The following is a 57,671-nucleotide window of genomic DNA, read 5'->3' on the forward strand; positions in this document are numbered from 1 at the left end:
ATTGGGGAGTATGATGATTATAAGATATATACCTATAAATTAGAAGAAGCATACTTTATTGATTTTTTTGCAAATCGAATAGAAATAAAAGATGCATTTCAAAAGGGTAAAACATCATTAAAAGATATGACTAAACATTTAGAACTAGTAAATGAAGAAAATGGTAATAAGATATACGAATTTGAAAACTATCAAATTATTTTTAGGAAGGACATATGTGTAATAGCTCCATTATCTATAAAGGGAGAAGTTATAATTCAAGCTGTTGAAGACTACGTAGCAGAATAAGATTATTTGTTCACCAATTTTGTTATTTAATTGGAATTTCATGCACAGAATATACCATTTTGTGCATTTTTCTATAAAATAAACTGATTATAGGTTACAATGTGGATATAAAAATCAATACCCTTTAAGTGGAGATAGATTTAGTAGTTTAGCTAGATATGTCAGAGGTCAAGGATTGTTTAATTTGAAACTTACAAGAAATCCGTTTTCTCTGCTTTATGTTTTATAATGATTAAAATTATGTATAAAGGAGTTATAAGCATGGATTTAGTAATAATCATGTTAATCCCATATATTATTGTATTATTATCACAAATTTTCTATAAAAAAAAGCATTTAAAAAATGGTAAGAAAACAGATAGTACAGAGCATTTAGTTGTAGTAGTATTTGGAAATAGTGTGTTGGCTTATATATGTTCAAATTCTGCATTTACAGATACTATGCGTACTACAATAATAGGGCTTTTCACAGTTTTGTATATAATATTTTGGGTTATTTGTTTAGGTATAGATAATAAAAAATAAGATGAAGAAAACAAAATTTAACATTAGGAAAAACTTAATTTTAGTAGTTTAGCCATTGAAAGGAGGAAAAAAGATAATGAAAAAAGTAATGTGGTTAGGTCTTTCTATAGAAATAACAGTATTGATAATAATGTTATTATTTGTTGTATTCAAGAAGCCAGTACCAGGAGTACTCGTTGGTATTTTTGTAGTTGGAATGTTAACAAGTATAATATCTTCATTTTTCGTACAACGAGAGAAGATTAAAGAAAATTAAACTATTTAAATATACGAAATTTTATATAGGAAACTAGTCATATTTTAAACTATGAAACTAGTTAAATATGATCCTAGGTAACTATATAACTTTTTAACTAGTTAACTAGTTGTTGGCACCGTGGGAGTTTGTGGGTTTTTTGAATGTTTTTATTTATTAAATATTAGTATTTAAGTCTAGTTCTTTTCTGACTTTTTTTATTCATATAATATATAACCCCATGTCTTATAATATTATTATTACATTATGATAATTTCATAAATTTAGTTAATCTAAGGAGTTTATATATTATAAGTGAAATCATATATTTATTTGTGAGGTATGTATTATGAAAAAAGTACTGGCTTGTTTAGTGTTTATATTCATAGGAATAGGATGTTTTTATTTTGCATTTCAAGATGGGGTAAGTGCTACTTTAGGAATAACTTTAACAATAGTTGGAGCCATAGCGTTAGGAATTGGAATTTATAGAAGTTGCCGTTGTGGCATTATTAAAGAGGTAATAGATATTTTATTTCATTTATAGAGCTATAAACAATAAAATAGTTAGTATAGTAAATATTATGTATGAAATGGAGTATAAAATTGTGAAAGAAAAAATTATTGTGTTTATGAAGTTATTAGTGATTTTTTTTATTATTGGTATAGGCTCTGACTATTTATTTAAGTCAGGGGGAGTAGATTTTCTTAAAAGCTTTTCAATTGCATTGGGGATGTCACTAGGGATAACATATGTAATATATTCTAGTAATAAAGAATAAGATAATGTTTTGGTAATATAAATTACTACATGTATGGTAAGACTTTTAGTGATTTTAAAGACTCATTTATATTAGATTAAGTGGAGGAGGAAAATCATAATATGAATTATTTATCAGGATTTACTGTAATTTTAACTTGTTTTTTTACCTTCTACTGTTTTTATGAACTTATGTTTTCAATACACTTATGAGATAGTGATAATATTAATAAGGATGATTTCAATGAAGTATTGTATTTTAAAAATATAATGTCAATTGTATATTTATTTTGCTTTATTTGTTTTTTATCTTTGACTATTTTTGGCTATCTTAAAAATTGTATTTTTACTCCATGGAAAGCTAGGGTATTAGGTGTTCAAACATACATAACATTACTGATAATACTTAGTCTGCCAGAGTTTTTTAAATATAAGAAGAACAAATATAAGATAAAGAAAACAAAATTGAATATTAGGAAAAAGCTAATTTTAGTACTTTCAATGCTTGTTTTTTCTTTGATTTCCACCCTTATAAGTTCGTATATAATTTTACCCTAATTATTCAATGGAATAATCAAAACTATGTGTAGTATAGATGCATTTGCTAAATATCTAAAGCAGTAATAAAGAAATAAACAGTAGGTGCTTTTCCAGAAGTTTTGGGAAATGTATATTCGCATTTTTAATTAATGGATGTAGAGTAAAAATTCAGGGATTAATAAGACATTCAGCAACCCATTATTTCCAAACGCAACTCTAAATTTTAACAATTTTACACTATAGAATCTAGGAGAGATAGCATGAAAGTAATCAGAGTTATATTTGAAGCATTACTTCCAGGAATAATATCTGTTGGTATTGCAATACAATTTCAATGGTCGTGGCCAATTATGTTAATATTATATATAGCACTTAGTGGTATTGCGCATTTTATTATTTTGAGAATTAAAAGTAAAGAAGCAGTAAAAGAGGCTAGCATTAAAAAATATATGATTTATTCAATAATACTTATATTATTGGGCATAATTGGTATTGTTGTAGGGTTTATTGGAGGAGATAAACAGATTACATTGATTATTGGTATTGCATTATTTTCAGTAGGTACTTCATTGATATTTGCAAAATACATTAATTATTTTGCAAATATTATTCTAATGAAAATGAATAGAAATTAATATTATTTTAGACTGAGGAATAAAATGGTTATAGGAATTAAAATATTTCTTATAATTTTTGGTGTAATATTTTTTATATGTCTACAAAAATTGTTAAATTGTTGTACAGAAATGGATATAAAAATATAAGTAAGAAAAAACATGAGGAGATATCCAAAAAAATATTTAATTATGGTAGATTATATTGCATAATAGTAAGTATCTTGGATATTTTTATTGGTAATAATACAATTGTTTTGATATTACTATATTTTGTTTTTCTAGCAATAGGGTTAGCATAAGCTGAAATTAAAAAGAAGAGTATTTTGATTAATGAAAAAGAACCTATTACAGAGTGATTATATACATTCTATAATAGGCTCTTTTTAATTCAGAGCAGTAGCCTACCTTCTTCTACAGACCTCATTATAAAGTGAAACTAAAGTTTTAATGTGAACTTCCTCGTCCTTTACTATTCTTTCAAGTATTTCCCTAACTTTTTCATCTTTAATTAATTTTATAGTTTCTTTATATTGTCTAATGGTAGCTTTTTCACCGTCTATATCTTCACGAAGCATGGAGGCTAGATTTGAGCCATATTCAATAAATTTAGGTGACCAATGTCCTTTATTAATTTCAAATCTAGGATTTCCACCAAGAGCTATGATAAGTTTCCCCAAGATTTCTAGGTGCTCCAGTTCTACCATAGCTATAGCCTTTAAGCAATGGGATACATCTTCAAATTTTTCAGACATAGCTAGGCTGTGATATATATATTGATTTACAGAAGTTAGTTCTGAAATAGCACCAGCATAGTTAAGTTGTATTAGGTGTACATAAGATTTATTTTTATCCGTGCAATCTATTTCTGGATAAGGTAAATCTGCTTTATATATATTCTTAGCTTCCATAGCATATCTCCTTAAAAATTTTTACCATATATAATATGGGGATAAATATATTTTAGTGAGAGTTATTTATTACTATTATTGAAAAAATAACATAACATATATCTAAAGGTGTAGCCTATGGTCTTTGAGATTGATGGGTTACTAATAAAAAAGATATACACATTACAATGTAGTTTTTATCTAAAAGGCTTAATCCTAGTTGTATAAAAGGTTCAAATGGAGTGGGATGCCGGAAATGTGGAAGACGAGAAGCTAAGAATAAGAGAAGGGGTATAAGAAAAAATTGCAAAGGGAAGTTAATGAGAGGATGCCTTGACTATTCTTATATGGAAGTCATATACTTAATTTATAAAAATTATACTTTTTAATTAAAAACATATTTAAGTTTATAAAAGTTGATAATTTAAAATCCATAATAAACTGAGGTGGGGTTTAGCAATTTAGATCTAATAATTGAATCTCATATAAATTTAAGTCATGTCATGGTAAAAATTCAACTTAAGCTGTAACTTAAATTTATGTGCTATTTTTAACTGACAACACTGGAATTAAGCCAATTTAAATTATAAAATACATAAAAAGGGGAGACTTTAGATGAAAATTAATAAAAAAATTATATATCCCATAACTCTTATAGGTATATATATGGTGTATTTCTTTTTCCTAGTAAAATACTTCTATAATAATGATTTACTTATAGGTGTTAAAAACATCACTATATCAAATGTTGGGATACAATTATTAGGTGATTTTCTAGCTAACTTACTTATTGTAATAATTATTATATCAATTATGCTTAGAAAAAAACAATCACTAAATATAACTGGAACAACGAGAAATGGCAAAATAGTTGCTTGTATTTTATTTGCAATTTATATAGGAATATTTTTTATTAAAGGTGATTTCTCACTAGCAGGTATATATAAACCATTATTTTTTCTAATTACTATAGGATTTGTAGAAGAGTTTATTTTTAGGGGATACTTATTTACAGAATTAGATAAAGAGCTACCTACCTATTTAGCTGTCATAATTAGTGGTATGATGTGGGGTGCTATGCATGCTACTCTTCCAATTATTCTAAATAATTATTCAGGTATTCAATCTTTCAGTGCTATTATATCAACTTTTGGAGGATACACTGCGGTTGGGGCAATATTTGTTTTATTATATAAAAAGAGTAATTCTTTGATAGTTCCTATTTTAGTACATGCTCTATTAGATTATTGGCCAGTGTTAGTAGGCAAGGTATAATTATTTATCCTAACAACCTATTAAGCTTAAAATGTATACGTTTATTAACGATTATATTACTTATTAAATTGTTATACTGAAGGGGTAGAAAATTTTATGAAAAGGATTAGTCTAAGATTACTGTCAATTTTCTTAATACTAGGTATATTATTAACTGGATGTAAGAAAGAGGAGCGTTCAATTGAATTCTCTGATAAAAGTTTAGAACAATCACCTGAGAATAGAAAAATCATGCAAGAGTATTTAAAAGAAAACTATAGTGCTATAGATTTAGAAGATGAAAGTGAATTTAAAGATTTAGACATTATGGATTCAGATATAGAGGGAAAGGAAATCTTTTTTACTGCAGAGCTTCATGGCACTAAGACTAATGAACAATTAAACATGAAATTCTTAAAATATTTTAAAGAAAAAACAGATTTTAAATACTATTTATGTGAACTTCCCTATAGCGATGCTTATTTTATAAATAAGTATTTAGATACTGGGGATATAAAAATATTAGAAGATATATATAAGCCACTAAAAGGAACATTTGGATGGAATAAAGATGGTTATAACCATTGGAAGAAATTATATGAGTATAATAATACTCTACCTAAAGAGAGTAGAATAGAGGTTATAGGTGTGGATATAGAACATCAACCAATTAATGCCTATAGGTTTATAGTAGATATTTTACCAGAAAAGGAAGCTCCTGAAGAAGTAAAAGCAGTAATAGATAGGATTAAAAGTACATTTAATGATTTAGATAAATTTGATGAAACTTTTGCTCAATATTCAAAGGAATTGCAAAAGGATATAGAAAATAAGGAAGATATGTATAGAGAGTATCTTGGAGAAAACTTTACTGGTTTTAACCTTGCAAATTTGAACATATTAAATAAAGTGAATATAGATAATCATATTGAAGATCAAGTGGATTGGAATAATACTAGAGATAAAATGATATATGAAAATTTTCAAACTCTTCAAAAGGAATTACCTAAGGGGAAATATTATGGACAGTGGGGACTTAACCATACATTTCAAAGTAAAGAAAAAGATAAGATGTGGTTTGCTGCATATTTAAATTCTGATGACTCAATATTTAAAGATAAGATTTTGACAGTGATATATAATTATGATAGTTGTGAGAGAATGGCTAAATCAGGAGATGGTGGCTATACCACCAATGAGCTCCATGTTGTTTATCCACAAATCAAGGAAACTAATAATTTATTGGAAGGCAATTTAAATATTTATAAATTAACGGGTGAGAATACACCTTTTTCAGAAACACCAATGTTTAATAGTATTGATGGTAAAGAGCTAGAAGCAAGCATGTTAGATTTTTTTCAATATATCGTTTGTATAAGAAACTCTAAAGCAACAGAACCACTTAATGATGAATATAATTAAGTGATGATGACTTTAATTATAATTTCTGAGGTTATCAAAATAAAATTTTAGCTGAATTGACAAAAAAATTTAAACATGTAATAATTAAAAAAACATGTTAAAACAGTTCCGAAAGGGAGTTAAGTATGGATTTAATAAAGTTATTAGAGGAAAATCCTATAATAGCAGCAGTTAAGAATGAGAGTGAACTAGATATAGTACTAGATTCAGATGTTCAGGTAATATTTGTCCTATTTGGCGATATACTTAATATTAAAGAAATAAGTGAAAAGATAAATTCTAAAAATAAGATAGGTATAGTTCATATTGATTTAGTAGATGGTATTACTAATAGAGAAGTTGGAATAAAGTACTTAAAGAAAGAAACTCAGTTTAAAGGCGTAATAAGTACAAAACCTCAGGTAATTAAATATGCCAAGGCTTATGACTTATTAGCAATACAGAGAGTATTTATCTTTGATACTCTTTCACTAAATAATGCAATAAAGCATCTAGGAGAGGCCTGTGATGCTATAGAGATATTACCAGGGGTTATACCAAAGGTTATAGAAAAACTTGCAGAAAAGTCTAATAAACCTATAGTCGCTGGAGGACTTATTGAAAGTAAGGAAGAAATAATTACAGCTTTAAAATCAGGAGCAACCTGTGTATCTACTACAAAAGAGGAAATTTGGGCTATGTAGGCTAAGAGTGATGAGAGAGGCTACATAAGACTAGAATGCTAGTTTTATGTGCCTTTTTATTATTTATAAGAATGATTTTATCCGATGACTACCAGCTCTAATACTCCCATCTTCTTCAAAGTGGGAGTAAAGAGCTGTTACGTCCCTGGATAACGATTTCTAAGCTTCAGAGGGAGTAAAGACTCCCTCTGAAGCAAAGAATTCTGTTTAAACATAGATATTTAAGTAATTTATGGATGGAGGATTAAAATGGCAGATTATATAATTGCATTAGATCAAGGAACTACAAGTTCTAGAGCTATAATTTTTGATAAGGAACAAAACATATTAGGGGTGAGTCAAAAGGAATTTACACAAATATATCCTAAAGAAGGATGGGTAGAACATGATCCTATGGAGATATGGAGTAGTCAGTACTCTATGCTTCAAGAGGTTATGGCAAAGTGTAATATATCACAAAAAGATGTAGCTGCTATTGGAATAACTAATCAGAGAGAAACTACTATTGTATGGGATAAAAACACAGGGATGCCAATATATAATGCAATTGTATGGCAATGTAGAAGAACAGCTCATATATGTGATGAGTTAGTAAATCAAGGTTTTAGTGAATATATAAAAGAAAATACAGGATTATTAATTGATGCATATTTTTCCGGAACAAAGATTAAATGGATTTTAGATAATGTAGATGGAGCTAGAGAAAAGGCTGAAAGAGGAGACCTTTTATTTGGAACTGTAGATACTTGGCTAGTATGGAAGCTTACTAATGGGAGAGTTCATGTTACAGATTATACTAATGCTTCAAGGACTATGCTATATAACATTAAGGAATTAAAGTGGGATGAAACAATATTAGATATATTACAGATTCCTAAATCTATGTTACCTGAAGTTAAAAATTCCTCAGAGGTATATGGTCACACTAACTTAGGTGGAAATGGAGGAATTAGAGTTCCTATAGCTGGAATAGCAGGAGATCAACAGGCAGCTTTATTTGGTCAGGCGTGTTTTGAAAAGGGAAGTGCTAAAAATACTTATGGTACAGGATGCTTCTTATTAATGAATACAGGTGATGAGATAATTAGAAGTAAAAATGGATTAATAACTACTATTGCCATAGGAATAGATGGAAAGGTTCAGTATGCTCTTGAAGGTTCTGTATTTGTTGGAGGAGCAGTTATCCAATGGCTTCGAGATGAATTAAGAATGATAACTGATGCTGTGGATACCGAGTACTTTGCTAATAAGGTAGAGGATAATGGGGGAGTATATGTAGTTCCTGCTTTTGTAGGACTTGGAGCACCATACTGGGACATGTATGCAAGGGGAGCTATCTTTGGATTAACCCGTGGAGCTAATAGAAATCATATTATAAGAGCTGCCTTAGAGTCTATAGCCTATCAATCAAAGGCTGTTATTGATGCCATGTCTGAGGATGCTGGCTATAGAATTGGAAAGCTAAAAGTAGATGGAGGAGCAAGTAGAAATGGATTTTTGATGCAATTCCAGTCAGATATTATATGTCAAGAAGTTACTAGACCAATAATATCTGAAACTACGGCCTTAGGGGCTGCATATTTAGCTGGTCTTGCAGTAGGTTTTTGGAAGAGTAAAGAAGAAATTGCAGAGAAGTGGTTTGCTAGTAAGACTTACACGCCAAACTGCGATAAAGAGACTTCAGAAAAACTTTATGCTGGATGGGAAAAGGCTGTAGCAAGGACTAGACAATGGGAAGAAGATTAGTTAAATTTATTTTATGGAGGTAGGCTATGGAAATTAAAATAAAGAAATTTAATGAATTAACCACAGAAGAGTTGTATAAGATTTTAAGGGTAAGGAATGAAGTATTCGTAGTAGAACAAACTTGTATTTATCAAGATTGTGATAATAAGGACTATAATTCATATCACTTGTATGTAGAAGAAGGAAATGAAGTAGTAGGATACTTGCGAATAGTTAATAAGGGAATCTCTTATGATGAGATATCTATTGGAAGGGTATTAGTTAAGGAGACTCATAGAAATAAAGGTCTAAGTAGAAAAATCATGTTAGAAGCTATTAAGTTTATAGAAGAGAAACTTAATTCTACTGAAATTAGATTATCTGGTCAAGTTTATATAAAAGGATTTTATGGAAGTCTTGGGTTTAAACAAGTATCAGAGGAGTACTTAGAAGATGATATTCCTCACGTAGAAATGTTATATAAAAAATAGATTTGACCTTTAAGTTTAATAACTAAAGAGCAGTTTCATGGACACTTTTTTAAAAAAGTGATATACTATAAGTGTAAATGAAATATTAGTGCTGATAAGAGATTTAGAGACAAGCACAAAATAAGGAGTTATATCCTTATTTTGGCTTGTCTTTTTTGTGATTAAAGGAGGAAATTTTAATGTATGATATAGCTATAATAGGTGCTGGAGTAATTGGAGCTTCGATATTTAGAGAGCTTATGAGATATGAGTTAAAGGTAGCAATAATAGATAAGGAAAATGATGTTTCCATGGGGACAACCAAGGCAAATTCAGCCATTGTCCATGCAGGCTATGATCCTAAGGTAGGAACTTTAATGGCAAAGTATAACCTTAAGGGTAATGAAATGTTTGAAGAAATTTGTAATGAGTTATCAGTACCTTTTAAAAGAAATGGCTCTTTAGTAATTGGATTTGATGAAGAAGATATGGAAACTATAAAAGAATTATATGACAATGGAAATAAAATTGGTGTTAAGGGACTACAAATTTTAAATAGAGAGGAAGTCCTGGAAAAAGAGGTTAATTTAAGTGATAAGGTTGTGGGTGCACTATATGCACCAACAGGAGGAATTGTTGGTCCCTTTGAATATACAATAGCTCTTGTGGAAAATGGAGCAGAAAATGGTGGAGAGGTTAAATTAAATAGACAAGTAATTGGTATAGAAAAGAAAGAACATTTTATTATAAATACAGCTGAAGGTGAAGTTATAGAAAGCAAATATGTTATTAATGCATCAGGAGTCTATGCTGATAAAATACACAATTTAGTTTGTAAAGAAACCTTTAAGATAAATCCTATCAAGGGAGAATATTTTGTTATGGACAAGAGCCAAGGTGATGTAGTTAGTCACACCATATTTCAATGTCCTTCAAAATTTGGAAAGGGTATATTAGTGACACCTACAGTTCATGGAAATTTGTTAGTAGGTCCAGATGCAGAAAGTGTAGAGGATAAAGATAATGTTGCAACTACAGCTGAAAACTTAGAGTTTATTAAAAATACTGCTGTGAGAACCACAGATAAAATTAATTATAGAGAGAGTATAAGAAATTTTGCAGGACTTAGAGCAAATCCAGATTGTGGAGATTTTATTGTAGGAGAAGCTAAGGACGTTAAAGGCTTTATAGATGTGGCAGGAATGAAATCACCAGGATTGTCTTCTGCACCAGCGGTAGCTTTAGATGTGGTAGAAATTCTAAAAAATTCCGGACTTAAGGCTGAGTTAAAAGACAATTTTAAAAATACTAGAAAGCAAATTAACTTCATGGAATTATCCAGTGAAAAAAAGGCAGAACTTATAAAAAAGGATAGTCGATATGGAAAGATAATCTGTAGATGTGAAAGTATAACAGAAGGTGAAATTATAGATAGTATAAAGAGATCCTTTGGAAAAGTAACCCTAGATGGAGTAAAGAGAAGGTGTAGACCAGGTATGGGAAGATGCCAAGGTGGCTTCTGTGGTCCTAGAGTTCAAGAAATAATTGCAAGAGAGTTAAATGTTCCAATGGAAGATATAGTTCAAGAAAGCGATGGCTCATATATTTTAATTGGAAGAACTAAGTAGGAGGAAACATTTATGTATGATTTAATAGTAATAGGTGGAGGTCCAGCGGGACTTGCAGCAGCTTATGAAGCTTATAATAATGGAGTAGAGAAAATATTAATAGTAGAGAGAGATAGAGAGCTTGGAGGAATACTAAATCAATGTATTCATAATGGCTTTGGACTTCATACTTTTAAAGAAGAGCTTACAGGGCCTGAATATGCTGAAAGATTTATCCATATGATAAGTGATACTAGGGTTGAAGTTAAACTTAATACCATGGTATTAGAAATAAAAGAAAATAAAGAGATTCATATGATAAATGAGGAAGATGGATATTTAATACTAAAGGGAAAAGCTATCATTCTTGCTATGGGATGTAGAGAAAGAACTAGAGGAGCTATAAATATGCCAGGGGATAGACCTTCAGGAGTGTTTACAGCAGGAGCTGCTCAAAGATATATCAATATGGAAGGATATATGCCAGGAAAGGAAGTTGTGATTCTAGGATCAGGTGATATAGGTCTTATTATGGCAAGAAGAATGACTTTAGAAGGTGCAAAGGTTAAGGCTGTAGTAGAGCTTATGCCTTATTCTAACGGACTTAATAGAAATATTGTTCAGTGCCTAAATGATTATGATATCCCACTTTATTTATCACATACCGTAACTAAAGTTGTAGGAAGAAAGAGATTAGAAAAAGTGGTAATTGCTAAAGTAGATGAAAACAAAAAGCCAATAAAAGGTTCTGAAATTGAGTTTCATTGCGATACTTTATTATTATCTGTAGGACTAATACCAGAAAATGAGTTATCTTCTAAGGCTGGTATTGATAAGGATAGAAGAACAAATGGACTTATAGTGAATGAAAGCATGGAAACTTCTGTAGAAGGAATATTTGCCTGTGGAAATGTAGTACATGTTCATGATTTAGTAGACTTTGTTAGTGCAGAATCTAAACATGCTGGATTTTGTGCTGCCAAATATATTAAAGGTAAAGATGACAAGGAGAATTATGTAAATATAATAAATGGTGAAAGAATTAATTATACTGTTCCCCAAAGATTAAATGTAGAGGCTGTAGAAGATAAATTAACCATATTTATGAGGGTAAATAATATATATCATAATAAGAGGATTGTGGTTAGATGTGGTGAGGATATAATCTCTAGCTTTAAAAGAAATCACTTAGCACCATCGGAAATGGAAAAGATTTTACTTAATAAAACTCAATTAGAAAAGATTACAGGAGATATAACAATTTCTCTAGAGGATGGTGAATAATATGATAAAAGAATTAATTTGTATAAGTTGTCCTATGGGATGTCATTTAAAGGTAAATACTGAAACAAAAGAGGTTACAGGAAACACTTGCAAAAGAGGTGAAATTTACGGGATAAATGAAGTAACTAATCCTGTAAGAGTTATAACTACCACAGTAAAAGTTAAAGATGGTGAGCTCCCTGTTATACCAGTAAAAACAAAAACACCTATTCCTAAAGAGTTAAATTTTAAAGCTATGGAAGTATTAAATTCTATAGAAATAGAGGCTCCAATTTCTATGGGAGATATCATAGTGAAGGACATTCTAGGCACTGGAGTAGATGTGGTGGCTACTAGAAACTTAAAGAAGAATATAGAGTAGGATAGTAAATATATTTTAAAAATAATAGAGATTTAGAATAATAATTTATAGGTTGGAATAATATATTTACAATGAAGCATTTTTAAGGTAGGAGTTTATGGCACAGAGAAGAATTATTGAAAGTTATGGAAGAGATCTAGGTTTTACTATAGATCAATTATGTAGACTTATAGGTTCCTATAAAATCTTAGTTGATACAGCAAGCAGCGTGAACTGTATTACCATTGCTAACAAAAGGGATATTAAAGATGCCCTTAAAAGAGCACAGGAAGTTGGTTGCTTAATAGATGAGCTTATAGATGTTTTAGATTGTAGTATATGTACCTGGGGCAACTATATGAAATTAAAAACTGAGTATATAAACTCTAGATTAGATTTATGCCTCATAGAAACCGAAGTAGAAGAAGAAATCAGATTACAATCAGGACTATAATAATATAAAACATGTTATAAAGTAATTGAAAAGATGTTAATATATATATTAACATCTTTTAATTTTATCTGATGACGACTAGTCCTGGATAACGATTTTACCTAAAGGACAATGATTTCTAAGTATCAAAAATACTGACACTAAGAATATTCTGTTAGTAAAGCTTCAAAGAAGCTAGGAATTCTGTTTATAACGAAAGTGAGGGAATTTTATGTGGTATGATTACTTTGACTCTATTATAGGAACTATATATGTGGTTATGGATGAAAAGGGCGTTGTGAAGATAGAGCTTTTTCAAGATGGATGGGAAGAATACCATAACCTTAATAAGGGAAGTTTAGAACATAATAAAGAGAGGTGCTTAGGGGCTATAACTCAATTAAAGGAATATTTTAATGGTGAAAGGGAAGATTTTAACTTACCATTGTCAGTAAGGACTACAGAATTTAGAAATAAAGTTTGGCAGGAGCTTATAAATATACCCTATGGAGAAACTAGAAGTTACAGCGATATTGCTATAGCAATTGGAAATCCTAAAGGTGTAAGAGCTATAGGTGGGGCCAATAGAGCAAATGAATTTCCTATAATAATTCCATGTCACAGAGTAATTGGAAAAAGTGGAAAATTAGTAGGATATGCAGGAAATCATATGGATATAAAAAGTAAGCTTTTAGAATTTGAAAAAAATAATAAGGATAATTTATTAAAAAAAACTCATTAATTTACCAGTCATAAATAATTGTATATTTACACAAAATAGGCTAAAGGATATTTTTAGCCTATTTTTTATTTTAAATAAGACCGTAAGTCGTTTTTGTGTTAGGTTCTTTGCTAGGAGGATATATATGAAAAAGTTTTTTTTATATGGAATTATAATTTTAACTATATTAGTTACTTTCATTAATAATATGAAAGTATTTGCAGATGATATAGAAGAGAATAATGAAATTAATTATAATACTACAATGAAACAAGATATTCTAACTTTAATGATGGCATATCCGGAGTTCATAACTGGAGTTGAAAAAAGTGAAGAAGGAAAGGTATTTATAATAACAGATTCAGGAAAGAAAATACTCTATGATGATAAACAATCTAAGGATTTTAACGGAAAAATGGATAATGCAGACCTTCAAGATATACTAGAAGATATTTATCCTCTTACTATGCCTGATAAGCTTTTAGATATAAATAGAGATCCAGGTAGATTTAGAAATTATAATCTTTTAAATGAAGTTTATGGAGGTAGTGAAAGAGAAGTATCATCTAACCTTATAAGTGTTCCTGCACCTTATAAAAACTATCAATTCAATAAAAATAATGGAGCTGCAGAAAGTTTAAAGAAGGCTATGGAGGAGTTAAAACAATTATCATTAGGAAATGGAGCTGTATCATCTCTTTTAAATCCTATTAATGGAACTTTTAATTATAGAGTTATATCAGGTACAGGAAAGCTGAGTCCTCATGCCTATGGAATAGCTATTGATATCAATAGTAATCCTAGTGACTATTGGAAGTGGGCATCTAGAGATGCTGGAGAAAAGAGGATGTTATCTTATCCTAAGGAATTAGTAGATACTTTTGAAAAAAATAACTTTGTATGGGGTGGAAAATGGGGTCATTTTGATATTCTTCATTTTGAATATAGACCAGAGGTGTTAATAAAGGCAAAATACTTTGGAGAAACCTTCAACAAAGATATGGATTGGTTTGGTGAAGTACCAAGAGATATAAAAATAGATAATTATATTAATATTATTGAAGGAACTTTAAATTAATAATTAACTAAAGAGCTAAAATGAGGAGGACCTTTATGAACATTATAAGATCCATAAAAAAGATACTTACATGGAAGTTGATATTTGGAATATTACTAGCTATTATTATTGCAAATATTTTTTTTTCTAGAGCTAATGCTGAAGATGTAGATGAAGAAGTAAAACTAGAAATTAAGAACTTCATTGAAGAAACTATTGCAAAGCGTAATAGAGCCATCGTAACTGGAGAAGAAGAAAGCATTAAGTCCGTTTATGATATGGGAACTAAGTATGGTACATGGGCCTATGAAAATGAAGAGAAAAAGATGATTTATCTTCACAATTGGGAACAGAAACAAGGGGTTAAAATTACAGAAATACTTCCTAAGGTAGTTGTAAATCGTATAAGTGAAAAGGATAATGGATTCAAAGTTAACTTTACATGTTCTACAGAATATAGGTATGTTTATGAAGATAGACTAGAAGAGGTTAATGCAGCTAGGATAGGGACTTATCATGTACTTACTTTAATAAATAAAGGGGACAATTTCTTAATAAATAAGGAGTGGTATACAGATCCCTTTGCAGATTCTTTAAATTTAGAAAAAATAAAAGTAGATGATGTAAAAGAATTTATTTTAGCTCAAGAACCTAAAGATTTCTCAAATTTAGATGAAAGAAGGAAAGCATCTGTAGAATATGCCAATAAATATTGTGGAGCAGCTACTGAAGAAGAATTTGGTTATAAATACAATAAAGATTATAGAAATTTTAATCCTGAAGGTGGAGATTGTGCTAACTTTGCTTCACAGATATTGCATGAGGGTGGTAAATTTAAGAAAAATTCATCATGGAATTATTCTAAAGGAGAAGCTACAGCATCTTGGGTAAATGCGGATAAATTTAAGAGTTATTGGGTATATAGTGGAAGAGCTTCAGTAATAGCTCATGGAACCTATGATAAGGTATATAAAGCTTCCTATCAACTTATGCCAGGAGATTTTGTTGCTTATGAGAAAAAAGGTGATATTAAACATATATCTACTGTAACCAATGCAGATTCTAGAGGTTATGCTTTAGTTACTTGTCATAATACTGATAGAAATGATGTGCCTTGGGATTTGGGTTGGAGTGATAAAAATATTAAATTTTGGCTTATAAGAGTTCATTATTAAAAATATTTAATTAACCTTATTAGGATACATAGCATACCTTAAAATATAAACATTTATATTAGAGGGCAATATGTATCCTATTAAATTTGAAAATTTATATTATGAAAAAATTTGGGGAGGAAGAAAGCTAGAAGATTATAGAATAAATCTTCCTAAAGGAAACATAGGAGAAAGCTGGGAAATTGCCTGTCATAAAAATGGAATGAGTATTATTAGTAATGGAAAATATAAAGGAAAAGCACTTATTGAGATAATTAAGGAATATAAAAACTTAATTTTAGGAGATAAGATATATATAGATAAATTTACAGATAGGGATTTTCCACTACTTATAAAGATTATAAATTCTAATGAGAATCTATCTGTGCAGGTACATCCCAATGATGAGTATGCTCATAGAGTAGAAAATGATAATGGTAAGGTTGAGGCTTGGTATATTATAGATTGCGAAGAGGGCGCAGAAATAATTGTTGGTACAACAGGATGTACAAAGGAAGAATTCAAAAGAAGTTGTAAGAATGATACTGTGGAAGATTGCATGAATAAAATATCAGTTAAGCCTGGAGAATTATTTATAATAGAACCTGGATTACTTCATTCCATAGGAAAAGGCATATTACTAGCAGAAATACAACAAAATAGTGATATTACCTATAGAGTTTATGATTATAACCGAGGAAGAAAACTTCATATTGACAAAGCGTTGGATGTAGTTAATTTTAATGGTACACCTAAGAGGCTATGTATAAACAATGATTTAGTAATACAAAATCATATGAATTCAGAAAAATTTAATATAGATATATACAATATAAAAGGAAGCTATAGTGAAACTAGTGATAAAAACAAGTTTTTTGTATTTACCTGTGTAGAAGGTAAAGGTAAAATTAGCTTTGTTGATGAAGGACTTAGAAAATTTATTGACATATCTATTTTGGAAAGTTTTCTAATACCAGCATATTTAGGTGAATATGTTTTAATAGGTGATATGAAGTTAATAAAAAGCCATATATTTTAAAATAAAAATAGCTCTAGACCTATATAGAGAAATCTATATGAGTCTAGGGCTAAAATTTTCAAGTTAATAGCAAACAGTTACATAACTAGTTATTAATAAATGGACAAGTCACTATAAATATAATAATATACAAGTAATAGCAAATTCATAAGGGGGTTTTTAACATTGGAACATATTATTACGGCAATAATAATACCTAGAGTTATTTCATTGTTAGAATTAATGGGAACTACAGTAATTCTAGTAGCTGGAATGAAGGCCTTTTATAGATATATTCTAAGCTTATTTAAACCAATTAATTGTTCTATAAAGGTAGATTTTGCACAAGCATTAGCACTTGCACTTGAGTTTAAATTGGCTGCAGAGATTTTAAAAACTGTAATAGTAAGAAATTTTGATGAGATGTACATATTAGCTGCAATAATATTACTTAGAGCTATACTAACCTTTGTTATTCACTGGGAAATAAAAAGTGATGGACACTAAGTATTTTATTAATTTGAGCCTACTCATTATACTTTAATCTACTCAATAGACTTATTGGTAGAAAAGTTTCTACATTATCATCAAAGTATCTTGAAGGACTAACAGGCCTAGGTTCTATAACTATGGGGGATGCCATTTGATCTTGTTGAGCGTAAATACCCCTAATAGCATCAAACACTCCAACCATATCAAGAATACCATAGCCCCAAAATTCGTTGGGATATGCCTCATTAGGCCTTTTTCGTGTTCCTCTAATTAAAAAGGTTTTTATACTTTCAGAAGACAATATAGGAATATTTCCATCGGTTATACCCCATTGATAAAATAGGGTTATAGCACCAGCTAATACTGCTGTGGCTGCACTGGAACCTGAGATGGTTGTGGTGGTATTGTTTAATCCTGTAGTTAACACATTTATTCCACCACAAGTTAAGTCAGGTTTGATTTTATTACTTGCTGTGAATCCAACTCCAGAATTTGAGCCTAGAGTATTGGTATTTTGATTATAAAATGCAGTAGTAATAGCTAGATTACTAGTAGAAGGTATGGTAAGGGTTGTAAAATTATTAGGATTTAGTAGTGCTGTACCAGGCTTAGATAAAGGCCTTTGATCAATCCAAACGTTATAAGAACCGTTTACTATATAATCACCGAACAGATTTATAGTCCATATACCAGCGGCAATATTAGAAAATGACAAGAAGATTAGCTGATTGCCAGATATAATTTCAGGGAAATAGTAAACTAATCTAGTAGTGGTATTTTCATATAAAAAATTAAGGGTTGTAGTTAGACCAATTTTAACAGGAACCCTAGAAATTACTTGACCACTAGGAGAAGTTATCCCTAAAGATATTTTATCTGGATAGGCACACCATAGGGCTATATTTAAATCATTTTGATTTGGGTCTACAGAAAATTCAACAGATGAAGTTTCACCAGTATTATTAATGTAACCAGAGGTGTGAGTTTCAGAGTTGCCCTGGTTACCAGTGCCTATGGCAAAGGAGACGGTAGAAGAAAAAGAGTAGTAGTCAATGAGCTCTTCAAGAGCACTAGTGCCATCATGAGCTCCTAGATTACTACTAAGTGGTAAAAATATTACCATGGGTTTTTGGTGTATATAACGCTGTTGTAAGAGATAAAGCATAGCTGTAGCCATATCAGTATTACGATAAATTGGAATGCCAGGTAGTGACGGATCTGTTATATCTGTTAACTCTCTTATAGGCCTTAGTTTAACTACTATAAAATCACAGTTAGGTGCTGCACCTTTAATTTCACCATAACCTCTAGCTCCAATTATACCTGCACACTGAGTTCCATGCCCATTAGTGTCTATCCTTGGAACTATAGAATAGGGATCACCACCCTCCCTATTTAAGTTAATAGCTGCATTTATTTGTTCTTGTGAATATATGCTACCATAATTAATTCCAGGTGGTGCGGTTCCATTATTGTCAGTTTGATCCCAAATAGATAATATTCTAGAGGTACCATCTTCTCTAGTAAATTCTACATTTAAATAATCTATACCTGTATCTATGGTACCCACAATTACCCCAGTACCAGTTAAATCTATAGGATTACCTTCAGTAAATTGGATTATATTAGAAGTTTGTAAAGGTGATAATTGTGTAAGTATATAGTCGTTGGGAGGTTCAATTATATTAATATTAGGTATAGTTATAAGTAAATTTTCATATCCGGGAGCTATAAATACAGCTGCCATATATGGGGTTAGTACTACAACGCTGATTTGAGGAATGGAAGCAGTAGCACTAATTATATCTCCACTATAGTAAACTATATATCTATTATACTGTAATGGAATATCTACTTGTGGAGTTGTTTCCCTTAAATCATTAAGGTTCATAAATACACATCCTCCTTACATATCATCTATTCTTTTATATAATTGATTAGGAACTATTATTGAAAAATTAAATGGAAAGTGGGTTTTTCTTGTGGCAATAAATTTATTACAACTTTTAATCAAAGAAGATGATCTAAGATTTTCAAAAGAACCTTGAAGATTTAATATTCCATAGCCCCATTGAGGATTAGGATATATATCACCTGATCTTTTGCTAGTACCTCTTGTAAAATAAGAAATAACATTACATCTCCCAAAAATGTTTATCTATCTATATTACTCTAAGTAATATAAAGTAGTTACAATTAAAATAAAAACTCCTTGGTATAGTTTAGTCTTCTAAATAAATCATAAGGCAGATATGTTTCAATATTATCATCGCAGTATCTTGAAAGACTAACAGGCCTTGGCTCTATAACTATAGGAGGGGCTAGTTGATCCTGTTGAGCGTAAATACCCCTAATAGCATCAAAGACTCCTCGCATATCAAGAATACCATAACCCCAAAATTGATTAGGATAGGACTCATTAGGTCTTTTTCTAGTTCCTCTAATTAAAAAAGTTTTTATACTTTCAGAAGATAATACAGGAATATTTCCATCAGTTATACCCCATTGATAAAATAGAGCTATAGCACCAGCTAATACTGCAGTGGCTGCACTGGAACCTGAAATAGTTGTGATGGTATTGTTTAAGCCTGTAGTCGATACATTTATTCCACCACAAGTTAAGTCAGGTTTTATTTTATTATTTGCTGTGAATCCAACTCCAGAATTTGAACCTATAGTATTAGTATTTTGATTATAAAATGCAGTAGTAATAGCTAGATTACTAGTAGAAGGTATGGTAAGGGTTGTAAAATTATCAGGATTTAGTAGTGCTGTACCAGGCTTGGATAAAGGCCTTTGATCAAGCCAAACGTTAAAAGATCCATTTACTATATAATCACCAAACAGATTTATAGTCCATATACCAGCGGCAATATTAGAAAATGACAAGAAGATTAGCTGATTTCCAGATATAATTTCAGGGAAATAGTAAATTAATCTAGTAGTGGTATTTTCATATAAAAAATTAAGAGTTGTAGTTAGACCAATTTTTACAGGAACTCTAGAAATTACTTGCCCACTAGGAGATGTTAGCCCCAAAGATATTTTATCTGGATAGGTGCACCATATAGATATATTTAAATCTTTCTGATTTGGGTCTACAGAAAATTCAACAGATGAAGTTTCACCAGTGTTATTAATGTAACCAGAGGCGTGAGTTTCTGAGTTACCCTGGTTACCAGTGCCTACAGCAAAGGAGACATTAGAGGAAAAGGAGTAGTAGTCAATGAGCTCTTCAAGAGTACTGGTACCATTGTGAGCGCCTTGATTACTACTTATAGGTAAAAATATTACCATGGGTTTTTGGTATATATAACGTTGCTGTAAGAGATAAAGAATAGCTGTAGATATATCAGGACTACGATAAATTGGAATGTTAGGTAGTGACGGGTCTATTACAGTTGTTAACTCTCTTGTCGGCAGTAGTTTAACTACTATAAAATCACAGTTAGGTGCTGCACCCTTAATTTCACCGTAACCTCTAGCTCCAATTATACCTGCACACTGAGTTCCATGCCCATTAGTGTCTATTCTTGGAACTATGGAGTAGGGATCGCCACCCTCCCTATTTAATTTTATAGCTGCATTTATCTGTTCTTGTGAATATACACTGCCATAATTAATTCCAGAAGGTGCGGTTCCGGTGTTATCAGTTTGATCCCAAATAGATAATATTCTAGAGGTTTCGTCTTCTCTAGTAAATTCTACATTTAAGTAATCGATACCCGTATCTATGGTACCTACTATTACCCCAGTACCAGTTAAATCTATTGGGTTGCCTTCAGTGAATTGAATTATGTTAGAAGTTTCTAAGGGTGATAGTTGTGTAAGTATATAGTAATTGAAAGGTTCAATTATATTAATATTAGGTATAGTTACAAGTAAATTTTCATATCCGGGCTCTACAAATATAACTGCCAAATATGGAGTTAGAATTACAACGTTGATTTGAGGAATAGAAGCAGTAGCACTAGTTATATCTCCACTATAGTAAACTGTAAATCTACTGTATTGCAATGGAATATCTATTTGTGGAGTTGTCTCCCTTAAATTCTTAATATCCATAAATTACACATCCTCCTTATATAGCTCATCTATTTTTCTATATAATTGTTTGGGAATTCTTATAGAAAAGTTAAATGGAAGGTGATTTTCTCCTGGGGTAATGAATTTATTAGAACTTCTAATCAGGGAAGATGATCTAAGATTTTCAAAGGAGCCCTGAAGATTTAACATTCCATATCCCCATTGAGGATTAGGATATATATCACCTGATCTTTTGCTAGTACCTCTGGTGAAATAAGAAATAACAGTAGGTCCATATATATTAGGGTCATTTCCAAGGGCAATTCCCCACTCTAGCAGAAGAAGAGTAGCACCACAGAGTACTGCGCCAGCCACTGAACCTCCTGTAAGTAAAATGGTTTCATTATTAAGTCCAGTAGTTAAGGCCATAACACCACCAGTAGTTAAATTAGGCTTAATTCTATTGTCGGCAGTAAAGCCTCTACCAGATTCTACAGCTATGGTGTTATTATTTTGATCGTAGAAGGATGTTGTTATAGATTTTCTTGCGTTAGCAGGGGCTTGCAATGTAGTATAAGGGCTAGGATTAATTACCCTAGTAGTTAACTGTATAAGAGGCCTTTGAGGTAGCCACATATTGTAGACACCATTAACTATATAGTCTCCCTTAAGCCGTAGTTGCCAAAGTCCATCTTTAGGATTTGTTATAGTTATATATACAGCTTCATTTCCACTAGCAAATTCAGCACTTGTAAAGGCTATATTAATTACACTGCTTTCAAGGATTAGGTTAACTTGTTCAAACTCTGTACCTACTAGTTCAGGTTGCACTGGTTCGGCGATTTCTCCACTAGGAGAAATTATAGCTATAGATATTCTATCGGGCCTTTGAATCCAGAGCATAAGAACTAAGTTATCTTCATTTAAGCCTACAATAAACTCTATAATCTCTAGAGAATTGCTTTTTAAAAACCTACCAGAGACGTGAGTTAAACTAGCACCTTGATTTCCAGTATTAGTTACGAACACGAGACCCTTTCTAGTTGAAAAAAAATCGATATCCTGTTCTATGGAAGTTAAACCTTCGTGACCACCCCAATTTGTTCCAGTAGATAATAAAATACTCATAGGTTTTAATAAGTTTACATCATTATAATTTATAGTAAATCTTGTGGCAAGATAAATATCGATACCTTCAAAAATTGGAGTACTTCTTCTATTATTAACTCCTACCAACTTAAGATTGCTAGTTTTAGCTTCTTTAAGCTTTATAATTAGAAATTCACAGTCAGGAGCACCCCCTATTACGCCATTCAATCCTCTTGCCCCAACTAAACCAGCCATATTTGTGCCATGACCTAAATTATCTCTTGAAGGAACTATGTCATATGGATTTCCACCTTGAATAGATGTCTGAATAGCTCTATTAATATCTTCACGACTATAAATAGTACCAAAAAAGGCTATAGGGTCATTATTAGCTACATTACTTTCAATGGTTTGGTCCCATATTGCCACAATTCTTGTAGTACCATTAGGATATTGAAATTGAGGGTTTAAATAATCTATTCCAGTATCTATAATTGTAGCTATTGTACCTTTTCCTGTAAGATTTAAAAATGTTTCTCCATGAAATTGTGTTATATTAGCAGCATCTATTGGTTGTACAGCTGATAAAGTATAAGGAAAACTAACATCTATGGTGAATTTATCCTTAAAGTTGCGGATAAAATCATCATAATTAATAGTTCTTACAGACACAATATAGTCTATATCAGATACTCTAAAAGCACAGGCGTATTCTATGTCATTAAGTTCACTAACAAGATCTCTATCATATTGAACAAATAGACTTATATAATCTTCACTAAGGTAGGCGTCTTTACATGGGTTAGCCTGCCTATACATATTTATGTTACCCATTAATAAACTTACAGCTCCTAAAAATTGTTTATCTATTTATAGTATTCTATAGTATTAAAAGTAGTTACAAGTTTAATATTTGAAAAAATGTATTTATAAAATGAAAATTTAAGCTGACTAATATTTGTATTATACCTAGACATAGGTATTTAATTTAATTGAAGTACCAAGACAAAAATTTATAAAGGTGCTATAATATCAAAGTAAGTTTATAGTGTAAAAGTATAAACTTAATATTAGAAATATGTAAAGTACATATATTAAAAAATATACGAGGTGAAATAAATGAGTGGTGTAGCAGGAGAAGGTTGTGAAATATTAGTCCCTTTTAATGAGAGAAAGCCATTAGAAGAAATAGAAAGAAGTTTAATTAAAAAATATAGAAAATCAGTATGGTCTAAATTTATTAAGGCTATTAGAGAATACAAATTAGTAGAAGAAGGAGATAAGATAGCTGTTGGAATATCTGGAGGTAAGGATAGTATAATAATGGCTAAGTTATTTCAAGAGTTAAAACGTCATGGGCAAGTAAATTTTGAATTAGAATTTATTGCTATGGACCCAGGATATCATCCACAGATTAAAGAGCTTTTATTGGATAATTGTAATTATTTAAATATACCAATACATACCTTTGATTCAAAAATATTTGACATTATAGATGAGATTGCAAAGGATTATCCCTGTTATATGTGTGCTAGGATGAGAAGGGGCGCATTATATTCTGAAGCTGAAAGGCTTGGATGCAATAAGCTAGCATTAGGACATCACTTTAATGATGTTATTGAAACTACAATGCTTAATGTGCTTTATGGAGGAACTTTTAAAACTATGCTTCCCAAGCTTAAAGCAACTAACTTTAAAGGGTTAGAGCTTATACGTCCTCTTTATTATGTTGAGGAAAGCTACATAGAAAACTTTATACAAAGTAGTGGTATATGGCCTCTTAACTGTGCATGCATGGTAGCAGCAAAGAAGATTGGTAACAAGAGACATGAAATAAAGGATATGATAAAAGAAATGAAAAAGAATTTTAAAGATGTGGATAAATCTATATTTAAGGCTGCTGAAAATGTTAATATGGATGCAATTTTAGGTTGGCAAAAGGATGGACAAAAACATTCTTTCTTAGAAGAATATGATGGAGAATTTTTAGATTAAAAATTAAGGTGCTTAATTGATTTACTAAAAGATTACATAGTAATTACATGTGAGATAAATACTATATAAAAGGAAACCTCTTATTTTAGAATTATAATTCTAGAATAAGAGGTTTAATATTTTAACTTATAATTAGATTTCTATAAAAGTCCACCTATTGAAACAAATAGAGAAGCAAAAACTAAAGAAACAATAGTCATAAGTTTTATTAATATGTTGATTGATGGACCAGATGTATCCTTAAATGGATCTCCAACAGTATCTCCAACAACAGCGGCTTTATGAGCATCGCTACCTTTACCACCATGAGTACCTTCTTCAATGTACTTCTTAGCGTTATCCCATGCACCACCAGAGTTAGACATGAAGATAGCAAGCATAACTCCAGAAACAAGAGAACCTACTAAAAGTCCACCTAAAGCTTCAGTACCAAGTAAGATACCAATTACTAGTGGCATAGCTACAGCCATAACTCCAGGAAGCATCATTTCTTTTAATGCTGCAGCTGTTGAAATTTCAACGCATCTTTTATAATCAGGTTTTCCAGTACCTTCTAGAATTCCAGGAATGGTTTTAAATTGATTACGAACTTCAACAATCATTTTGTTAGCTGTTTTACCAACAGATTCCATTGTAAATGCTGAGAATAGGAATGGAAGCATACCTCCAACTAATAATCCAACAATTACTTTAGGATTTAAACAGTCTATAGTAGTTAATCCAACAGCTTGAGAGTAAGAAGCGAATAATGCTAATGCAGTAAGAGCTGCAGAACCAATAGCAAAGCCTTTACCCATAGCAGCTGTAGTGTTACCAACAGAGTCTAATTTATCTGTAATCTTACGAACTGATGAATCAAGTCCTGACATTTCTGCAATACCACCAGCATTGTCAGCAATTGGACCATAAGCATCAACTGCTACAGTAATACCAGTAGTTGATAACATTCCAACAGCTGCAAGAGCAATACCGTATAATCCAGAGAATGAATAAGCAACTAGTATAGCAATAGCAATTAATATTATAGGTAGAGCTGTAGATTCCATTCCAACAGCAAGTCCAGATATTATTGTTGTTGCAGAACCAGTTTCAGATTGTTCAGCAATTTTCTTAACTGATCTATAATCACTTGAAGTGTATACTTCTGTTAACTTACCAATTAATAAACCAACTATAATTCCAGAAATTATTGCGAAGAATGGTAAGAAATCTCCAAAGAATTTTTTACTAAGTACAGCAGAAGATATAACAACTAATATACTAGCTAAGTAAGTTCCACTATTTAAAGCTTTATGTGGATTTTGGCTTTTGCTATTATTTACAAGCACAATACCTATTATAGAACAGAAAATTCCTGCTGCAGATATTATAAGTGGGAAAATAGCTCCCTTTAATCCAAAAGCAACTACACCTAGTGTAATAGCAGATATGATAGAACCAACGTATGATTCAAATAAGTCTGCACCCATACCAGCAACATCACCAACGTTATCACCAACGTTATCAGCGATTACTGCTGGGTTACGTGGATCATCTTCAGGTATACCAGCTTCAACCTTACCAACAAGGTCAGCTCCAACGTCAGCAGCCTTAGTATATATTCCACCACCAACACGTCCAAAAAGAGCTAGAGTAGAAGCTCCTAAACTAAATCCAGTAAGTACTTCTATATTATTTGTAAAAAAGTAAACTACACTTACTCCTAGTAGTCCAAGACCTACAACACACAGACCCATAACAGCTCCACCAGAGAATGCAATTGAAAGTGCTTTACTCATACCAGATGTTCTAGCACCTTCAGCAGTTCTTACATTGGCTTTAGTAGCTGTATGCATACCAACATAACCTGCTAGAGTTGAGAATAATGCTCCAACTAAGAAGCAAACAGCTGTAACCCAGCTACCTATTCCTACACCAATTAATACAAAAATAATAGCACAGAAAATGATTAATACTTTGTACTCTGCCTTTAAGAAAGCAGTAGCACCTTCACTGATAGCTGAAGCGATTTCTTTCATTCTATCTGTACCTTCACTACTTTTATTAATTTTTGATAGTAGTAAAAAGGCAGAGATTAAAGCAAGCAATCCAGCAACTATACAAACATAGATAAGATTGTTCATAATAAAGTCCCCCTATATATTCTTATTTAATTTTATTTAACAATTGAAGTGAAGGGTTTAACCTATACCTCAATTGGATTTGTCCTATGTATTAACCTTGTATATGATACAAAAAATATTATGATATATCAAGCAGAAAAATTAGCCATTTTAAATTAAAATGGGTAATTAATATATAAATTCATGTGAATAATGATCCTAGAGAGATAAGCTGAATTAATTAATATTTCATAATAAATATGTATTTAAATACAGTTTAAATCTTATTAGTACTAATAAATGTTATCATCATAATAATTTTATGTCAAATATAAGTTGAATTTTATTTAAATATCTTTGAATATATTAAAAGAAAATATAGAATTATTTCAATATACTAAATTGTGATACATTTTATATGTAGAAAGAAAGTATTAATGCCACCTTATAAATGTCAATTATGATTAATAATTATGGTTGATTTATATAAAAAGGACACCTTAAATTTTACTTAAGCTATCCTTTAGACTTTGTTAAATATGGTATACTATTTTTGAACTATTTACTTACTTTACCAACGGGAGCTACATAAACTACAAACTCATTTTCGCCATCTAATCCAAGAAATTTATCTATAAGCTTTTGGTCATAGGCTCCTACAGCACAGGTACCACAATCTATGGCTTGGCAAGCAAGATAAAGGTTTTGACATACATGACCTGCATCAAGTAGCATAACTTTATGGGCAGCATCTAGATATCTCCATTCGCCTCTATAGGGAATACAACTCCATATAAAGGTTACGGCACTATCGCCAACAAAGGTTTGTTCACAAGCTATATCAGAAAGTTGAGATGATAAAGTAGAATCTTCTAATATAAGAAGTAATTTATGGCGTAAGGGAAGGTATCTGTATAAGCCCTTCTTAATGCCCTTAATGTGATTTATTACTAAGTATGTCTCAAAGGGATGACGAGCACCACCAGAAGGTACGGTTCTAAGGGTTGCATAGTTATTAGCAGTAACTTTTTTTACACCTTGTGTACACCAAAGAAGAAAGGATAGCTCCTCTAAGCTTAGATTATCATCAGTAAATTTACGATGACTTTCCCTTTGATTTATAATGTCTAGGATATTAGATCTAACTAAAATTTTATCTGTTACCTCAGGCAAGTCTATAGTTTTATCATTTTCATCATATGGTTTTTGTAAAGGTGGTTGAGGTAATTTTTTTTGTTGATCAGATAACTCATATTCCCCTTCATCCTCTTCTGTTGAAAAGCTAGATTTCATAAAGTTTCGAAATTTCTCTAAATTCTCCATTTAATACAACTCCTTAAAAGTAAAATGTTCATAAACGAGCTTAGTTAACATTTATTCTTGATTCTAAGTTATTACTTAGAAAATTATAATATAAGAATAACCTTTATCCTATTATTTCATAATAACCTACAATTTTAAATAGATAATTTGTAAAATATGTGATTTAATAGTTAATAGGATATATGAAAAAATTTTCCTATATAAATATTTATATAGGAAAATTTTTTCATATTTATAAATATAACTATATAAATAGTTATATATTTATATAGTTGTTCTGCCCATGCGGGTTTGAGAAGATTAGGGGGAGAAAAGTGGAGTTAATATTAAAGGATATACAAAAAAGTTTTGAAAATAAAGTGGTGTTAAAAGGAGCATCTTTTACCTTTGAAAAAGGAAAGATATATGGCCTATTAGGAAGAAATGGTGCAGGTAAAACTACTTTATTTAATTGTATAAGTGGAGAGCTAAGCAAAGATTCAGGGGAAGTCATCTTAGAGAATGGATTGGGTAATGAAGGAGAGTTAGATTATTCTAATATAGGATTTGTTTTTGCAGATCCAGTATTACCAGAGTTTTTAACAGGTTATGAGTTTGTTAAATTCTATATAGATATAAATAAGGATAAGATTAATGATATTAAGACCGTAGAGGAATATTTAAATATTATAAAAATATCTAGGGTCGATAGTCATAGATTAATTAAAACCTATTCTCACGGAATGAAGAACAAGCTCCAGATGTTATGCTTTTTAATAAGTAGACCGCCGGTAATTTTATTAGATGAACCATTAAGTTCTTTTGATGTAATTGTGGCACTAGAAATTAAAAATTTATTAAAGGAAATAAAGAGTGAGCATATAATTATATTTTCAACTCATATATTACAACTTGCCATGGATTTATGTGATGAAATAGTAGTTCTTAATCATGGAATATTAGAGCAAGTTCCAAGTGAACTTATAAGAAGTGGAAAGTTTGAGGAAAGCATCATGGAAATTTTAAAGGAGGACAATTATGATTAGAACTTTTACTAATACATACAAATTCTCCTTTGTACAAGGTGCAAATACATTCATATATTTCATCAAGAGGATTCCGCTAATAGGTAAAAAAGTTCCAGAGAGTTTTTACAGTAAAACAAAGGCTAAAATTACTCTTGGAATTATATTTGAAATAATGTCTTTTTTATTTGGCTTTATTAAAAAAGCTGTTTATATTGGTGTGATGATAGCACTTCCTGCTCTGTACCTCTCAAAGGAAAGCGGAAATTTACAGGAAGTAGCTCTTCAAATATTTTTTATTTTAAGCTTTATTCTACGACCCATTATAAATACTACTTTAATGCCACGAGATGAAAAACCTTTCAACATGATAAGATTAATGAGGGTGGATACTAAAAAGTACTTTATAAGTGAAATGGTTTATACCAGAATTTTAGCTTTTATACATTTTACTCCCGTGATGATGGTACTGTTTTCTCCAGTAAAGGGATTAATTTTGACCTTTGAGTTTATACTCATTAGGTTCATATGGGAGTTTATACATTTATTTGTATTTAGTAGGTTTAACAAGATGATATCAAATATGGATATATTTATTGGGACATTGGTGATTATTTGTCCTTTACTAGCCTATGTTCCTTTATTTTTTCATGTTAATATAGGACTTCATAGGTGGATATATGATTACAGGATTATTATCCTATTATTTTTATTGTCAGTTTTATCTCTTAGATATATCTTTAAATACAAAAGGTTTAAGGATATTAGTAAAATTATATGCACTAAGGATAATATTTTAGAGAAACAGAAATTAGTAAAAGATGTTCAGTTTAAAGATGTAGAAATAAACGAGAAGAAGATAAAAGTAGAAGACTTGAATTCCAATATCTATGAAAATAAGCAAGGCTATGAATATCTTAATGCTATATTTTTCAAAAGATACAAAAAACTTTTATCAAAGTCTTCAAAATATATAATTATAGGAAGCCTTATAGTAACAATAGTTGCCATTGGATTTGTATTGTGGAAACCAAGTGATAAAGGGGGTATTATAGATTTTTTCAAGAATAAAACTTCTAGTTGGATATTTGTAATGTACTTTTTATCTACTACAGAAAGAATTTGTAAGGCTATGTTTTTTAATTGTGATATAAGCTTACTTAGATATGGGTACTATAGACAAAGAGAAGCTATATTTTCTAATTTTAAATCTAGGTTAAAAAGGGTAGTTGTTTTTAATATTCTTCCTGCTTTAGTAATTTGCTGTTGTATAATTTTCATACTAATAGCATCTGGAGACCCTAAGGCAATATTAGAATTAAGTTATTTATTTTTAAGTATAATAGCCTTGGCTTGCTTTTTTTCTATACATCATTTAGCCATATATTATATAATTCAGCCATATACTGCTAACTTAGAGGTTAAAAGTCCACTATTCAGAGGAATTAATACAGTAATGTATGTAGTTTGTTATATGTGTTCAGGAATTGATAGCTCTTCCTATATGTTTAGTATAGGAGTAATCATATTCACTGTAATATATATGATTATAGCATTAACATTAGTTTATAAATTAGCACCTAAGACATTTAAACTTAAATAGATAACAAATATTTAAAAACTTCTATGAATTTGTAAAAATTTAATGTATAATATATAGGCAACTCATAAACAAAGAAATATTTCATTATGATATGATAAGCTCTTAGAAAATTATACGATTAATGCAAAAAATATTACATTATAAGCAAAGAGGGAGAATCCAAGGGGTTTTTCCTCTATATTTTTTCAAAAATATAAGAAGTGAGAGGTGAAAAACAATGACAATTAATAGAGAAGAGACTTTGAAGGAAGAAATGAAATTCAGTAGTACTAAGGAATGGATAGAAGAACAACTTTTAAACACTGAGAAAAAGTGTGAAGAGTATGAAAAGAAAGTAGCAACTCTTAAAAAATCTTCAAGGGGTACTTTTAGTACAGAGCTAATTTTAGCCCAAAATATTCAAGACTTCGCAAATAAAGATTTGCATAAGTATAATGAAAGTAAAGATAATCCATACTTTGCAAGAATTGATTTCAAGGAAAAGATAAGAGATGTAGAAAGCTTTTATATTGGTAAGTTTGGACTTATAGATGAAGTTAAAAACGAAGAGGTTGTCATTGATTGGAGAGCACCTCTTGCCAATTTATATTATAGTGGAACTTTTGGAGCAGCATCTTATACTGCCCCCATGGGAGAAATTCAAGGAGACCTATTATTAAAAAGGAAATTCCAAGTTAAAGATGGAAAAATAGTAAATATCTTTGATGAGGGAGTAAATGAGTTAATAGTTCCAGTATCAGAAGATGGAGAAGAACTAGTAGATGAGTTTTTAAAGATAAATCTAGAAGAAAATATGAGTAAAAAGCTTAAGGATGTAGTAAATACAATTCAGAGGGAACAAAATGAAATTATTAGAGCCTATAAAAATAAACCAATAATTATTCAAGGTTCCGCAGGGTCAGGAAAGACTACTGTAGCATTACATAGATTAGCCTACCTAGTGTATACCTATGGAGATGAAATGAACAATAGAAACATACTAGTAGTTGCACCAAACCAATTATTTTTAGACTATATATCAGATATATTACCAAACTTAGGAGTTAGTAATGTAAAACAGTCAACCTTTGAGGAACTTTGCAGTGCAATTTTAAACATTAAATATAAAATAATAACTAAGGATAAAAAGCTTGCACATATAATGGAATGTAAGGATGAGGAAGAAATTAAATACATTACTGCATCTAGCAAGATAAAAGGGACAATGACCTATAAAACCATTATGGATAGGTTTATAAAATATTTAGAAAGAAAGAGTTCTGAAGTAGAGGATATATTAGTAGATGAATACATTTTATTTTCAGCAAAGGAAATAAAAAGACTATATATAAAGGATTTAGAAAATTTACCTATTAACAAAAGAAAAGATGAAATAAATAAATACTTTAAAGGTAAGTTGAAAAACCGAATAGAAGAAATTAAAGAAAAGATAGAAGATATATACTTTTTTAAGATAAAAGATATAAAGGATAGAAAAGACATATCAGAGGAAGATAAGAGAAAAGAGATAATTAAAACCTATGATGAACGAGATGAGCTTATAGCAGGACTAAAAACTAAAGGGAGTAAGGCATTAAAGGAGTTCTTTGGTAGTTGGAAGAAGATAAGTGTAGTAGATAGTTATATAAATCTATATAATGATGAAGAAGCATTTTCATCTGTAACAGATAATTGCTTGCCTAAAAAGTTAGCTGACTATATGAGAGATGAAATAAATAATAATATTGCCACTAAAAATATAGACTGCGATGATTTAACGGCATTAACATACTTACAATTGAAGTTAGAAGGAGTAGTAGGAGAGAATTATATTCATACTGTCATTGATGAAGCACAAGATTATAGTCTTATGCAATTTAATGTATTAAAAGAAATATCGAAGAATAACTCCATGACTATAGTTGGGGATTTAGGGCAAGGAATCTATAATTATAAAGGAATTAACTCATGGGAAAGCTTAGTAGAAAAGGTATTTAGCGAAGATGCCACTTATATAACTTTATCCCAAAGCTATAGGTCTACAGTAGAAATAATAGAGTTTGCAAACAGGGTATTAGAAAAGCAAAAGTTAAATATAAAACCAGCTCTTCCTATATTAAGACATGGAGATGAACCTAGGGTTATTAATGCTAAAGAAGATGAAGAAATAAGAGTTATTGATTCTTTATTAGAAGAAATATATAGTAAGAATAAAAAAACTGTAGCTATAATTTGCAAAACCTATACTGAATGCAAGGAATTACATAAAAGGCTTAAGAAGGAGTCCAAATATAAATGGGAACTGATAGAAGAGAGTCAAAGTAAATTAGATATAGATAATTTACTTATACCTAGCTATATGACCAAGGGGTTAGAGTTTGATGCAACCATTGTTTATAATTGTGATGAAGATATGTATAGGAATGAAGTCTTAGATAAAAAGTTGCTATATGTAGCTTTAACTAGAGCATTACATCTTCAATATGTAATGTATAAGGAATCACTTTCTTCTTTACTTGTATAGGTATAAGCCTAGTTGCAATAAGGAATAATAGGTTATAGTTTAAAATAGAAGTTATTGTACTATAACTTTAAAGATAATAGAAAAAAAGTGCAAATTATGATATATTTAAGGTTGTGTAAGTCAAAATAATTAGATAATTTATTGATAATATGAATTATGTTTCGATAATGAAGGTATATGAATGCCATTATATTAAATTATTTGATAATAACCTAAATAAAATATAATAAGAGGAAGTGATTATTATGGGAGAAAATATAGGAAATACATCTTCAAATTTTATTAAAAGAATAGTGGTGGATGACTTACAGAGCAAGAAACATGACAATATAATTACTCGTTTTCCACCAGAACCAAATGGATATTTACATATAGGACATGCAAAATCTATAGTTTTAAATTTTGAATTAGCAGATGAGTTTAATGGAAAGACTAACTTAAGATTTGACGATACAAATCCTACTAAAGAAGATACTGAATATGTTGAATCTATAAAAGAAGATATAAAATGGCTTGGATTTAACTGGGATGATTTATACTTTGCATCAGATTATTTTGAGGAAATGTACAATAGGGCAGTACTCTTAATTAAAAAAGGATTAGCCTTTGTATGTGATTTAACTCCTGATGAAATAAGAGAATATAGAGGAAGCTTAAAGGAGCCAGGAAAAGAAAGTCCTTATAGAAATAGAACCGTTGAAGAAAATTTAGACTTATTTGATCGTATGAGAAAAGGTGAGTTTAAGGATGGTGAGAAGGTTTTAAGAGCTAAAATTGATATGAGCTCTCCCAATATAAATATGAGGGATCCTATAATCTATCGTATATCTCATACAGCACATCATAATACAGGAGATAAATGGTGTGTATATCCAATGTATGATTTTGCGCATCCCCTAGAAGATGCTATTGAAGGCATAACTCATTCAATCTGTACTTTAGAATTTGAGGATCATAGACCACTTTATGATTGGGTAGTAGAAGCGTGTGAAATGGAAAGTACTCCGAGACAAATAGAATTTGCAAGACTAAATATTACTAATACAGTAATGAGCAAAAGAAAACTTAAAGCTTTAGTAGATGAAGGTATTGCTGATGGATGGGATGATCCAAGAATGCCAACTATAGCTGGATTAAGAAGACGTGGTTATACTCCTGAGTCTATAAGAAACTTCTGTAGAGAAATAGGGGTAGCAAAAAATGATAGTACAGTAGATGAACAATTATTAGAACATTTTATTAGAGAAGATTTAAGTGCTAAAGCACCAAGAACCATGGGAGTTATCAGGCCTTTAAAGGTGGTTATAACTAACTACCCTGAGGGTGAAGTTGAAATGTTAGAGATTGAAAATAATCAAGATGATCCATCCATGGGAAAAAGAATGGTACAATTCTCTAGAGAAATATATATTGAAGAAGAAGATTTTATGGAAGAACCACCTAAAAAATACTTCAGACTATTTCCGGGAAATGAAGTTAGACTTAAGGGAGCATACTTTATAAAGTGTAATGATTTTATAAAAGATGAATCTGGAAAAGTTGTTGAGATTCATTGTACTTATGACAAGGAAACTAAGAGTGGAACAGGATTTACAGGTAGAAAAGTTAAGGGTACAATACATTGGGTAGATGCTAGCTCTGCTATACTAGCAGAATTTAGACTATATGAGCCTTTAATAAAAGATGAAGAAATTGATGAAAACAAAACTTTCCTAGAATGTGTTAATCCAAACTCCTTAGAAGTATTACAAGGTTATGTTGAAGATAATATGAAAGGTGTAAAACTAGGTGAAGGCTTCCAGTTTTTTAGACATGGATATTTTAATGTGGATTCTAAATATTCTACAGAGAATAAACCTGTATTTAACAGAATAGTATCTTTAAAAAGTTCTTTTAAAATAAAATAAAAACACTACCTCTTAATTTTAAAATTAAGAGGTAGTATTTTTTATAAAGTCTAATGTTATACTCATAAGCTGTTTATATATGAATTATCTGTTACCTTTTAGAATTTAATATAAACTTTAAGAGTATAAGGGCGTTAATAATAATACATGGACAAGTATAAAAACTGTATATAAGAATAAAGGAGGAAGTATGAAAAAGATATTAACTGGTTTACTAGGCATGTTTTTAGTATTTGCTGTTATGAACACAACTGCTTTTGCAGATACTAAAGAAATGAGAGGCGCATGGATTAGCACTGTTTGGAACCTTGATTGGCCAACTGTTGGTGCTAGAAATAATGAGGCTCAACAAAAGCAAGAGTTTATAACACTATTGGACAAGCTACAAGCAACAGGATTAAATAGTGTTATAGTACAAGTAAGACCTAAGGGAGATGCTTTATATAATTCTAGTCTTAATCCTTGGTCTGACATACTTACTGGAACTCAAGGCAAGAATCCAGGATATGACCCATTAGCATTTATGATTGAAGAAACTCATAAAAGAGGAATGGAGTTTCATGCTTGGTTTAATCCCTATAGAATAACGACTTCTGGTACAGACGTAAATGCATTAGCATCAAATAATATGGCTAGGAAGAACCCTAGCTGGGCTATAGCTTATAACAATGCATTATATTATGATCCAGGCAATCCGCAGGTGGTAAATTATTTAGTGGAAACTGTAGCTGAAGTGGTGAAAAATTACAAGGTAGATGGAATTCATTTTGATGATTATTTCTATCCAAGTAAATCTTTTAATGATGATACTAGCTACAGTAAGTATGGTAATGGAATTAATAAAGATGACTGGAGACGTGCTAATGTCAACACATTAATTCAGAAGGTATATACTAAAATTAATAGTATAAACTCATCAGTATCCTTTGGAGTAAGTCCAAGAGGAATATGGAAAAATGCATCTAGTGATCCAGCTGGTTCAGCTACAAATGGTGGACAAAGCTACTATGATATATATTGTGATTCTGTAGCATGGATAAAGAATGGATGGGTTGACTATATAAATCCACAAATATATTGGACTTTTGAAAATAGTGCAGCTCCCTATGGAACCCTTGTAGATTGGTGGGCAAAGCAAGTTAAAGGAACTAATGTTAAACTTTATATTGGACATGATGTTTCTAAAACTGAGGTAGCTAATCAAATAGAAAAACAAGTAAATTATAGTAGAGCTAATTCAGAAGTAGATGGAAATATATATTTTAGAGCAAAATTTATATCTGAAAATAGTACACTTCAATCAAAATTAAAACAGTTAAATAAAGTTACACATAAACAACTTAAGGGTTTAAATAGATATGAAACATCAGTAAAGGTAAGTAAAGAAGGTTGGAGTAGCGCAAATACTGTGCTATTAGTAAATGGTTATGCAAATGCTGATGGTCTTGTAGCAACTCCATTAGCATCGGCTTATGGAGCTCCAATACTTTTATCAAGTGCTGACACTTTACCTGAAATTACAAAAACTGAATTAAAGAGATTAAATCCATCCAAAGTAATTTTAATTGGTGGAAAAGGAGTACTTTATGATAAGCTAATTAATGAAATCAAAAGTATAAAATCTAGCATAACAGTTGAAAGATTAGGTGGTTCAACTAGATATGACACATCTCTTTTAGTAGCAAAAAGATTAGATACTATAATTGATACAAATAAAGCTTATATATGTTATGGATATGGAGAAGCAGATGCCCTATCTATATCAGCAAAGGCTGGAGAAGAGAGACAACCAATAATTTTATCAGAAACCAATTCTTTAAAAGATTCTTCTTTTGAATGGTTAAAAGGGGAGAAACTTCAAAATGCATATTTTATAGGTGGCACAGGGATTATAGGTGATTCTGTAATATCTAAGGTGAATTCCATAACATCTTCAGATGTAAGTGGAAATAGAGTTGCAGGTATTAATAGATATGATACAAATGCAGCTGTGATTAAAAAGTTTTATACTAACTCAGTTCAATCTGGGATTAGTGTTACTAAGGGAGACGTATTAGCAGATGCATTAACATCAGGTCCATTAGCGGCAAAATTAAAGACACCCATAGTGCTTGTAGACACTGAACTAAGTAACAATCAAAAACAGGTTTTAAGTACAAAACAAGCATCCTTAGTATACGAGATAGGAGGAGGCATAAATCCTTCTGCAGTGCAAGATGTTATAAATAGAGTAAGGTAATTTGAAATATTATTCAAATTAAATAAACTCAGTTAATGTAATGATAATTACGTTAACTGAGTTTTTTAATCTATGATATTATTATATGTTTATGTTAGAGTCTATGTCAGAAAATTCTACCATGAGTTTTTCGCTATTATTAGTAATATTTTGTGATATATGATTTTCCACATCTAAAGTGGCCCTATCAACTTCCTTTATAGGAAGGGTAAATATAAATTCACAACCTTTGTTTGGTTCACTTTTAAGGATAATGGAACCATCTAAAAGTTCTACTAGAGATTTTACCAAAGAGAGACCTATACCACTACCCTCTTTACTTTTAGATTTTTCATTTTTAACTTGAGTAAATCTTTCAAAGATGCTTCTTTGCTTATCTTTAGGAATTCCAATTCCAGTATCCTTTACTGAAACAGATATGGATTGTTTTAAACATTTTAAAGTTACGTATATACATCCTCCTTTAGGGGTAAATTTAATAGCATTTGAAAGAAGATTTAATATAATTCTATCTAGTTTTTCAGAATCTAGTGGCATATAAACCTCTTCTTCGTTAGTATCAAATACTATGGAAATTCCTCTAGCAGATGCATATTCAAGTACAGACATAGTGATATCTTCTACTACTTCTACTATATTCTTAACTTCAAATTCTACATGATAAAACCCAGAATCAATTTTTGTCATATCAATTAGATTATTTATAAGCTTAAGTAGTCGAAATCCATTTTGACGTATATATATTAGTTTAACTTCATCATCTTTATTAGCAAAAGTAAGTTTGCCGTTATCTTTATATATATCTAAAAGTTGTAGCCCAGATAGTATAACATTAAGCAAAGTACGTATTTCATGAGAAAAGTTAGCTAAAAATTCAGTTTTAATTTTATCACTTATCAGAAGTTCATCATATCTTTTCTTTGCAGCAATCATATTTTTTGCATTATTTGTTTTTTGGATTGTTTGAATAGCTAACATTATCATGCATACTAGCAAAATTAGAAGTAAAAGAAATACTATACCTAGAGATACGCCTTTATTTATCCAACTATCATTTATAAATACAACATTCTCGGGAAGAGAAGAACGAGATATATTATTTGTTGTTACTTCTGATGCATCAAATAACAAGGTACTACCAGGATCGTATATACTTGGGATATCATTTGGTTTTGTACCATTTAGTACACGAATAGCAGTTTCATAAATGATTTTACTGTGATTTTTTGCATATAATATATGTCCACCGATAGCTCCATTTCCAACATAAGTTTCCTTAAAAGTATATAATTGACCATGGGAATAGTTTTCTATAATATGTGTTGTATTCTTAGGTGAAATTATAATGTTGGAAGTATCTTTGAAATTACCAATAATTATTGAAGGCGTATTGCTAGGGTATTGAGATAATTTATAGCATAAATCATCAATATAATCACTTTTTATAAAGTTAAATCTTAACACATTAGTATAATAGGGAATAGTATCTCTTACTTGGTTTTCTATATACTTAGATTCTATAGTATTATCCAATAAAATATTTATTTCAGAAGTATTTGGATTTGTATGTAAAATCAAATCAACTAGGGTACGTACATTAACTGGTTCCATTACTCCAGTAAAGTTATTAAATGGATAGGAAGACAGCTTGCTAACATCATTAATACCGCCATATACCACAGGTACATTTTTAAACATGGGAGTATTGTAATAATTTCCTACAAAATTTAAAGATTCATCATCAAGAGTAACAATTAAATCAAATTTAGTATTTTCATATTTTAATGACCAAAGGTCAGCTTGCTTATCTAAATAGGATTTGTCATCATTTGTTATAGATAGGAATTCTGTTCGTGTATGAATATTTAAGTCGCTTGAAGTTAGTGAAGTTTTGAGATTATCGAGGAGATAAGATTCCCAGAGTTCATTTTCACTTTGAGAAGATAAAATTAATACCTCTTTATACTTTAAAAGGGATTGATCAGTATCACTTGATGGCGTAGCAAAAACTGTGATAGAGTTAAAGGACATAACTATGCCTAAAGCTAAATTCACTAACACATATATAAATTTATTTCTTTGGCAGGAGAGTACATATTTATCATTCATACAAATCACCTAACATATCTATACTTGATTTTAAAATATATTTAATTGACTTGGAATAAAGCATTTGAGCAAGTATCCCAAGAAAGTATATATATCGACATAATAATTATATCATGAAAATTAGATAGATAATAGAATATTTTTAACATTGTATTAATTATTAATATATTTATTATTATCTTAGAGAATATAATAAATACATTTCCATAAAATAATACTATTAAAATTGTGGTGGGAGTATATATGAGTAGTTATTATACTGTGAAATGTAGTAAATACGTTGATTACGATAAAATCTTAAAATTTAATTATGAAAATTTAAAACTTAATGGGAATACGAAATTAGATTATATTAATATTAAGTTAGAGGATGTAAGTTATAGTAATTGTGAATTTAAAAATATGAATTTTGAAAATAATTGCTTTTCAAATGTTATATTTATTAATTGTAAGTTCATAAATTGTAGATTTATTAGAGGAAAGATAAATTTAAGAAATTTTTTGGAGTTTAATAATTGTATTTTAGACAAAATATATATTAATAATTGTAATTTTTCATCTTTATATATAAAGGAATGTTCATTATATAAGGTTGATTTTAAAAATAGCTTTATGAAAGGTTGTAATTTTGTAAGAAATAGTTATGATGAGGTTAGATTTATAGATAATTGTAATTTAATGGACTGCATAATAAAAGATATGGAAGGAACCATGGATATAAAGTTTATTAATGAGAAATCTTATACTAAGCTTAATTATGGTTCTTATATAGGAAAATTCAACTATAAGGATATGAAAAAAAATAATACCTGTAGAAATAATAAAGAATCAAGTAATTGCATATGTAATTGTAATTATCTAAACATTAGTTTTAGTTACATGGATTTTGGTGAACAATATTTAAGAAATCATGTAGGCGGAAGATATGGTAGGTGTTTTTATCAAAGTAAATTAGCTTTTCATAGGACGCTTAAAGGTAGAAAGAAATTTTATTCTTCTGTGGCCAATATAGTATGTGGTTATGGCGAAAAGCCTTATAGAAGCTTTATGTTATCTTTAATTATAATTTTGATATTTGCTTTATTATACATGATTACTGGTATAAACTGCTCCAGCGGAGTAATTGGAATTAGTGGATTAGCAGGTGATTTTTCTGTTAAAATGCTATTTAAAAATATAATTTATTGTATTCACTTTAGTTTAGTTACATTTTCTACAGTAGGATATGGTGATTTATTGCCATATAATATAATGGGGGTTATACTAAGCAGCGTAGAAATACTTATAGGAATTATAATGATAGGAATTTTGACATCTACTTTAGTTAGAAAGATGACAAGATAAGCAGATTTACAATTATTAAATAAGCATATACATAAAATATAAAGTAAGGTAAATTTTATGGGAGGTCACTTTTTAGCGTCCTCCCATGTTTTATTGTTATATAAAACCTTCTATATGTTTTGCTCTTTCAAAGGAATTTTCTATGATTTCATCTGGATATCCAATATATTTTAAAAGTTTTATTGCATTTTTTGTTTGAGATACTCCTTGTTTCAGTTTGTAGTCAAAGGAAAGTCCTTCGTTATTATTTACATCTTCACTGAAATAAAAGAAATCATAATAATCTTTAAGAATATCAGCTAGTTCCCTATCATGGGTAGCAACTATAGAAATTGCTTTTTTAGAGTTAATATATTTTAGGATTTCAGCGGAAGAAGCAATTCTTTCTACAGGATTTGTACCTCTAAAAATTTCATCTATGGCGCAGAAAATAGGAAGAGGTTTTTCTGTAGCTTTTATAATTCTAAGGATGGATTCAGCCTCTGCCATGTAATAACTTTTTCCTGCATTTACATCATCGCTTGGACTAATTGAAGATACAACATTGAAAAAGCTAGCTTCGTAATTTTCAGCTAGTACAAAATTGAAACTTTGTGCAAATACTATGTTAATTCCTAGCATCCTTAAGAAAGTTGATTTTCCAGACATATTTGTACCAGTAAGAATTATACCATGTTTATTAATATTAATGGAATTTGCAACAGGATTCTTAACAAGGGGATGAATTCCTTCAGAAATATTTAACTTTAGTTCCTGATAAAATTTTGGTTTAGTATATGGTGTATCAAGTCCACTTTGGTAGCTTGCTACAGATGCTAAAGCTTCAATTTCTCCAATTATGTAATACAAGTCTAAGAGGTAATTCTTTTTCTCCTTAAGTTCACTACTAAGTTTATAGTAAGCGGCTTCTTCTAATAAAAGTGGTACAGAGATGAACTCAAAGAAACCTTCAAACATGGTGGTAAATCCAACAAGTCTAGTTCCCCTATCTATAGATTTTATATTGTTTAGGATATTGGTTATTTGCAATTTATAGTCCTTAAGTTCGGAAATATTAAGATTTTTCAACTTTTTTGCAGCAACAATTATTTTTCGTAGGTATAATAATCCTTTATCTTTAATATTTTTAGCTTCAGCCATATTTATAAATGCATTAACCCATAAAATTATAGCAAAACCAAACATATACTTAGGATTTTTGGTCATTATAGATATAAGTATTATTAATATAGGAAGAAATTTACCTAAGAAAGTATATAGGTAATATTTACTCTTATTAACTTTAAGATATGTTTCTAGCATTTCTATAAAACAGTCTTTATTATCGAATCCCATATTAAAAAAATGCATTTGAACCTGGCATTTTTTATCTTCATTATCCTTAAAGAAGCTAATTATATTATTTCTTCTGTTAAGTTCTTTTTCATCTATAATAATATTCCTTATCATAGAATATAAAGCAGATTCTCCTGCACTACTATAGGTTCTATCGAAATTTTCATAAACTCTATTCATATCTAAATCATTGAAACTTTGTTCATCTAGAAAATATTCAGTTTTAGGTCTGATATCAAATAACCGTCTAATAGACTTGAAGTTACGTACCCTTTCATTATCTCGTTTAGAATCTTCTTTAATATAGTTAAGTTTGATTTTAGACAATATATCACTTCCAATACATGTTATTATTTAACATTATAACTCATTATTACATTTTAGTCTAACAAGTAGGGATGACCTACTATTTTTTTAGGAAGAATATGAGAGTTTATGATATAATATGAGGTATATTATAAATGTAGTAAAAGAAGATATATTAATTATATATTTTAGTGGAATAGACAGTGAATGGAGGTGACTTTATGGATATTAAACAGGCTTTAAGTAAATTCAAAGAGGATAAGAAGCATAGATTTTTTATAATCAATGGCAAAGAAGGTATAGGGAAAACTAGAGCAGCTTTATCAAGAGCTATATTTTTACAAGATAATTATTGCATTAGAGAAAATGAAAATATATTGTTTATATCTAATGAGGTTTTAGGGGATACTTTAGAAGAGGTAAAACTAGATGTAAATAGAAATAATACGTTCTTTACATATTTAAATAATAATGTTGAGATCTGCAGTAAAAAACAATTAATAAATAAATGTTTCCAGTATATAACATCACGCAACCCGTTGAAAGGTAAAAGGTTTTGCAATAAGGATGTGACAAAGGCTTTCATTTTAGAAGGAATTGGAGAATTGCGACAGAAGGAAAGAAGAATAAATAAAGTTATATTAACAAAAAATATAGATTTTTTATTCGATGAAATTTTCTATATAAAACATTTGAATATAAGCTACCTTGAAGAATATCAAAATTTAAATAGAAAAAAAAGAGGGTTTTCATTAAGAAAGAACTCTAATAGTAGAGAAGCTATTTATAAATTGTATTTATGGTATTGTAACTACATGGATGAAAATGGACTAATTGATTATATAGATGAGTTTAAAATTGTCTATGATAATATAGATAAGCTTAAAGATTTAAAGTATGCACATATAATAATAGATAATGTAGAACAGTTAACCATTGAAGAAGTAAAATTTATTCGTGGACTTTTAAAAGATTTTACTTATAGTAACTTTATTTTGGTGAAAAATATTAATCCTATTGACACACCAAAACCTTGGCTCCAATACTTTAAACGAAATAAGGATGTTACTATTTTTGATAGTAATAAATATAAGATTATTAATTGCAGTAAAGTATCAAAGAAAAAAGTGACTAAAAAAGTTATAGAACAAACTATCGAAGAACAAATTAATAAAGAGTTGAAGGAAGATGAAATGGTCAAAAACAATGAATATATTGAAACCTATAAATATGTAGATTTAAAACATAATATATCTCATGATTTTGCCATAGATACTAGTAGTTATAATGAAGTTATTTTAAACCATAACACTACTAGTGAGATAATCGGAGATAAGGAAATAAATAAAGTTCCAGTGTACAATGAGATTGCTGCGGGGCAACCTATTTCTATTAATGATGAAATAGAAGGTCAATTTAATGTTCCTATATATTGGCTTAAAGGTGTACAACAACCTTTTATATTAAAGGTTAAAGGGGATAGTATGATTAATGCTAATATTGAAGATGGAGATTATATAGTTATAAATAAGCAAACTATGGCAAATCATAATGAGATAGTTGCTGTAAGTATAGATGGAGAAGCTACCCTTAAGAGGCTATGGTTAAAAGGAAATAAGGCAGTATTAATGCCAGAAAATGATAAATACTATCCTATAGAGATTAAAGAGGATAATGCTTATATTATTGGGAAGGCTGTAGGGTTAATTAAGTCTACTAGCTAACACCTATGTAAGTCTTAAAATAGTAACAAATTTTTTATAAATACAGGTAGAGTAAATAATTTATTTAAGTTTACTCTACCTTTTTATTTTATAGTCTCAATAATACTTATAAAATAAAGATCAACAGAATGTCTATAAAGCCACCTATAGCTATAGAAATCCAATTTAAGAAAAGATGGAAATTTATATTATTAAGGGTATTAAAAATGTTATCTTTTGTAAAAGCTTTATTGTCCATATATTTAGAATATATTTCATTTAAAATATAATAGGACATACCTAAAGATTTACTGTTTATAGCTGATGTAATAGACATTAATAACATGATTAAGCCTTCTACAAATATAATATCTTTAAAAAAAAAGTTAGTTAGTGGTGTAAATATCCCTGCTATAGCTAAAGTTAGAATACTCCACAACACACCACAGATAAATAGCTTTAAAGTGATTTTTACTGATGCATTTTTCATGAAATTCACCTCGCTTGAAAATGAATTCTTATTGAATTATAAGAGTTTAATATAATATATGATTAAAAAGCCATTTAGGTAATGCAAATAAGAAAAATGTAAACCGTAGAAACTTACTAAGCCATGGTGTATAATTATCTGTGAAGTTTGGTTTAATCTGATTATGAGAGGGAGAGATTTTATGTTAAGTAGAGTGAGATTAAATTTAGAAGCAGTAGAAGCAATGCTTTATTATTGGCAAGCAGCATCTGAAAAGGATAACATTGCAGAATCATTTTTCTATGATGTAGCAAAAATGCCAGGATTAACTGTTGCTTATGATGATGAATTTAATGGAGAATCTGTAAGACGTGCTTTAAGCGCTATAAAAAATAGAGAGCCTTTTGATGGGACTAAAAAAGAAAAGAAGTTCTGGAATAACAATATGTGGATGATGGAAGACTTAGAATTTACACATGCAATGGCAGCACCACTAAAAGTATTAAATTTAGATTCATTAGCAAGTGAATTTCAGAAGGTAGAAAATAAACATAATTATGATGAAGTAGAAGTTATTTTCTCACCATTACATTCTGATGAATATATAATCTCAGGAAATAAGTTAGTTATAAATTTCTTTAGAATAAAGATTGATTTAATGGATGGTAAAGCAACTATTGGAGATATAGAAATAATAGAGTATATTAAAGAAAAGATTAAGGAAGTAATACAATAGTGAGAATACTGTAAAATTAATTAAAGAAAGGGTATTGTAAGATGACCTAAATTAGTCATAAACAATGCTCTTTTTTAACTATATTTTTACATAATGCATGTCTCATACTTTTAATAATCTTTTAGCTGTAGTATTATAGTTATAGGATATATGAAGAAATATCTAAAAACTAAGTAGTGTGGTGTAATGAAGTATGGACAAAACTAATTTTAGTATAGGATTTTTTGATTCAGGGGTTGGAGGTATTAGTGTCCTAAAGGAAGCAGTGAAGCTACTACCTAAAGAAAACTACATATATATAGGAGATTCTTTAAATGCACCCTATGGAGTGAAAACTCCAGAGGAAGTTAGAAAGTTAACCTTTAATATGGTAGATAAGCTTATTTCTATGAATGTGAAAGCTATAGTAGTGGCATGTAATACTGCTACTAGTATTGCAATCGATGAATTAAGAAGGATTTATAAAGAAATCCCCATAATTGGAATAGAGCCAGCTTTAAAGCCGGCAGTAGAGAATTATGGTAACGGAATAATAGTAATAATGGCTACACCAATGACTTTATCTGAGAATAAATTTAGTAAACTAAGAGAAAGATATAATAAGGCTTCTGACATTATTTCAATGCCATGTGATGGTCTGGTGGAAATTATTGAAGGTGGAAATATTAAGGGTGAAGTTGTAGAGGGGTATTTAAGAAATAGGTTTAAAGATGTACCTAAAGAGAGAGTGTCCTCTGTGGTTCTTGGATGTACTCATTATCCATTTATTAAAGAAGCATTAGTGAATGTTATAAATGATGATGTTGCTATTATAGATGGTAGTTTAGGAACAGTAAAACAATTGAAGCGTAAGTTAGATCAAAAAGGTTTATTAAATACTAATAATGAACAAGGTACTGTTAAAATATATAATTCTAAAGATGATAAAAATTTAATAGAATTGTCATATAAGTTGCTTGATGCAGATAAAAACAGCAAATAACTCTGTTTATCATCAGTATAATAAATTACATAAAAATAATTAAAGAATAAATAATATAAAGAAAGAAAAGAGGAAGATGTATGAATCCAATAGTAACTTTTGAAATGGAAAACGGAAAAATAATGAAGGCGGAATTATATCCTGAAATAGCTCCCAATACAGTAAAAAACTTCATAGACTTAGCTTATAAGGGATTTTATGATGAATTAATTTTCCATAGAGTAATACCAGGTTTTATGATTCAGGGCGGTTGTCCAGAAAAATCAGGAATGGGCGGACCAGGATATTCAATTAAAGGAGAATTTAGTGGAAATGGATTTAAAAATGATTTAAAACATACTAAGGGTGTTTTATCAATGGCTAGAGCTCAACATCCAGATTCAGCGGGTTCTCAATTTTTTATAATGGTTGCAGATGCACCACACCTAGATGGAAGCTATGCTGCCTTTGGTAAATTAATAGACGGTCAAGATGTAGCAGATGAAATAGTAAGCTCTCAAACAGATAGAAGAGATAGACCATATGAAGATCAAGTTATAAAATCTGTAACTGTAGAAACTTTTGATGTAAACTACGGAGAACCAGAAAAATTATAATGGAAGGTATTTAATATGAATATACTTAAAGATAGATTAATCATAGCTTATGGGCTTAATGATGAAGAGATAGATAAACTAAATATAAAATTCAAAGATATATGTATAAAACCATGTGTATCAATAAATGAAAATATGGGAGAATATACTTTAGAGCATATATTAAAAGAAGAGAGCTTATCAGATAGTGAGACTAAACTACCTGAAGAAAAAGTTATTATATTTAATGGATTTTTAGGTGTTTATCTTCAACAAGCTGTTAAAAAGGTTAGAGAAGTTTTAGGTGCAAAACCAATATTAGCGTCTACTACACCCAATTCTGTTAAAATGACTCTTCATGAATTGATAGATCATTTAGTAAAAGAGAGACAATATTATCAAAAATAATTTTTAAGTCTAATAATTTAGAAATCCTCTAGGACTAGAGGATTTCTATTTAGATTAAGGAGATACAGGGAGGATAATTAAGAATGAGTACTGTTGGAGAAAGAATTAAACAAGGAAGAAATGCTAAGGGAATGACTCAAAAGCAACTTGCTAAGAAGCTTGGAGTATCAGAAAACTATATAAATGATGTTGAGAATGGAAGAAAAGTTGTAGAAGAAAAGTTTATAGAAAGAGTAGGTAAGGTTTTAGGTGGAGATCTTGCAGAAATGACTACGCTGTTTATNNTACTAGGCTGTTTGATAATATAGCTTATGAAGAAAGAAAATCTTCAGAAAGTAATTTAAAGACACATAATGTAGCGAAGGGTAATAAAGTAAAAGAAACTATAAATGAAGTATGGAATGATGCATTTAGTTCTGTTCTTAAGTCTGTAGGAATTTATAGCTATGATTTAAACAAGCCTATAGGAAAAAAAGAGTTACCTGTTATATCAAATAAAATAGAAGGATATGCTCAGGATAAGGTGCTATATATTAAAATTGAAAACGATGATTTATTAGGATTTAGAATTTGTCAAGGAGATTTAGCATTTGCTAACCTAACTTCTGAAATAGAAAATAATAAGATATATCTCATGGATGTAAATGGAGAAAGAGTGATAAGACAGTTAAAGAAGCTAGATAGTAATAAAGTTTTAATAATAAGTAATAAAAATATGGTTCGTACAGAAACAGCTCATCCTAAAGAGGTAAAGGTTATTGCAAAGTTAAATAGATTAGAAGTTCAACTATAATCTATTTAATAACATTTTTAATATACATTCATACTATAACTATATAAGAATTTGGAGGTATGGGTGTGCAAAAGGCTGATGGATTATTAAATTTACTTATAAATGTACCAGAGAGTATAAGAAATGAGATTATATATGGATATGGAATTGGAGATGTTGAAGAAACTAACATTGAATTAATTATACTTTATAGTGGGACTCCAGAGGTAATGGAAGAGAAAATAAATGCTATTGGAGGTACCTTTGAAGATTTAGATTTCGGTTATGGAATTATAACTATACCAAGAGGCGATGTTGAAAAGCTAGTAGGAATAAGAGAAATCAACTATATAGAGTTACCTAAAAATTTATATTTATCCTTTGAACCTAGTAATAGAGCTTCATGTATAACAGAAGTAAATACTAACTATGGATTAGAGGGAGAAGGGGTACTTATAGGATTCATAGATTCTGGAATAGATTATGTAAATCAATCATTTAGACTTGACAATGGAGATACAAGGATTGATTTTATTTATGATTTATATGAAAATAGAAGGATTTATACAAGAGAAGAGATAAATGCAGCTTTAAGAAGTCCAGACCCATACTCATTAGTACCTCACGTTGATAGAGCAGGTCATGGTACTCATGTGGCTGGTATAGCATGTGCTGGAGGGAATATACCAAGGAGATTTTATGGGGTAGCTCCTAGAAGTTCTATAGCCATGGTTAAAATGACAAGAGAGATAGGAGGACAGGGAGCAAAAAGTACCCAGTTAATGAGAGGGATTAAATTCTTAATTGATAAAGCTTATGAATTAAATAAGCCCCTGGTTATAAACATAAGTTTTAGCACGAATGATGGAGCACATACTGGAAATAGTTTGTTAGAGCAATATATAGGTATAGTTTCTACAGTGCAAAGAGTTAACATAGTTGTAGCAGCAGGAAATGAAGGGGATAGAGCACACCATGTTGGTGGTGAACTGGGTAGAGCACAAGAAATACGATTTAATGTTGGAATAGATGAGAGAATATTAATAATACAATTATTTAAATCATTTTTAAAGGATATTAACTTAAATCTTATATCACCAAGTGGAACTAGTAGTGGTGAATTAAGATTAACTAATGCATTAAATCAAGGAAGAATAGGTAATACTGAGTATTTTGTATTCAATACAGGGCCAACACCTTTTAGTATAGATGGCGAAATAATAATTGTACTTTCAGGGGTAGGAGAAGAAACCATAGCTAGTGGAATATGGACTATGAACATGACTACTAATGAAAATGTTCTAGGAAGCTATGATATGTGGTTACCTATTGCAGAAGGATTAAATATTGCTACAAGGTTCTTAGGACCTAGTACTGCTAATACATTAGGTATACCGGGAACTGTACCAGATGTAATAACCGTTGGTAGTTATAATTTTATAAACTCTACTATATCACCATTCTCTGGAAGAGGAAATGCTGAATTAAACCCTGTAAAACCTGATTTAGTGGCACCTGGAGAAAATATAGAATCATCTACTCCGGGAGGTGGATTTGAGCCACGGTCAGGAACATCAATGGCTACACCTCAGGTGGCAGGGGCATGTGGACTTTTAATGGAATTTGGAATTATAGAAGGAAATGATCCTTATTTGTATGGAGAAAGAGTAAAATACTTTTTATTAAAAGGAGCCAATAGAAGTAGAGTAGATGTACAGTATCCTAATAATAGTTGGGGATATGGTACTTTATGTCTTGCAGGAGCTCTTAGGGTATGGAATAATGAAGTAGCTTCAAGGTAGGAATAAATTACAATTTTACTATAAAGAATATGTAACTTTTCTATGATAGTCATCATAATATATATATTGAAGTATTATTTTAAGGAGAAATTTATGGCAGACATAGGTAGGTTGCAGGTTCAAGTGTATAGAGTAAATACAGCTATACCAATAAGTAATGCCAATATTACGGTATCAAGAACAGATGGAGAAACTAGAGAGCAAGTTACTACCCTAACTACTAATCCAGAGGGACAAACGGAGACTATAGAATTAGAAACTCCAGAAATAGAAAGGTCATTAAATCCAGATAATACCCTTATACCTTATGCCCTTTATGATATAGATGTAACGGCAGAAGGCTTTGATGAAATAAATATAAGAGGATGCCAAGTGTTGCCGCGACAAACAGCGTTACAGATATGTAATCTGATTCCAACAAGTCTTAATAGAGAGATCACAGAGGATGAAGATGTACAGGTAGTCAGGGTTATAGAGATTCCACCTAATGTTCAATTTGGTGATTTTCCACCTAAGATACCTGAGGACCCTAATAAAGCTTTGCCACCTCCACCAAGTGGTTTTGTAGTTTTGCCAGAGCCAGTTGTACCAGAGTTTATAATCGTACATGCAGGGGCACCAACTAATACAGCAGCACCAAATTATACTGTTCCATATACAGACTATATAAAAAATGTAGCCAGCTGTGAAATTTATGCAACTTGGCCAGAGGCAACTATAAGAGCTAATGTATACTGTATCATTTCATTTACTTTAAATAGAATATACACAGAATGGTATAGAAGTAAGGGGTTTAATTTTGACGTAACAAATTCTACAGCCTATGATCAAGCTTTTGTTTACGGAAGAAACATATTTGATAACATAAGTAGGATAGTAGATGAGTTATTTGCTACCTATGTAAAGAGGTCGGGAGCTAAACAACCTTTACTTACGCAATACTGTGATGGTAGAAATGTTCAGTGTCCAGGATGGCTTACTCAATGGGGCAGTAAGGATTTAGGGGCTCAAGGATGGATTCCATATGATATATTAAGAAATTTCTATGGAAGTGATATAGTTCTTGAAAGAGCTGAAAAGGTTTCTGGAAGTCCAAGGTCATATCCAGGTTTTACTTTACGACAGGGAGCCAGTGGAGAGCCAGTTAGAACCACTCAAACCTTTTTAAATAGAATAGCACAAAATTATCCTCTAATACCTAAAGTGGCTATTGATGGAAAGTATGGTTCTACAACTGCCAATCAAGTAAAAGTATTTCAACAGGTATTTGGTCTTCCGCAGACAGGTGAAGTAGATTATGCTACATGGTATAAGATTTCGGCTATATATACAGGAGTAACTAAAATCGCAGAATTAAGAAGTGTTCATGAGGAAGAAATTGAATATTCATACTTTATTCCACATTGGCCATATAAAGATGCAACGGATTTACCTAGAATTAAATATCCTAAAAATTGAGTATATAATCTATTAATGAACTTCGAAGTTATCTCGGAGTTCATTTTTGCGTATAAAAACAACATGCAAAAAATATTTTAATAAAATATTCAAGTAAATAATTATAGAGTATAAAATAAGGTATAATTATTATTAAGAAGAGAAATACAAGGAGTTACGGATATGGATAATATAAAGGTATTATTAGTTGATGATGAAGAGAATATTAGAAACTTGTTGGAAGCTTATTTAAAAAAGGAAGGGTTTATAACATTACATAGCTCTAATGGTAAAGAAGCTATTGAGATTATAGAGAATGAATCAGTAAATTTAGTGGTACTAGATATAATGATGCCTGTTTTGGATGGATTTGAGACATTAAAGGTTATAAGAAATAGATGGAATATACCAGTAATAATGCTTAGTGCAAAGGAAGAGGAAGAAGATAAGCTTTTAGCATTGGGATTTGGTGCAGATAATTATGAAACAAAGCCCTTTAGTCCAAAGGTTTTAGTAGCTAAAATTAAAGCGTTAATAAAGAGGAGCTATGGAAGTAGTATAGATAAAAGTACGGGAATTGTGATAGGGAATCTTTATATAGATGAAGAAGGTCATAGAGTTATGGTAAGTGATGAAGAAATTAATCTTTCACCAACAGAATTTTCTTTGCTTATATATTTCCTGAAAAATAAAAATATAGTTCTTACTAGAGAGCAAATTCTTACAAAAATATGGGGTTATGATTTTGAAGGAGATATACGTGTGGTTGATACTACGATTAAGAGACTTAGAGAGAAGCTAAAGCACATGAATAAAGTGATAGTAACAGTAAGAGGCTTTGGCTATAAGATAGAGGTTTAGTATGAATAAAATAATTAATTATTATAAAAAGATAAAGGGAAATATAGAAAGAAGCATTACATTGAAAATGTTTGTTGTAACTACTGTGGTGTTTATAGCATTTTTGACTATTACTCTTTTAAGTCAGAGAATATTGTTTGAAAAGATATATAATGATAAAAAGGAAAATGATATTAAAAGCAATGTGATAAAGTTTAGGGATACTCTAAGTAATCCAAAGGATGAAAGGGAAATAATAGAGAGTATTAAGAAGTTTGAGAATAATTATAACACATCTATAGGAGTGGTAAACACAGAAAATAATATTATAGTGACCTTTAAAACTGACTCAGAAACTATAGATAGTAAAAATACAGAAATTTTTAATTATGTTATTAAAACTATAAAGACAGATCCGGAACTATTAAACGAGATGATTAATAAAAAACAGGTAACTATTTCATTTAAGAACAGCGAGAACACTAAATATTTAGCTTCTGCACTTCTACATGAGAATAACATAATAGTAGGATTTACATCTTTACAATATGTAAAAGAAGCCATGGGGGTTATAGGGATATTTTATAAGTATTTTTACTTAGGGGCTATAGTAGTAATAGTTATATTAGCATTAATTTATTCGAAATTTATTACAAAGCCATTAAGAGAAATAAATAAAGTGGCTGTAAGAATGAGTAATTTGGATTTTAGTCAGAGATGCACTATGGTATATGAAGATGAAATTGGAAACCTTGGGGAAACATTAAATTTTTTAGGACAAAACTTGGATAATTCTTTAAATTCATTAAAAGAAGTTAATAGAAAACTACAAAATGATATCCACAGAGAAAGAGAAATTGAGATTATGAGAAAAGAATTTATAGCAGATGTATCTCATGAATTAAAAACCCCTATTACTTTAATAAAAGGATATGCAGAAGGTATTAAGGATGGCGTATTTTTAGAAGACAATATGAATTCATCATTAAATGTAATTATAGAAGAATCTGATAAGATGAGTAATTTAGTTAGAGATATGCTTCAAATATCATCTTTGGAAAGTGGAAAGGTAATCCTTAATAAAGAATTATTTTTTATTGATAATTTAGTGAAAAATGTTGTAAAGAAATTACATCATAGTATCGATAATAAGAATGTAAAAATAGATTTGAATCTATATGAGAAACAAATTTATGGGGATGCATTTAAGATAGAACAAGTAATAACCAATTTTCTTACGAATGCAATAAGGCATACTCCCTGTGAGGGAAGTATATTTGTTAAAATGTACCCACGGGGGAATATGACTAAGTTATCTTTTGAAAATACAGGTGAGCTTATTAATAAGGAAGAAATTGATAAGATATGGGATAAATTTTATAAGATAGATAAGTCAAGAAATAGGAAAGATAGTGGTACAGGACTTGGACTATCAATTGTTAAAAATATAGTAGATTTGCACCAAGGTAAATGTGGAGTTGAAAATACCAAAAGAGGTGTAAGATTCTATTTTGAATTGCCAAATCAGTGCTAATATACTATAGCCATAGAAAAGAGGGGTATTAATTATGAAGGGCACAGTTGTATCAATATGGCTAAATACTTGTAGAAAACTTTATAATGATTCACAAGTAAATGAAGCTATGAACCATGCTGGATGGGAGACAAATAAGATATTTTCTCCACTAGAAGAAGTAGACGACAAAGTAATAGCTAAGTTTATTTCAAAGCTATCAGAAGCTAGAGGTTTAACTAAAGAGAAATTATGGAATGATATAGGAAAAGACAATATACAATCCTTTGTTAATGTATATCCAGTATACTTTAAAAAGAGAAGTGCATATGAATTTTTAAAATCACTAAATGATATACATATAGCAATAACTAAGAAAATTTCAGGAGCTAAGCCTCCAGCAGTAGATATTGTTCAGACATCTAAAAGAAAAGCGGTGATGACTTATTCATCTAAAAGAAAGATGTTTGATTATTTCTTAGGTATGCTTGAAGGAACTTTTGAATATTTTAATGAACAATTAGAGTATGAAATTTTAGAAAAGTCTGGAGATGTGATGAAAGTGGAAGTGACTTTTGAAAAAGAAATAAATAGCAAAAAAAGTTATGGATTTAATAAAATCTTATCACTTGGATTTGTAAAATCATTATCAGTTAAGGCATCCATATTTACTTTTATATTAACTCTTATTGGATCAACATTAATACTTGGAGTTAAAAGTATAGTTCCAGCTTTAGAAATTACAGCTGTAGCTACAGTAGTAACCTTTATAGGTACATATTTATTATTAAGACCTGTTAAAGCTATCACTGGATTAAAAGAAGATAAGGAAAGGTCATATGATGTTATTAGCACCAAGGATGAGCTTGAAGGATTATATGAAGTTATAAAATCAGGAACTAATATATCTTCAATGGATATGACAGAGTTTGATGCTAATGTTAGTGAGATGGTAGAATATCTTAATAAGGTTAAAGCTATTTCAAATGTAATGGAAGGCTCATCTAAAGAAATATCTACAGTAGTAGAACAAATGTCAGAAACTAGTGTGGACCAAGCCAACAATACAGAAAGAGTAGCATCAGGATTGAATGATAATATTAGAGCTTTAAATAACTTAGTAAACAGTGAAAATGAAAATAAATTAGCTATGGAAGATACTATAACGAAAATTACTGCTGGGTTTGATGAGATAAAGACTGTAAGTAATAATATTCAAAAAACATTAGACAAGTTCCAAGAAGTAAAAGAAACTGGAATAAAGTTAAACAATAAAGCTAGTGATATTACTAATATAGTATCAATAGTAGCTCAAATTTCCGACATGACAAATCTTTTAGCATTAAATGCTTCTATAGAAGCAGCTAGAGCTGGAGAACATGGTAGAGGTTTTGCTGTTGTTGCAGAAGAGGTAAGAAAGCTTGCAGAACAAACTAAAGATGCTGTTGAAGAAATTAATTTAAATCTTAAAGAATTTGCAGAGGATATTAAATATACTGTAGATAGCATAGATGAACAGTATGTAGCCCTTGAAAAACAAACTGATGGATTAGAAAGAATTAGAGATATAAGTGCGGGTACGACTACTGCTGTTGATAAAGTATCAGAATCAATGATTACTACAATCAATGATTTAGGTAGAGAAGTTAAAGCTATAGAAGGAATGTATGACAATGTGGAATCATTAGCAGCTATTGCAGAAGAAAATTCTGCATCATCTCAAGAAGTTAGTGCCAGTGTAAATACCTATACTGATGAAATGATTAAACTTACAGAAGCTATAGGTGAGGTTCAAAGAATTACAGAATATTTTAGAAGTACACTAGATGTATAATTAATGATAAAAGCATTCTTAAGGTAAAGTTCATGAGATTTTACCTAAGAATGCTTTTTATTTGTTTAGTTTTATTACGGTTAAAGAGCTTTATAATATTAGAGTTTTAAATCCCTTGCAGATTGAAATCTGGGACATAAACTGTTGAGTTAGATCCACATTCTTGGATAAAGGCATTTTTAAAGCCTAAATCTATACAGTAATCTATTAAAGAGTCATAATGACTAGGGTTAAGAGGTTTATTAATTTCATCATATTCTGCTGCTTTAAACATAGGTGTATACTGATTCATTAGGCTTAAGTATACTGAATCTCCAAAGGTTTTATATATGTAATCTACTATTTTTTTTGAATCGAATAAAAGTCCAGGGAGCATTAGATGTCTTATAATAACACCTCTAATTAAAATTTCTTCATCATTAAATATTGGAATACCTACTTGATCCACCATTTCCTCAATAACCTTTGACGCTATGGTGAAATAGTTAGGAGCAGAAGAATACTTTATTGCATATTTATCATTAAAATACTTTAAATCAGGAATATATACGTCTATGTATCCTTTAAGAGCTTTAATGCTCTCTACGTTTTCATAGCCATTGGAATTATAAACTACAGGGATATTAAGTCCATTTTCTTTAGCTTTATCCAAAGCAATTATTATTTGAGGTATATAGTGAGTAGGGTTAACTAAGTTTATATTATGGTATCCTTTAGCTTGTTGCTCTAAAAATATTTCACTTAATCTTTCTATAGAAACATCCTTACCTATGTCAGACTGACTAATATCATGATTTTGGCAAAATACACATCTAAGGTTACAATTTGAAAAGAAAACTGTACCAGAACCATTAGTGCCAGACACACAGGGCTCTTCCCACATATGACCATAGGCCTTAGCAACTTTTACTTTAGCTCCACTTTTACAAAAGCCTACCTTTGCAGAGTTTCGATTTATACCGCAATTACGAGGGCATATATTACAATTATTGAGAGCAGTCAAATCTTTCATAATTAATTATCTCCTTACATAGTAAACATAGCAAATACTATATTTATATTTGAAAGTAAATAAACACTACTAACATAGTAGTGTTAATCTTATATAACATCAGTATAATTAAAGAGAAGCAAAAAGTGAAGTAGCCTATATAAGTTTTAATTATTTTTTTACCTTATTCATTTTAAAGTAGAACCCAATGCATTGAGCTATAAATACTAAGCTAACTATTCCGAAACCGGGATATAAGAAAGTTATAAGCTGTTTAAAGCCTATTTGAGATATAGGAAGGGCTATTAAAAGAATGAGTATAACACCTCTCTTATAAGGGATGTTGTATTTATTTTCAAGGGTCTTACCAACACTATATATATCTGAAACTTCTGTAGAAAACATCTCACACCAAATAATACATAAAAGAAGAATTTGCATTAAAGAGATAAACTTACTAGCTACAAAGAGTAGTGGAATTTCATATTTAAAGATTTCAGGTATATTTGCCATTAACATTGAATTAATTAAGAAAGCAAGTAGAGTAAGGACAAGAGCCCCAATGGTTAATCCAGAAATAATAAGGCGTTTATTTTTGATTTCTTTACTAATGGGAACAAGAACTCCACTACAGGATAACATGTTAAATCCTGCATAGAGAAGTGATGATATAATCCACTGTTTATCTATAATAAGGTTTTTGTATACTGGTACTTGTTTCATATAGTCCATAGATATAGTATCCTTTGAAAAGAGAAGATAAAGGACAAATATAGTAATAATTATAGTAGTAAGGCTAGGTACTATTATGGAATTAATAGCTATTAGGCCCTTAGTGTCATTTAATAAGGTAATAAGTGCAATTCCAGCCATTACAAACACTCCAACAAGTCTTGGAATTCCAAAGTGTTGATAAAGTAAAGCACCACTACCTGCAAGAATTATAGCAGCTCCTGAGATTAAAAAGAAGCTAGTAAGATAATCTGTTATTTTTCCAAAGAAACCAGGGCTTACAAGGGTTATAAAATCAGTATAAGAATTTAAGTCATATTTTAAACTTATAGACACTATAATGGAACTTATTATTATGTAAAATACTGCACAGAGTAGAAGTCCATAAAAACTTGAAAACCCATAGGTAGAAAAAAATTGAGTTATTTCTTGACCAGAAGCAAGGCCTGCTCCTACAATGGTGCCAATAAAAACAGTGGC

General features: G+C 30.0%; 48 protein-coding genes and 1 pseudogene (2 of these 49 cut by a window edge). 38 read left to right on the forward strand and 11 right to left on the reverse strand.

Annotated features, from left to right (window positions below):
* The 6 genes from B2P65_RS06635 to B2P65_RS06660 all read left to right on the forward strand — a co-directional run.
* Window positions 1-288: the final stretch of a zf-HC2 domain-containing protein gene (locus tag B2P65_RS06635; protein ID WP_346879827.1), read on the forward strand. It extends 381 nt beyond the left edge of the window; 288 of the gene's 669 nt are visible here — the last part of the coding sequence; its start codon lies beyond the left edge, outside the window; it ends in the stop codon at window positions 286-288.
* 261 nt (window positions 289-549) lie between these two features.
* Entirely contained in the window at window positions 550-813 is a 264-nt protein-coding gene (locus B2P65_RS06640) for a hypothetical protein (protein WP_346879828.1), read from the forward strand.
* Window positions 814-889: 76 nt separating this feature from the next.
* Entirely contained in the window at window positions 890-1,069 is a 180-nt protein-coding gene (locus B2P65_RS06645; protein ID WP_346879829.1) for a hypothetical protein, read from the forward strand.
* Between the two features lie 328 nt (window positions 1,070-1,397).
* Window positions 1,398-1,595: a hypothetical protein gene (locus B2P65_RS06650; RefSeq protein WP_346879830.1), complete on the forward strand. Its 198-nt coding sequence runs from the start codon at window positions 1,398-1,400 to the stop codon at window positions 1,593-1,595.
* 61 nt (window positions 1,596-1,656) lie between these two features.
* On the forward strand, window positions 1,657-1,830 hold the full coding sequence (locus B2P65_RS06655; RefSeq protein ID WP_346848752.1) for a hypothetical protein: 174 nt from the start codon (window positions 1,657-1,659) through the stop codon (window positions 1,828-1,830).
* Window positions 1,831-2,608: 778 nt separating this feature from the next.
* A complete protein-coding gene (locus B2P65_RS06660; RefSeq protein ID WP_346848754.1) occupies window positions 2,609-2,983 on the forward strand; it encodes a hypothetical protein in 375 nt (124 codons plus the stop codon).
* Window positions 2,984-3,366: 383 nt separating this feature from the next.
* Here B2P65_RS06660 and B2P65_RS06665 read toward each other — a convergent pair whose 3' ends face one another.
* Complete coding sequence (locus B2P65_RS06665) at window positions 3,367-3,873, reverse strand: ferritin-like domain-containing protein (protein WP_346879831.1); 507 nt, start codon at window positions 3,871-3,873, stop codon at window positions 3,367-3,369.
* Window positions 3,874-4,467: 594 nt separating this feature from the next.
* Here B2P65_RS06665 and B2P65_RS06670 point away from each other — a divergent pair.
* The 14 genes from B2P65_RS06670 to B2P65_RS06735 all read left to right on the forward strand — a co-directional run bounded on the left by B2P65_RS06670 (window position 4,468) and on the right by B2P65_RS06735 (window position 17,527).
* Window positions 4,468-5,127 carry a CPBP family intramembrane glutamic endopeptidase gene (locus B2P65_RS06670; protein ID WP_346879832.1) on the forward strand — a complete coding sequence of 220 codons (660 nt, stop codon included), beginning with the start codon at window positions 4,468-4,470 and terminating at the stop codon, window positions 5,125-5,127.
* Between the two features lie 96 nt (window positions 5,128-5,223).
* Window positions 5,224-6,528 (forward strand): hypothetical protein, encoded by a 1,305-nt coding sequence (locus tag B2P65_RS06675; protein ID WP_346879833.1) that lies wholly within the window; start codon window positions 5,224-5,226, stop codon window positions 6,526-6,528.
* A gap of 125 nt (window positions 6,529-6,653) precedes the next feature.
* A complete protein-coding gene (locus B2P65_RS06680) occupies window positions 6,654-7,211 on the forward strand; it encodes a glycerol-3-phosphate responsive antiterminator (protein WP_150845407.1) in 558 nt (185 codons plus the stop codon).
* A 249-nt stretch (window positions 7,212-7,460) separates the two neighbouring features.
* The gene (gene glpK / locus B2P65_RS06685; RefSeq protein ID WP_346879834.1) at window positions 7,461-8,957 is read left to right on the forward strand and encodes a glycerol kinase GlpK; all 1,497 of its coding nucleotides are present in this window, start codon (window positions 7,461-7,463) and stop codon (window positions 8,955-8,957) included.
* 26 nt (window positions 8,958-8,983) lie between these two features.
* On the forward strand, window positions 8,984-9,427 hold the full coding sequence (locus tag B2P65_RS06690; protein ID WP_346848761.1) for a GNAT family N-acetyltransferase: 444 nt from the start codon (window positions 8,984-8,986) through the stop codon (window positions 9,425-9,427).
* Between the two features lie 179 nt (window positions 9,428-9,606).
* Entirely contained in the window at window positions 9,607-11,034 is a 1,428-nt protein-coding gene (locus tag B2P65_RS06695; RefSeq protein WP_346879835.1) for an NAD(P)/FAD-dependent oxidoreductase, read from the forward strand.
* Window positions 11,035-11,046: 12 nt separating this feature from the next.
* Window positions 11,047-12,297 carry an FAD/NAD(P)-binding oxidoreductase gene (locus B2P65_RS06700; RefSeq protein ID WP_346879836.1) on the forward strand — a complete coding sequence of 417 codons (1,251 nt, stop codon included), beginning with the start codon at window positions 11,047-11,049 and terminating at the stop codon, window positions 12,295-12,297.
* A gap of 1 nt (window position 12,298) precedes the next feature.
* Window positions 12,299-12,658 carry a DUF1667 domain-containing protein gene (locus B2P65_RS06705; protein ID WP_035134767.1) on the forward strand — a complete coding sequence of 120 codons (360 nt, stop codon included), beginning with the start codon at window positions 12,299-12,301 and terminating at the stop codon, window positions 12,656-12,658.
* A gap of 97 nt (window positions 12,659-12,755) precedes the next feature.
* Window positions 12,756-13,091 (forward strand): hypothetical protein, encoded by a 336-nt coding sequence (locus B2P65_RS06710; RefSeq protein WP_346848764.1) that lies wholly within the window; start codon window positions 12,756-12,758, stop codon window positions 13,089-13,091.
* Window positions 13,092-13,302: 211 nt separating this feature from the next.
* Window positions 13,303-13,812: a methylated-DNA--[protein]-cysteine S-methyltransferase gene (locus B2P65_RS06715; RefSeq protein WP_346879837.1), complete on the forward strand. Its 510-nt coding sequence runs from the start codon at window positions 13,303-13,305 to the stop codon at window positions 13,810-13,812.
* Between the two features lie 124 nt (window positions 13,813-13,936).
* Window positions 13,937-14,869, forward strand: a complete 933-nt coding sequence (locus B2P65_RS06720) for a M15 family metallopeptidase (protein ID WP_346879838.1) — start codon at window positions 13,937-13,939, stop codon at window positions 14,867-14,869.
* Between the two features lie 35 nt (window positions 14,870-14,904).
* Window positions 14,905-16,023 (forward strand): amidase domain-containing protein, encoded by a 1,119-nt coding sequence (locus B2P65_RS06725; RefSeq protein WP_346879099.1) that lies wholly within the window; start codon window positions 14,905-14,907, stop codon window positions 16,021-16,023.
* A 70-nt stretch (window positions 16,024-16,093) separates the two neighbouring features.
* Window positions 16,094-17,041: a type I phosphomannose isomerase catalytic subunit gene (locus tag B2P65_RS06730; protein WP_346879100.1), complete on the forward strand. Its 948-nt coding sequence runs from the start codon at window positions 16,094-16,096 to the stop codon at window positions 17,039-17,041.
* Window positions 17,042-17,206: 165 nt separating this feature from the next.
* Window positions 17,207-17,527, forward strand: a complete 321-nt coding sequence (locus tag B2P65_RS06735) for a DUF1622 domain-containing protein (protein ID WP_346848769.1) — start codon at window positions 17,207-17,209, stop codon at window positions 17,525-17,527.
* Window positions 17,528-17,546: 19 nt separating this feature from the next.
* Here B2P65_RS06735 and B2P65_RS06740 read toward each other — a convergent pair whose 3' ends face one another.
* The 3 genes from B2P65_RS06740 to B2P65_RS06750 form a co-directional block, all read right to left on the reverse strand.
* The gene (locus B2P65_RS06740; RefSeq protein WP_346879839.1) at window positions 17,547-19,403 is read right to left on the reverse strand and encodes a S8 family peptidase; all 1,857 of its coding nucleotides are present in this window, start codon (window positions 19,401-19,403) and stop codon (window positions 17,547-17,549) included.
* A 305-nt stretch (window positions 19,404-19,708) separates the two neighbouring features.
* Window positions 19,709-21,577 carry a S8 family peptidase gene (locus B2P65_RS06745; protein WP_346879840.1) on the reverse strand — a complete coding sequence of 623 codons (1,869 nt, stop codon included), beginning with the start codon at window positions 21,575-21,577 and terminating at the stop codon, window positions 19,709-19,711.
* A gap of 3 nt (window positions 21,578-21,580) precedes the next feature.
* On the reverse strand, window positions 21,581-23,461 hold the full coding sequence (locus B2P65_RS06750) for a S8 family peptidase (RefSeq protein WP_346879841.1): 1,881 nt from the start codon (window positions 23,459-23,461) through the stop codon (window positions 21,581-21,583).
* A gap of 285 nt (window positions 23,462-23,746) precedes the next feature.
* On the opposite strand from B2P65_RS06750, the gene B2P65_RS06755 reads away from it, so the two are divergent.
* Window positions 23,747-24,622, forward strand: coding sequence for a tRNA 2-thiocytidine biosynthesis TtcA family protein (locus tag B2P65_RS06755; protein ID WP_346848773.1), 876 nt, complete (start codon window positions 23,747-23,749; stop codon window positions 24,620-24,622).
* A 140-nt stretch (window positions 24,623-24,762) separates the two neighbouring features.
* Here B2P65_RS06755 and B2P65_RS06760 read toward each other — a convergent pair whose 3' ends face one another.
* Both B2P65_RS06760 and B2P65_RS06765 read right to left on the reverse strand, forming a co-directional pair.
* Complete coding sequence (locus tag B2P65_RS06760; RefSeq protein ID WP_346879842.1) at window positions 24,763-26,745, reverse strand: sodium-translocating pyrophosphatase; 1,983 nt, start codon at window positions 26,743-26,745, stop codon at window positions 24,763-24,765.
* 537 nt (window positions 26,746-27,282) lie between these two features.
* Window positions 27,283-28,047 (reverse strand): SagB/ThcOx family dehydrogenase, encoded by a 765-nt coding sequence (locus B2P65_RS06765; RefSeq protein WP_346848775.1) that lies wholly within the window; start codon window positions 28,045-28,047, stop codon window positions 27,283-27,285.
* Window positions 28,048-28,361: 314 nt separating this feature from the next.
* Between B2P65_RS06765 and B2P65_RS06770 the strand changes: the two genes are divergently transcribed.
* From B2P65_RS06770 to B2P65_RS06790, 5 genes are all read left to right on the forward strand, one after another.
* The gene (locus B2P65_RS06770; RefSeq protein WP_346848776.1) at window positions 28,362-29,072 is read left to right on the forward strand and encodes an ABC transporter ATP-binding protein; all 711 of its coding nucleotides are present in this window, start codon (window positions 28,362-28,364) and stop codon (window positions 29,070-29,072) included.
* A complete protein-coding gene (locus B2P65_RS06775) occupies window positions 29,065-30,654 on the forward strand; it encodes a hypothetical protein (RefSeq protein ID WP_346879843.1) in 1,590 nt (529 codons plus the stop codon). The genes B2P65_RS06770 and B2P65_RS06775 overlap by 8 nt, the downstream gene beginning before the upstream one ends.
* Window positions 30,655-30,871: 217 nt before the next feature.
* Window positions 30,872-33,157: an RNA polymerase recycling motor HelD gene (gene helD / locus B2P65_RS06780; RefSeq protein WP_346879844.1), complete on the forward strand. Its 2,286-nt coding sequence runs from the start codon at window positions 30,872-30,874 to the stop codon at window positions 33,155-33,157.
* A 245-nt stretch (window positions 33,158-33,402) separates the two neighbouring features.
* Window positions 33,403-35,064 (forward strand): glutamine--tRNA ligase/YqeY domain fusion protein, encoded by a 1,662-nt coding sequence (locus B2P65_RS06785; protein WP_346879845.1) that lies wholly within the window; start codon window positions 33,403-33,405, stop codon window positions 35,062-35,064.
* Between the two features lie 190 nt (window positions 35,065-35,254).
* Window positions 35,255-37,303: a family 10 glycosylhydrolase gene (locus B2P65_RS06790; protein WP_346879846.1), complete on the forward strand. Its 2,049-nt coding sequence runs from the start codon at window positions 35,255-35,257 to the stop codon at window positions 37,301-37,303.
* 81 nt (window positions 37,304-37,384) lie between these two features.
* Here B2P65_RS06790 and B2P65_RS06795 read toward each other — a convergent pair whose 3' ends face one another.
* Window positions 37,385-39,412, reverse strand: coding sequence for a HAMP domain-containing sensor histidine kinase (locus B2P65_RS06795; RefSeq protein WP_346879847.1), 2,028 nt, complete (start codon window positions 39,410-39,412; stop codon window positions 37,385-37,387).
* Window positions 39,413-39,655: 243 nt separating this feature from the next.
* Between B2P65_RS06795 and B2P65_RS06800 the strand changes: the two genes are divergently transcribed.
* A complete protein-coding gene (locus B2P65_RS06800; protein ID WP_346879848.1) occupies window positions 39,656-40,756 on the forward strand; it encodes an ion channel in 1,101 nt (366 codons plus the stop codon).
* A gap of 96 nt (window positions 40,757-40,852) precedes the next feature.
* On the opposite strand, the gene B2P65_RS06805 is transcribed toward B2P65_RS06800, so the two are convergent.
* Window positions 40,853-42,421 carry a MutS-related protein gene (locus B2P65_RS06805; protein ID WP_346879874.1) on the reverse strand — a complete coding sequence of 523 codons (1,569 nt, stop codon included), beginning with the start codon at window positions 42,419-42,421 and terminating at the stop codon, window positions 40,853-40,855.
* A gap of 197 nt (window positions 42,422-42,618) precedes the next feature.
* On the opposite strand from B2P65_RS06805, the gene B2P65_RS06810 reads away from it, so the two are divergent.
* The gene (locus tag B2P65_RS06810) at window positions 42,619-44,121 is read left to right on the forward strand and encodes a LexA family transcriptional regulator (protein WP_346879849.1); all 1,503 of its coding nucleotides are present in this window, start codon (window positions 42,619-42,621) and stop codon (window positions 44,119-44,121) included.
* 106 nt (window positions 44,122-44,227) lie between these two features.
* Here B2P65_RS06810 and B2P65_RS06815 read toward each other — a convergent pair whose 3' ends face one another.
* On the reverse strand, window positions 44,228-44,590 hold the full coding sequence (locus B2P65_RS06815; RefSeq protein WP_346879850.1) for a hypothetical protein: 363 nt from the start codon (window positions 44,588-44,590) through the stop codon (window positions 44,228-44,230).
* A gap of 181 nt (window positions 44,591-44,771) precedes the next feature.
* Here B2P65_RS06815 and B2P65_RS06820 point away from each other — a divergent pair, with 181 nt between their 5' ends.
* The 10 genes and pseudogenes from B2P65_RS06820 (at window position 44,772) to B2P65_RS06865 (ending at window position 55,468) form a co-directional block, all read left to right on the forward strand.
* A complete protein-coding gene (locus B2P65_RS06820) occupies window positions 44,772-45,305 on the forward strand; it encodes a hypothetical protein (RefSeq protein ID WP_346848785.1) in 534 nt (177 codons plus the stop codon).
* 193 nt (window positions 45,306-45,498) lie between these two features.
* Window positions 45,499-46,287: a glutamate racemase gene (gene murI, locus B2P65_RS06825; RefSeq protein ID WP_346848786.1), complete on the forward strand. Its 789-nt coding sequence runs from the start codon at window positions 45,499-45,501 to the stop codon at window positions 46,285-46,287.
* An 80-nt stretch (window positions 46,288-46,367) separates the two neighbouring features.
* Window positions 46,368-46,883 carry a peptidylprolyl isomerase gene (locus B2P65_RS06830; protein ID WP_346848787.1) on the forward strand — a complete coding sequence of 172 codons (516 nt, stop codon included), beginning with the start codon at window positions 46,368-46,370 and terminating at the stop codon, window positions 46,881-46,883.
* A 15-nt stretch (window positions 46,884-46,898) separates the two neighbouring features.
* The gene (locus tag B2P65_RS06835) at window positions 46,899-47,270 is read left to right on the forward strand and encodes a DUF3783 domain-containing protein (protein WP_346879851.1); all 372 of its coding nucleotides are present in this window, start codon (window positions 46,899-46,901) and stop codon (window positions 47,268-47,270) included.
* Window positions 47,271-47,353: 83 nt separating this feature from the next.
* Window positions 47,354-48,063, forward strand: a pseudogene (locus tag B2P65_RS06840) (helix-turn-helix domain-containing protein).
* A 65-nt stretch (window positions 48,064-48,128) separates the two neighbouring features.
* Window positions 48,129-49,844 (forward strand): S8 family peptidase, encoded by a 1,716-nt coding sequence (locus B2P65_RS06845; RefSeq protein ID WP_346848789.1) that lies wholly within the window; start codon window positions 48,129-48,131, stop codon window positions 49,842-49,844.
* A gap of 93 nt (window positions 49,845-49,937) precedes the next feature.
* Window positions 49,938-51,302, forward strand: coding sequence for a peptidoglycan-binding protein (locus B2P65_RS06850; RefSeq protein ID WP_346879852.1), 1,365 nt, complete (start codon window positions 49,938-49,940; stop codon window positions 51,300-51,302).
* A gap of 162 nt (window positions 51,303-51,464) precedes the next feature.
* Window positions 51,465-52,142, forward strand: coding sequence for a response regulator transcription factor (locus B2P65_RS06855; protein WP_346879853.1), 678 nt, complete (start codon window positions 51,465-51,467; stop codon window positions 52,140-52,142).
* A 1-nt stretch (window position 52,143) separates the two neighbouring features.
* Complete coding sequence (locus B2P65_RS06860; RefSeq protein WP_346848792.1) at window positions 52,144-53,655, forward strand: HAMP domain-containing sensor histidine kinase; 1,512 nt, start codon at window positions 52,144-52,146, stop codon at window positions 53,653-53,655.
* Between the two features lie 34 nt (window positions 53,656-53,689).
* Window positions 53,690-55,468 carry a heme NO-binding domain-containing protein gene (locus B2P65_RS06865; protein WP_346879854.1) on the forward strand — a complete coding sequence of 593 codons (1,779 nt, stop codon included), beginning with the start codon at window positions 53,690-53,692 and terminating at the stop codon, window positions 55,466-55,468.
* A 106-nt stretch (window positions 55,469-55,574) separates the two neighbouring features.
* Here B2P65_RS06865 and B2P65_RS06870 read toward each other — a convergent pair whose 3' ends face one another.
* Together B2P65_RS06870 and B2P65_RS06875 are read right to left on the reverse strand one after the other, a co-directional pair.
* On the reverse strand, window positions 55,575-56,471 hold the full coding sequence (locus B2P65_RS06870; protein ID WP_346879875.1) for a radical SAM protein: 897 nt from the start codon (window positions 56,469-56,471) through the stop codon (window positions 55,575-55,577).
* A 159-nt stretch (window positions 56,472-56,630) separates the two neighbouring features.
* A protein-coding gene (locus B2P65_RS06875) for a transporter (RefSeq protein WP_414632262.1) crosses the window boundary here: on the reverse strand, window positions 56,631-57,671 show its 3' portion. Its footprint extends 36 nt past the window's final position; 1,041 of the gene's 1,077 nt are visible here — the last part of the coding sequence; its start codon lies beyond the right edge, outside the window; it ends in the stop codon at window positions 56,631-56,633.

Origin of the sequence: Clostridium sp. UBA3061 (genome assembly GCF_002367465.1) — a bacterium.
Classification (GTDB): Bacteria; Bacillota; Clostridia; order Clostridiales; family Clostridiaceae; genus Clostridium_J; species Clostridium_J sulfidigenes.

What these genes read in the sequence shown, in the direction of transcription:
- B2P65_RS06640 (WP_346879828.1), top strand. Translation starts at nt 550, where the DNA reads ATGGATTTAGTAATAATCATGTTAATCCCATATATTATTGTATTATTA.
- B2P65_RS06645 (WP_346879829.1), top strand. Translation starts at nt 890, where the DNA reads ATGAAAAAAGTAATGTGGTTAGGTCTTTCTATAGAAATAACAGTATTG.
- B2P65_RS06650 (WP_346879830.1), top strand. Translation starts at nt 1,398, where the DNA reads ATGAAAAAAGTACTGGCTTGTTTAGTGTTTATATTCATAGGAATAGGA.
- B2P65_RS06660 (WP_346848754.1), top strand. Translation starts at nt 2,609, where the DNA reads ATGAAAGTAATCAGAGTTATATTTGAAGCATTACTTCCAGGAATAATA.
- B2P65_RS06665 (WP_346879831.1), bottom strand. Translation starts at nt 3,873, where the DNA reads ATGGAAGCTAAGAATATATATAAAGCAGATTTACCTTATCCAGAAATA.
- B2P65_RS06670 (WP_346879832.1), top strand. Translation starts at nt 4,468, where the DNA reads ATGAAAATTAATAAAAAAATTATATATCCCATAACTCTTATAGGTATA.
- B2P65_RS06675 (WP_346879833.1), top strand. Translation starts at nt 5,224, where the DNA reads ATGAAAAGGATTAGTCTAAGATTACTGTCAATTTTCTTAATACTAGGT.
- B2P65_RS06680 (WP_150845407.1), top strand. Translation starts at nt 6,654, where the DNA reads ATGGATTTAATAAAGTTATTAGAGGAAAATCCTATAATAGCAGCAGTT.
- glpK (WP_346879834.1), top strand. Translation starts at nt 7,461, where the DNA reads ATGGCAGATTATATAATTGCATTAGATCAAGGAACTACAAGTTCTAGA.
- B2P65_RS06690 (WP_346848761.1), top strand. Translation starts at nt 8,984, where the DNA reads ATGGAAATTAAAATAAAGAAATTTAATGAATTAACCACAGAAGAGTTG.
- B2P65_RS06695 (WP_346879835.1), top strand. Translation starts at nt 9,607, where the DNA reads ATGTATGATATAGCTATAATAGGTGCTGGAGTAATTGGAGCTTCGATA.
- B2P65_RS06700 (WP_346879836.1), top strand. Translation starts at nt 11,047, where the DNA reads ATGTATGATTTAATAGTAATAGGTGGAGGTCCAGCGGGACTTGCAGCA.
- B2P65_RS06705 (WP_035134767.1), top strand. Translation starts at nt 12,299, where the DNA reads ATGATAAAAGAATTAATTTGTATAAGTTGTCCTATGGGATGTCATTTA.
- B2P65_RS06710 (WP_346848764.1), top strand. Translation starts at nt 12,756, where the DNA reads ATGGCACAGAGAAGAATTATTGAAAGTTATGGAAGAGATCTAGGTTTT.
- B2P65_RS06715 (WP_346879837.1), top strand. Translation starts at nt 13,303, where the DNA reads ATGTGGTATGATTACTTTGACTCTATTATAGGAACTATATATGTGGTT.
- B2P65_RS06720 (WP_346879838.1), top strand. Translation starts at nt 13,937, where the DNA reads ATGAAAAAGTTTTTTTTATATGGAATTATAATTTTAACTATATTAGTT.
- B2P65_RS06725 (WP_346879099.1), top strand. Translation starts at nt 14,905, where the DNA reads ATGAACATTATAAGATCCATAAAAAAGATACTTACATGGAAGTTGATA.
- B2P65_RS06730 (WP_346879100.1), top strand. Translation starts at nt 16,094, where the DNA reads ATGTATCCTATTAAATTTGAAAATTTATATTATGAAAAAATTTGGGGA.
- B2P65_RS06740 (WP_346879839.1), bottom strand. Translation starts at nt 19,403, where the DNA reads ATGAACCTTAATGATTTAAGGGAAACAACTCCACAAGTAGATATTCCA.
- B2P65_RS06745 (WP_346879840.1), bottom strand. Translation starts at nt 21,577, where the DNA reads ATGGATATTAAGAATTTAAGGGAGACAACTCCACAAATAGATATTCCA.
- B2P65_RS06750 (WP_346879841.1), bottom strand. Translation starts at nt 23,461, where the DNA reads ATGGGTAACATAAATATGTATAGGCAGGCTAACCCATGTAAAGACGCC.
- B2P65_RS06755 (WP_346848773.1), top strand. Translation starts at nt 23,747, where the DNA reads ATGAGTGGTGTAGCAGGAGAAGGTTGTGAAATATTAGTCCCTTTTAAT.
- B2P65_RS06760 (WP_346879842.1), bottom strand. Translation starts at nt 26,745, where the DNA reads ATGAACAATCTTATCTATGTTTGTATAGTTGCTGGATTGCTTGCTTTA.
- B2P65_RS06765 (WP_346848775.1), bottom strand. Translation starts at nt 28,047, where the DNA reads ATGGAGAATTTAGAGAAATTTCGAAACTTTATGAAATCTAGCTTTTCA.
- B2P65_RS06775 (WP_346879843.1), top strand. Translation starts at nt 29,065, where the DNA reads ATGATTAGAACTTTTACTAATACATACAAATTCTCCTTTGTACAAGGT.
- helD (WP_346879844.1), top strand. Translation starts at nt 30,872, where the DNA reads ATGACAATTAATAGAGAAGAGACTTTGAAGGAAGAAATGAAATTCAGT.
- B2P65_RS06785 (WP_346879845.1), top strand. Translation starts at nt 33,403, where the DNA reads ATGGGAGAAAATATAGGAAATACATCTTCAAATTTTATTAAAAGAATA.
- B2P65_RS06790 (WP_346879846.1), top strand. Translation starts at nt 35,255, where the DNA reads ATGAAAAAGATATTAACTGGTTTACTAGGCATGTTTTTAGTATTTGCT.
- B2P65_RS06795 (WP_346879847.1), bottom strand. Translation starts at nt 39,412, where the DNA reads ATGAATGATAAATATGTACTCTCCTGCCAAAGAAATAAATTTATATAT.
- B2P65_RS06800 (WP_346879848.1), top strand. Translation starts at nt 39,656, where the DNA reads ATGAGTAGTTATTATACTGTGAAATGTAGTAAATACGTTGATTACGAT.
- B2P65_RS06810 (WP_346879849.1), top strand. Translation starts at nt 42,619, where the DNA reads ATGGATATTAAACAGGCTTTAAGTAAATTCAAAGAGGATAAGAAGCAT.
- B2P65_RS06815 (WP_346879850.1), bottom strand. Translation starts at nt 44,590, where the DNA reads ATGAAAAATGCATCAGTAAAAATCACTTTAAAGCTATTTATCTGTGGT.
- B2P65_RS06820 (WP_346848785.1), top strand. Translation starts at nt 44,772, where the DNA reads ATGTTAAGTAGAGTGAGATTAAATTTAGAAGCAGTAGAAGCAATGCTT.
- murI (WP_346848786.1), top strand. Translation starts at nt 45,499, where the DNA reads ATGGACAAAACTAATTTTAGTATAGGATTTTTTGATTCAGGGGTTGGA.
- B2P65_RS06830 (WP_346848787.1), top strand. Translation starts at nt 46,368, where the DNA reads ATGAATCCAATAGTAACTTTTGAAATGGAAAACGGAAAAATAATGAAG.
- B2P65_RS06835 (WP_346879851.1), top strand. Translation starts at nt 46,899, where the DNA reads ATGAATATACTTAAAGATAGATTAATCATAGCTTATGGGCTTAATGAT.
- B2P65_RS06850 (WP_346879852.1), top strand. Translation starts at nt 49,938, where the DNA reads ATGGCAGACATAGGTAGGTTGCAGGTTCAAGTGTATAGAGTAAATACA.
- B2P65_RS06855 (WP_346879853.1), top strand. Translation starts at nt 51,465, where the DNA reads ATGGATAATATAAAGGTATTATTAGTTGATGATGAAGAGAATATTAGA.
- B2P65_RS06860 (WP_346848792.1), top strand. Translation starts at nt 52,144, where the DNA reads ATGAATAAAATAATTAATTATTATAAAAAGATAAAGGGAAATATAGAA.
- B2P65_RS06865 (WP_346879854.1), top strand. Translation starts at nt 53,690, where the DNA reads ATGAAGGGCACAGTTGTATCAATATGGCTAAATACTTGTAGAAAACTT.